Consider the following 55,972-nt stretch of genomic DNA (forward strand, 5'->3'; position numbering starts at 1 on the left):
CTGATCTGGTGGGGTGGTGCAATAAATCGGGTTTCAATACTTTCATAAGGGACAAACAACAAGGGGGCGAATCTTCATCCGCCCCCTGTGTGTCCGCTTATTCCTGCGGTTCTTCTTCGTCTGCGGCAGCATCGAGGGTTGGCTCGTCGACGTTGTCATCGCCCGCTGCGATCACCTCGCCTTCGAACTCCTCACCTTCCAGCTCTTCGCCTTCGACTTCCGACGGTTCCTGGACACGCTCCAGGCCGACCAGTTTTTCGTCCTTGGCCAGCTTGATCAAGGTCACGCCCTGGGTGTTACGGCCCAGGCTCGACACTTCGGCCACACGGGTACGCACCAGGGTGCCCTGGTCGGAAATCAGCATGATTTCCTCGCCATCGAGCACCTGGACCGCGCCGACCAGACGGCCGTTGCGGTCGTTGCTGACCATGGCGATAACGCCCTGGCCGCCACGCTTGTACTCCGGGAACTCGCTGATGGCGGTGCGCTTGCCATAACCACGCTCGGAAGCGGTGAGGATCTGGCTGCCTTCTTCCGGGATCAGCATCGAAATCAGCTTCTGCCCTTCCGGCAGGCGCATGCCGCGCACACCGCGGGCGGTACGGCCCATGGCACGAACGTCGGATTCCTTGAAGCGAGTGACCTTGCCGCCGTCGGAGAACAGCATGACTTCACGCTCGCCATCGGTAATGGCCGCGCTGATCAGTACGTCGCCTTCGTCCAGCTCCAGGGCGATCAGGCCCACGCTACGCTGGCGGCTGAAGGATTCCAGTGGGGTCTTCTTCACGGTGCCTTTGGCGGTGGCCATGAAGATGAAGTGACCTTCGGTGTATTCCTCGACCGGCAGCATGGTGGTGATGTACTCATCACTGTCCAGCGGCAGCAGGTTGACCAACGGACGACCACGGGCGGCACGGGAAGCTTCCGGGATTTCATAGGTCTTGAGCCAGTACACCTTGCCCTTGCTGGAGAACAGCAGCAGCGTGGTGTGGCTGTTGGCGACCAGCAGGTGGGCGATGTAGTCCTCATCCTTCACGCCGGTAGCCGATTTACCTTTACCGCCACGACGCTGGGCCTGGTACGCAGCCAATGGCTGGGTCTTGGCATAGCCACCGTGGGAGATGGTCACCACGCGCTCTTCTTCCGGGATCATGTCACCCAGGGTCAGGTCGAGGCGAGCATCGAGGATTTCGGTGCGACGTACGTCGCCGTATTCGGCGCGGATCACCTCCAGTTCTTCGCGGATCACTTCCATCAGGCGCACGGCGCTGTTGAGGATGCGGATCAGCTCGCCGATCTGGTTGAGGATCTCCTGGTACTCGGCCAGCAGCTTCTCGTGTTCCAGGCCGGTCAGGCGGTGCAGGCGCAGTTCCAGGATGGCCTGGGCCTGTTCCGGCGACAGGAAGTACTTGCCGTCACGCAGGCCGTATTGCGGGTCCAGTGTCTCCGGGCGGCACGAGTCGGCGCCGGCACGTTCAACCATCGCCACCACGGCGCTGGATTCCCATGGCATCTTGATCAGCGCTTCCTTGGCTTCCGACGGCGTCGGCGAAGCCTTGATCAGGGCGATGACCGGGTCGATGTTCGACAGCGCTACAGCCTGGCCTTCCAGGATGTGGCCGCGCTCGCGGGCCTTGCGCAGCTCGAATACGGTACGGCGGGTAACCACTTCGCGACGGTGACGTACGAAGGCTTCCAGCAGGTCCTTGAGGTTCAGGATGCGTGGGCGGCCGTCGATCAGTGCAACCACGTTGATACCAAACACGCTTTGCAGCTGGGTCTGGGCGTAGAGGTTGTTGAGGATCACCTCAGGCACTTCGCCACGACGCAGCTCGATCACCACGCGCATACCGTCTTTGTCGGATTCGTCGCGCAGTTCGGTGATGCCTTCGAGCTTCTTCTCTTTAACCAGCTCGGCGATCTTCTCGATCAGACGCGCTTTGTTCAGCTGGTACGGGAGCTCGGTGATGACGATCTGCTGGCGGCCACCGACCTTGTCGATGTCCTCGATGATCGAGCGGGCGCGCATGTAAATGCGCCCGCGACCGGTGCGGTAGGCTTCGATGATGCCGGCGCGACCGTTGATGATCGCGGCGGTCGGGAAGTCCGGGCCCGGGATGTATTGCATCAGCTCATCGACGGTCAGCTCAGGGTTGTCGATGAGGGCCAGGCAACCGTCGATGACTTCACCGAGGTTGTGCGGCGGGATGTTGGTGGCCATGCCCACGGCGATACCGCTGGAACCATTGACCAGCAGGTTGGGAATCTTGGTCGGCATGACCGCCGGGATCATTTCGGTGCCGTCGTAGTTCGGCACCCAGTCCACGGTTTCTTTATGCAGGTCGGCCAGCAGCTCGTGCGCCAGCTTGGTCATGCGCACTTCGGTGTATCGCATGGCCGCGGCGTTGTCGCCGTCGACCGAACCGAAGTTGCCCTGGCCGTCTACCAGCAGGTAGCGCAGGGAAAACGGCTGGGCCATCCGAACGATGGTGTCGTACACCGCAGTGTCGCCGTGAGGGTGATACTTACCGATCACGTCACCGACAACACGGGCAGATTTCTTGTACGGCTTGTTCCAGTCGTTACCCAGCTCGCTCATTGCGAACAGCACACGCCGGTGCACGGGCTTCAAGCCATCGCGCGCATCAGGCAGTGCCCGACCGACAATTACGCTCATCGCGTAGTCGAGGTAGGACTGTTTCAGCTCGTCTTCGATATTGACCGGGAGGATTTCTTTGGCCAGTTCGCCCATGAGAAGCCTGATTCCTTTTTCGGGTGAAACCTCGTCGCATCCATATGGGACGAACGAAGCTCGCCGTCGCCGGCACACTGCCTGACAACGACTTACGACAAATCAACGAGTTATGACACGGATCTGCACGTTATGGGCAACCCCTGGGGGCGGCCCTGGAAACAGCCGGATGTTATCACAATCGCCGCCACGCACCTATCCCCCTGATGCGCATGGAGACTAGTAATTTGACGGATGACAGGCTTGAGGAGGCCGAGAGGGGCTCAGAGATGGGGTGGTGCTTTTTTTTGAGGGCGGATCCGAGGGTTTTATTGACTTTCAGGGCCAATCGGGGGCAAGCCCCCTCCCACACTTTAATTGTGAACAGTCAAAATGCGGCAGGTGGCTTGCCCCCGATAGCCATTTCACAGACACCACAGCCCTCAATGCAGCCGCTTACGGCACATCAGCTTGGCCAATTTCGCCGTATCCGGCCGCTCAACCACGCCCTTCTCAGTCACGATCACATCGATCAGGTCGGCCGGAGTCACATCAAATACCGGATTAAACGCATTGACCTCCAAGCGCTGCCCCATGACCTCCAGCAGCTCACCGGGATCGCGCTCCTCCAAGGCCACATCGTCACCAGTGGCCATCATCAGGTCCAGGCTCGAACTCGGCGCCACCACCATGAAACGCACGCCGTGGTGCATGGCGCACACTGCCAATTGATAAGTGCCGATCTTGCTGATCACATCGCCATTGGCGGCAATGCAATCGGCGCCGACGATCACCCAGGTGATGCCTTTGGTCTTGAGGAGATGCGCACCGGCCGAGTCGGCATTCACGGTGACCGGGATCCCCTCGCCCGCCAGCTCCCAGGCGGTCAGCCGCGAGCCTTGCAGCCATGGGCGGGTTTCATTGGCGTAGACATGCTCGACCAAGCCTTCCAGGAAGGCCGCGCGAATCACCCCGAGGGCCGTGCCGACACCGCCGGTTGCCAAGGCGCCGGCGTTGCCATGGGTCAAGATCGCCTGGGCGTTGCCCTGATGCTTGCGAATCCGCTCAACGCCCAACTGGGCCATGACGAGGTTGGCTTCCCGGTCGCTTTCATGGATAGCGATCGCTTCGGCCTCCAGCACCGCCAGCGGATCGGCGTGCTTCTTGACGCGATCCAGGCGATCGCGCATGCGCTTGAGCGCCCAGAACAGGTTCGAGGCGGTCGGACGGGTATCGGCCAGTAGTGCGTAGTCCTCTTCCCAGGCGGCCTGCCAGTCACCGCCCTCGGCGATGCGCTCGCGAGCGGCGAGCACCAGGCCATAGGCCGCGCTGATGCCGATGGCCGATGCGCCACGCACCACCATGGCGCGAATGGCCGCCGCCACTCCATCGACCGTGGAGCAGGCCACCCAGCATTCCTGGGACGGCAGGGCGCGTTGATCAAGCAGGTGCAGCGTGCCATCACGCCAATCGATGGGCCTCACTTTCTCCGCTGCCAACAGTCGATCGCGCATCCATCACCCCATACTCATCAACAAAAGCCGCCGATTATAGCGATCCGCCAGCCAGGACGCTCGGGTATACTTCGCGCTTCTTTTATAGCTGCCCGGGAAGAAGCCTGCGATGACCTCCACTGCCGCCCCGCTCGACTTATTGCTACTGCCAACCTGGCTGGTACCTGTCGAACCCGCCGGTGTGGTGCTCAAGGACCATGGCGTGGGCATCCGCAATGGGCGTATTGCCTTTATCGGTCCACGGGCTGCGGCGTTGAAGCTGTCGGCCACTGAAGTGCGCGAGCTGCCGGGCATGTTGCTCAGTCCGGGCCTGATCAACGCCCACGGGCATGCGGCGATGAGCCTGTTTCGCGGCCTGGCCGATGATCTGCCCCTGATGACCTGGCTGGAAAAACACATCTGGCCCGCCGAAGCCAAGTGGGTCGACGAGGCCTTCGTGCGGGACGGCACCGACCTGGCCATTGCCGAGCAGCTCAAGGGCGGCATTACCTGCTTCTCGGACATGTACTTCTACCCCAAGGTCGCCAGCGATTGCGTGCACAACAGCGGCATGCGTGCGCAGATCGCGATTCCGATCCTCGACTTCCCGATTCCCGGTGCCGGCACCGCCGATGAGGCGATCCGCCAGGGCATCGAACTGTTCGGCGACCTCAAGCACCATCCGCGCATCAAGATCACCTTCGGCCCCCACGCGCCCTACACCGTGTGCGATGCCAACCTGGAAAAGATCCAGGTCATCGCCGAAGAGCTGGACGCCGCGATCCATATGCATGTGCATGAAACCGCTTTCGAGGTACAACAGGCCGTCGAACAGACCGGCGAGCGGCCGTTGGCGCGCCTGGGACGCCTGGGCTTGCTGGGCCCGCGCTTCCAGGCAGTTCATATGACCCAAATCAGCGAGGACGACCTGGCTTTGCTGGTAGAAAGCAACACCAGCGTGATCCATTGCCCGGAATCGAACCTGAAACTGGCCAGTGGCTTCTGCCCGGTGGAGCGTCTATGGCAGGCGGGCGTCAATGTGGCCATCGGCACCGACGGCGCCGCCAGCAACAACGACCTGGACCTGCTGGGTGAAACCCGTACCGCCGCGATGCTGGCCAAGGCCGTCGCCGGTTCGGCCACCGCCCTGGACGCCCACCGCGCCCTGCGCATGGCTACGCTCAACGGTGCACGTGCCATGGGCCTGGAAAGTGAAATCGGCTCCCTGGAAGTGGGCAAGGCGGCGGATATGGTCGCCTTCGATCTGACGGGGCTGGCGCAACAACCGATCTACGATCCGGTCTCACAGCTTATATATGCCACCGGACGCGATTGCGTGAAACACCTTTGGGTCGCCGGCAAGCAGTTGCTCGACGACCGGCAACTCACCCGCATGGATGAACAACAGTTGACCGCCACGGCCATTGCCTGGGGAAAACGCATCAGCGGGCACACCGAATAACGCTGGCTCTGAACCCGCGTGTTCAGGACCGACAAACCGATTTATCAGATTTAGAGGATTCACCATGAGCAACGTCGACCACGCCGAAATCGCCAAGTTTGAAGCCCTGGCCCACCGCTGGTGGGACCGCGAAAGCGAGTTCAAACCCCTGCACGACATCAACCCGTTGCGGGTCAACTGGATTGACGAACGCGTCAACCTGGCCGGCAAGAAGGTGCTGGACGTCGGGTGCGGCGGCGGCATCCTCAGCGAAGCCATGGCCCAGCGCGGCGCCACCGTGATGGGGATCGACATGGGCGAAGCGCCGCTGGCCGTGGCGCAGTTGCACCAGCTGGAATCCGGCGTGAGCGTGGAATATCGCCAGATCACCGCCGAAGCCCTGGCCGAGGAAATGCCTGAGCAGTTCGACGTGGTCACTTGCCTGGAAATGCTGGAGCACGTACCAGACCCCTCGTCGGTGATCCGCGCCTGCTTCCGCATGGTGAAGCCGGGCGGCCAGGTGTTCTTCTCCACCATCAACCGCAACCCCAAGGCCTACCTGTTCGCGATCATCGGCGCCGAATACATCATGAAGCTGCTGCCGCGCGGCACCCACGATTTCAAGAAATTCATCCGCCCGTCCGAACTGGGTGCGTGGAGCCGCCAGGCCGGGCTGACCGTCAAGGACATCATCGGCCTGACCTACAACCCGCTGACCAAGCACTACAAACTGGCCAGCGACGTTGACGTCAATTACATGATCCAGACCCTGCGCGAGGAGTAAGCCTGTGAAGTTGCGAGCGGTTCTCTTCGACATGGACGGTACCCTGCTGGACACCGCGCCGGACTTTATCGCCATCTGCCAGGCGATGCGCGCCGATCGCGACCTGCCACCGATCAACCCACAGCATATCCGCGATGAAATCTCCGGCGGTGCACGGGCGATGGTGGCCGTGACCTTCTCGATGGACCCGGAATCCCCCGGCTTTGAAGAGCTGCGCCTGGAATTCCTCGAGCGTTACCTGAAGGGTTGTGCGGTCCACAGCACATTGTTCGACGGCATGGCGGAACTGCTGGAAGACATCGAGAAATCCAAGCTGATCTGGGGCGTGGTCACCAACAAGCCACTGCGCTTTGCCGAGCCGATCATGCAGCAACTGGGCCTGGCCGAGCGCTCGGCGCTGCTGATCTGCCCGGACCATGTGAAAAACAGCAAGCCGGACCCGGAGCCCATGATCCTGGCGTGCAAGATGCTCGGCCTGGACCCGGCCAGCGTGCTGTTCGTGGGGGATGACCTGCGCGACATCGAGTCCGGCCGCGACGCCGGCACCCGCACGGCGGCGGTCACCTATGGCTATATCCACCCGGACGACAACCCGCGCCATTGGGGAGCGGATGTGGTGGTGGACCACCCGTTGGAACTGCGCAAGGTGCTGGATAACGCACTGTGCAGTTGCTGATGGCTCACCGATCCAGCTGACCTATGAAGATTGGTGTTTGTAACCCGCTGAATTCTGTCGAGGCTTTTTATGTTTGATTACTCTGCACGTCCAGAACTGCTCAAAGGCCGGGTGATCCTGGTGACCGGCGCCGGTCGCGGAATTGGTGCGGCGGCGGCGAAAACCTACGCCGCCCATGGCGCGACCGTGCTGTTGCTGGGCAAGACCGAAGCCAACCTGGCCCAGGTGTATGACGAGATCGAAGCGGCCGGCCACCCGCAGCCGGTGGTGATCCCCTTCAACCTGGAGACCGCCCTGCCCCATCAATACGATGAGCTGGCAGCGATGATCGAAAAAGAATTCGGCCACCTCGATGGCCTGCTGCACAACGCCTCGATCATCGGCCCACGTACGCCGATCGAGCAGTTGTCCGGCGAGAACTTCATGCGGGTGATGCACATCAACGTCAATGCGATGTTCATGCTCACCAGCACGTTGTTGCCGCTGCTCAAGCTGTCCCAGGATGCGTCGGTGGTGTTCACCTCCAGCAGCGTCGGGCGCAAGGGCCGGGCGTATTGGGGCGCTTATGGGGTGTCGAAATTCGCCACTGAGGGCTTGATGCAGACCCTGGCGGATGAGCTCGAAGACGTGGCTGCAGTAAGAGCCAACAGCATCAACCCGGGCGGCACGCGCACCAGCATGCGGGCCCAGGCATATCCAGGGGAGAACCCGATGGAAAGGCCGGCACCGGAAGAGATCATGCCGGTGTACCTGTACCTCATGGGGCCGGACAGTACCGGCATCAATGGGCAGGCGTTTGACGCCCAGTAACAACTGACACAACCGGAACTAAATGTGGGAGGGGGCTTGCCCCCTCCCACATTTGTATTGCGGTGTTCTCTGGGCCTTAGTTTTTCACGACATCTTCAAGCGTGAAACGACCCAACGGGTTTTGCAGGAAGTTGCTCACATTCTTGCGTGAGATGTTGATGTACGGGCTGTAGTACAGGTCGATCCAGTTCACATCCTGTTTCGCCAGTTTCTGCAGTTCGACATACATCTGCTCACGCTTGACCGGGTCGGCCTCGATGCGCGCCGCCGCCACCAGCTCCTTGACCTTGTCGTTCTTGTAGCGGGTCATGTAGTTCTGGTTGGTGTCGTGACCCAGTACGAAGGTGGTCTTCTGGTCCGGGTCGAGGATGTCGTTGGTCCAGTACATCACCGAAATATCGTACTCACCGTCCACCAACATCTGCCAGCTTTGGGTCGGGTCGACCTTCTGCAGGTTGGCGGTCACGCCGACCTTGGCCAACTGGTCCTTGATGATCACCGCGATCTGCTCGTCGGCTTCGTTGCCGGCGTTGACCACATAGTTGAGCTTCAAGTCCTTCGCGCCAGCCTTTTCCAACAGCTTCTTGGCGGCGGTCGGGTCATACGGGCGTTGCAGGTTGTTGGCGTAGTGGAACAACGAGCCTTTCGGGATGTAGGAATAGGCCACAGTGCCCTGACCGTAGGTCGCGGTTTTCACCAGCGACTGCTTGTCGATGGCCATGTCCAGCGCCTCGCGTACTTCCTGCTTGGCCAGCAGACCGTGGGCGTGGTTGATCAGCAGGTGATCTTCACGGGTGGACGGGTCGGAGTGGATCACCACGTTCTTGTCTTTCTTCAGCTCTTCAACCCGGGAAAACGGTACGAAGATCGCCGTGTCCAACTCGTTGTTCTGCACCATGCGCATCCGCGTGTTGTCGTCGGTCACGGAGACCCACTCCACGCCATCCAGGCTGACCTTCTTGGCCTGCCAGAAGTTCGGGTTCTTCTTCAGGATGACCCGGTCGCCCTTGCGCCATTCGTCCACGGTAAACGCGCCGGAGGTCACCGGATTTTCCGAGTAGGCGTCTTCACCCATTTTGGTCATGGCTTTTTCCGACAGGATCGACACCGTCGGCGAAGCCAGTTGCGACAGGAAGGCGACTGCCGGCGTCTTCAGTGTGACAACCAGGGTTTTCGAGTCCGTCGCCTTGGCGGTGTCGATCAGGTTGAAGGGATCAGCCCACAGCGACGCCTTGTTGTCGCGAATGCGCAGCAGGCTGAACGCCGCATCCTCGGCGGTGATCGCCGAGCCATCGGAGAACTTCGCATCGCGCAGCTTGAAGGTGTAGGTCAGGCCGTCCTTGGAAATATCCCAGCTTTCAGCCAGGCCGGGCTCCATCTTGGTCCCCAGGTTGTCCACCCGCACCAGGGTGTCGTAGACGTTGGCAAATACCCAGGTATCGCGGTTCTGCGCGCTTTTGATCGGGTCGAACGTGGTGCTGTCTTCACGGCAACCGATGGTGAGGACGCCGGCGGCTTGCGCCAATCCGGCAGTGAGGGACCACGCGGTCAACGTAGCAGCGGCGAGCAACTTCAAGTGGCGCGATTGCATGTCATAACTCCTTGTTCATGATGGGCAGGAAGGGTCAACGGTTCTTCAAGCACGCAACTGTATCGATGCTCGTGCTGGGAATGGGTAGGCGGCAACACCACGGAACACATCGTCCGGGCGTACCGGCAACGCGGGTGGAAGGCGCAGCCCGTAGGCAAATTCAGCGGGCTCGGCGGCTCGCCAGGCAACAGCTGCGTCGGCAAAGGCCGGTGCGGATCGATCTCCGGAATCGCCTCGATCAACGCCGCGGTATACGGATGGCGCGGCGCGGTGAAGACCGCTTCCACCGGCCCTTCCTCGACGATCTTGCCCAGGTACATCACCGCCACGCGGTCGCACAGGCGCCGCACGATGGCCAAATCGTGGGCGATAAACAGGATCGCCAGGTTCATGCGCTGTTGCAGTTCCAACAGCAGGTTGATGATCTGGCCCTGGATCGATACATCCAGGGCCGCCACGCATTCATCGGCGATGATCAAGCGAGGCTCCACCGCCAGCGCCCGGGCAATACCGACACGCTGGCATTGGCCGCCACTGAGGGCGCCGGGTTTGCGACTGGCCAGTTCGGGGCGCAGGCCGACCAGGTCAAGCAGTTCGTTGACGCGAGCCGGGATACGCTCTGCCGGGACTTTGCGCTGCACCCGCAGCACCTCGGCGATGGTTTCGCCGATGGTGTGGCGCGGGTTCAACGCGGCGTAGGGGTCCTGGAAGATCATCGCCGTTTCCTGGCGCAGGCGCGCGATGTCGATCGCGCTGCCATGGGCCATGTCGATGCCATCGAACAGCACCTGCCCGGCACTGATCGGGTTGAGGTGCAGGATCGCCCGGCCCAGGGTGCTTTTGCCGCTGCCGGACTCCCCCACCAGCCCCAGGGTTTCACCGGCGGCCAGGTTCAGCGACACGCCGTTCACCGCCTTCACCCACTGCTTGTTCAGGCCGAACACCCCCGTGCCGGAAGCGGCGAACCGCACCTCCAGGTTCTTGATCTGCAACAGGCTCATGGGCGTGCTCCGAGCGGGTAGTGACAGGCCACGCGCGCGCCTTCGGGCAACCGTTCGGTGCACAACGCGCCGACCTGCGGGCAACGCGGGTTGAAGCGGCAGCCGCCGGGTAATGCATCGAGCAAGGGCGGCTGGCCGGGGATGGTACGCAGCAACCCAGGGCCACTGCCGTGGGCCGGCTGGCAATCAATCAGGCCCGCGGTGTAGGGGTGTTGCGGATGGGCGAGCACGTCGTACTTGCTGCCGTGCTCGCACAGGCGCCCGGCATACATCACGGCGATGGAATCGCAGGTTTGCGCGACCACGCCGAGGTCGTGGGTGATCATGATGAGCGACAGGCCGCGCTGGTCCCGCAGGTCCAGCAACAGGCGCAGGATCTGCGCCTGCACGGTCACGTCCAACGCCGTGGTCGGCTCGTCGGCAATCAATACGTTCGGGTTGCAGCCCAGGGCCACGGCGATCATCGCGCGCTGGCGCATGCCACCGGAAAACTCATGGGGATAGTTGTCGACCCGTGCCTGGGGATCGGGAATGCCCACCTGGCGCAACACTTCGATGGCTTGTCGGCGCGCGTGTTTTTTCGACGCGCCCTGATGCAGGCGGATGCCTTCGGCGATCTGATCGCCGATGCGCATCAAGGGGTCAAGGTGGCTGCTGGGGTTCTGGAAGATCATGCCCAACTGCCCGCCACGCACCGCGCGCATGCCGGTGTCATCCAGTTGCAGCAAGTCCTGGCCCGCCAGGCGTACCGCACCGCCCTGCACGCGCAGGTTGGGTGACGGCAACAAGCGCATCAAGCCACGGCAGGCCATGGTCTTGCCCGAGCCGCTTTCACCCACCAGGCCGAGGATCTCGCCTTCGGCCAGGTCGAATGACACGCGGTCGACCAGGGTCACATCGCGCCCGCTGTTATTGGCGATCACACTCAGATCCCGCACTTGAAGCAGACTCATGAGCGATCCCCCAACACTTGCGCCACGCCATCGGCCAGCAGGCTGAAGCCCATGGCCAGGGTCACGATGGCCAGCCCCGGAAAGGTGCAGATCCACCAGGCCGTGGTGATAAACGCCTGCCCTTCGGCAATCATCGTCCCCCACTCCGCCGTCGGCGGTTGCACGCCCAGGCCCAGGTAGCTCACGGCGGCACCGTTGAGCAGTACCAGCACCGCGTCAGACATGGAAAACACAATCGAGCCAAACATCGCATTCGGCAGCAAATGCCGGAACAGGATGCGCCCATGGCCAAAGCCCAGGCTCTTGGCCGCGAGGGCGAAGTCGCTTTCCTTGAGCACCAGGATCTGCGAGCGGATCAGCCGTGCATACGACACCCAGCCCACCAGCGCCATGGCGATATAAAAACTCTTCAAGCCCGGACCGAGGATAGCCATAATCGCCAGCATCAACACCAGGAACGGGAACGCCAGGATCACATCGATCACGCGCATGCAGAAACTGTCGAAGCGCCCGCCGATATAGCCGGAAACCGCGCCGACAAACGTGCCGATCATGAACGGGAAAATCACCCCGATGATGGCAAGCTGCAGATCGACGCGCGCGCCCCAGATCACCCTCGAAAGGATGTCTCGACCGTAGTTATCCGTTCCGAATGGATGGGCCAGGCTCGGCCCCAGCAAGCTGATGTCGGTGTTCTGCGCGATCGGGTCATAGGGCGCGATCAACGGCGCGCACAGCGCCAGGACCAACCACACCAGCAGGACCAAAAGCCCCCACGCGGCCGTCAGGCGACCATTGCGAAAGCCAAACCGCAGACGCAGGCGCCATGGAGCAATCAGTGGACGGCTGCTCATTGCATTTTCACCCGAGGGTCGAGGGCCACCGTGACCACGTCGGCGATAAAGTTGACCACCACCGTCGCACACGCCAGCACCATGGCCACGCCCTGCACCACCATGTAGTCGCGGGTAAAAATGCCGCGCACCAGCAACTGGCCGATGCCGGGAATGGCGAACAAGCTTTCGATCACGACGGTGCCGCTGATCAGCCAGCCAATATTCACCGCCAGCAGGTTGACCGCCGGCACCAGGGAATTGGGCAGCACATGGCGACGGAACACCGCTGCTTCCGACAGCCCGCGGGCCCGCGCGGCAGTGACGTGGTCGGCCTGCAGCTCCATCAACATGCTCGCCCGCAGGTTGCGGACCAGCACCGCCGACAGCGCCAGGGCGATGGTCAGGCACGGCAAGACCATATGGTGCGCCTTGTCCAGCCAGGTACGGCCGTAGCCGGAGACCGGGAACAGGCCCCATTGCACACTGAGCAGCAGGATCAGCATCAGGCCCAGCCAGAACGCCGGCATGCCCAGGCCCACGGTGGTGAACACGCGGATCAGGTTGTCCGCCCACCCGCCTTTATTGCGCGCGGCCCACGTCGCCAGCGGCACCGCAATCAGCAGTGCCAGCACCACGCTGCCGAGCACCAGCACCAGGGTGGGTTCGATGCGGGTGACGATCAATTTCAAGGCGTCGACTTTGTACAGCAGTGATTGGCCGAGATCGCCCTTGAGCAGGTTCTTCAGGAAATAGAAATACTGCTGCCACAGAGGCTGGTCGAGGCCGTACTGGGCGCGGATTTTCAGCAAGGCGTCCGGCGTGCTGCGCGAGCCCAGCAGGGCCCGTGCCGGGTCGCCAGGAATCGAGCGCACCAGCACAAACGTGATCAGGCTGATGCCAAACAGTACCGGCAGCAATTGCAGCGGCCGGGACAGTACAAAACGGTAGCGCGCCAGGTTCATCGGTCAGCCTCGGTGGCGAGCGAGAAAGTCCAACAGTACCGGAAAATAAGCCTGTGGCTCTTCATAGAACGGCATATGGCTACTGTTGGGAAATACATGCAGTTCAGCGTGTCTGGCCGCCATCTTCATGCGCATGGCGCAGGCCGGGGTGAGTTCGTCGTGCTGGCCGGTGGTGATCAGGATCGGCATGTTGAAAGCGGCCATCTCGGGGATGCGGTTCCAGTCCTTGAGGTTGCCGACGTAGAGGAATTCGTTGGGGCCCTGCATGGTTTCGTAGGGCCCCATGTTCCAGTCGCCGAGGGAGCGCTTGACCGGCTCGGGCCATTCGTCCAGGCGGCAGACATGACGATAGTTGAGCAAGGTGATCGCGGCCTGGTATTGCGGGTGATCCAGGGTACCCATGGCTTCGTGGCGTTGCATCATCGCCACGGTCTCACTGCCCAGCGCGCCGCGCAGGCGTTCGAGTTCTTGAGAAAGATGCGGAATGTCGCCGACGGTGTTCTCGAGGATCAGGCTTTTCAGCCTGTCGGGGTAATGGATGGCGTATTCGATGCCCAGCCAGCCGCCCCAGGAATGCCCGAGCAGGTGCACGCGGCCCAGGCCAAGGGCTTGGCGTACGGTTTCGACTTCTTCGACATAACGGCGGATTTCCCACAGGGAAACATCGGTCGGTCTGGCTGATGCGCCTGTGCCAAGCTGGTCGAATGCAACCACTCGCAGGTTATGGTCCTTGAGCCAGCCATGGGCGTCGCGCAAGTAGTCACACGGCAGGCCCGGCCCGCCGTTGAGACACAAGAGCACCTCATCGCCTTCGCCGAAGCTGTAGACCACGAGGTTGTGGCCATCGACTTGCACGTTGTACTGCTGGTCGGGGGCAATTTCACGCCACATGCATACATTCCTTGTGTTGTATCGGCCTGGCGGGCAGCGGCCGTTTATCAGGCCAACACTACCGAGGATGCCGCGCGTCCATAACCTGGTATTTCTTATAGGTTTGGCCTGGCAGTCCTTCGCCGGGGCGTGGCATTCTACTTGCAGGAAGTGGAGATTCAAATGAATTCGGGAGCAGAACGGATGCTGGCCAAGCTAACTGCCTTCAATAATCGTCTGATGCCGGGCAGAAGCCTGGATGAGCAGATGGACAACACTTTTATCCTCGCCCAGCAGTTAGGCTTCGATGCACTGGTATACGACTACACCCCGGTGCCGATCGACCAGAATGGTGCGTTGATCACCCCCTCGGTGCTGGAGCTGCGTAACACGCCGACCGATTGGCATGCACTATGGTGCAGCAAGGGTTTCTACCAGATCGACCCGGTGCAACACCTGGCCCTGCGCACGGTATCGCCGTTCGTGTGGTCCTACGAAGCCAAGGCTGACACGGCCCTGCAAACCATCATCGACCCCTGCCACGCCCCCGTCTCGTCCTACCTGCACGACCAGCAACTGACCTGCGGCGTCAGCGTGCCGATGCATCTGCCCCGTGGCGGCTTCGCGTCACTGACCGGCTTGCGCACTGGCAAAACGCCTACCGTGCTGCAGGACGCGCAGCAGACCTTGTCGGACTTCAGCCTGATTTCCCACGCGTTGCAGGAAGCGGCCTACCCGCTGTTCGGCAAGGAGCTGCGCACCTACCCGCACATTCACCTGACCAAACGTGAACGCGAATGCCTCAAATGGGCCGCCGACGGCCTGACCGCGGCCGAAATCGCCACGCAACTGAGCCGCTCACTGGCCGTCGTCACCCTGCACCTGGCCTCGGCGATGCACAAACTGGGCGCCAAGAACCGCGTGCAGGCGGTGGTCCGCGCCACCCATTACCGCCTGCTGGAAGACTGATCCCCCGGCAAAACCTAGCTGTTTTGCTAGTTACCTAAATCTCGCCCGCAGACTATCGTGTCCCTGATCATTTTTTCAGGGCAGGGCAGGAAATGGACTTCATCGAAAAAATCCGCGAAGGGTATGCCGCGTTTGGCGACTACCAGACCTGGTACCGCGTCACTGGCGACCTGGCCAGCGGCCGCACGCCGCTGGTGGTCATCCACGGCGGCCCGGGCTGCACCCATGATTATGTCGACGCCTTCAAGGACGTCGCGGCCAGCGGTCATGCGGTCATCCACTACGACCAATTGGGCAACGGCCGTTCCACGCACTTGCCTGAGAAAGACCCGTCCTTCTGGACCGTCGATCTGTTCCTTAAAGAATTGGACAACCTGCTGGACCACCTGCAGATCAGCGATAACTACGCGATCCTTGGTCAGTCCTGGGGCGGCATGCTCGGCAGCGAGCACGCCATCCTGCAACCCAAGGGCCTGCGTGCGTTTATCCCGGCCAACTCGCCGACCTGCATGCGCACCTGGGTCAGCGAAGCCAACCGCCTGCGCAAGCTGCTGCCCCAAGGCGTGCATGAAACCCTGCTCAAGCATGAAGCCGCCGGCACCTACCTCGACCCGGAATACCTCGCCGCCTCGCGGGTGTTCTATGACCAGCATGTGTGCCGGGTGAACCCATGGCCGGAAGAAGTGACGCGCACCTTCGCCCAGGTCGACTCGGACCCCTCGGTGTATCACGCCATGAGCGGCCCGACCGAGTTCCACGTGATCGGCAGCCTGAAAGACTGGAAATCCATTGGCCGCCTGTCGGCCATCAAGGTGCCGACCCTGGTGATTTCCGGCCGGCATGACGAGGCCACGCCACTGGTGGTCAAGCCATTCCTGGATGAGATCGCGGATGTGCGCTGGGCGCTGTTCGAAGACTCCAGCCACATGCCCCACGTGGAAGAACGCCAGGCGTGCATGGGCACCGTGGTGAAGTTTCTGGATGAGGCGTGCTCTGTTCCGCACACAGTCCGCAAGGCTGGTTGAATTCCAAATGTGGAAGGGGGCAAGCCCCCTCCCACATTTTTAGACCTCTGTGATTTCAGCGTGTGCGGCTTTCCTTGGCTCCTGCGCCACCAATGGAATTTCCTTGCCCTCGGCATCAAATAACTTGCCCCCCCTGAAATAGTCCCCATCACGCAACGCCGCTACGTCGTGGAAACACAAACTGCGCTCAGTCCCCGCCACAAACACCGACTGCTGGTCCGAATTGCCTACGGTGAAATGGTTGAACGCCAGATTCAACAGGATCGCCATGATCGCCGATGAACTGATACCCGAATGGAAAATGGTCGCGAACCAGCTGGGGAACTGGTCATAGAAACTCGGTGCGGCAATCGGGATCATGCCAAACCCGATGGACGTGGCGACGATGATCAGGTTCATGTTGTTGCGGTAATCCACCTTGGACAAGGTGCGAATACCACTGGCCGCCACGGTGCCGAACAGCACAATCCCGGCACCGCCCAGTACCGAGGTCGGCACCGCCGCGATCACGCGCCCCATGAATGGCAGCAAGCCGAGGATTACCAGGAACAAGCCACCGGTTGCCACCACAAAACGACTCTTCACTCCGGTCACCGCCACCAGGCCAACGTTCTGGGCGAAGGCACTCTGGGTGAACGATCCGAAGATCGGCGCGAACATGCTCGACAGCATATCGGCGCGCAGGCCGTTACCCAGGCGCTTGGAGTCGACCTTGGTATCGATGATTTCCCCCACCGCCAGGATGTCGGCCGAGGTTTCCACCAGTGTCACCATCACCACGATGCACATGGAAATGATCGCCGCGATGTGAAAGGTCGGCATACCGAAATGGAACGGCGCAGGGAAACCGAACATGGGCCCCTGGGTGACGCCGGAAAAATCCGCCATGCCGAGCAACACCGCGATCACCGTGCCGATCACCATCGCCAGCAGGATCGACAGGCGCGAGATGGTCGCGCTGCCGATCTTGCTCAATAGCAGCACCAGCACCAGGGTCAACGCCGCCAGGCCGATATTGGGCATGCTGCCGAAATCCGCCGCGCGGCTGTTACCGCCCATGGCCCAGCGCGCCGCCACGGGCATCAGGGTCAGGCCGATGGTGGTGATCACAATACCGGTCACCAACGGCGGGAAGAACTGGGTGATCCGCGAGAACACCGGGGTGATCAACAGCCCGATAAACGACGCGGCCATCACCGCGCCGAGAATCGCCGGTACCCCGCCGGCGCCATCGCTGCCGACAATTGCCACCATGGTTGCCACACCGGCAAACGACACGCCCTGCACCAGCGGCAACTGACAGCCAAAGAACGGCAGGCCAAGGGTTTGCAACAGGGTGGCAAGGCCACCGGCAAACAGCGACGCGGCGATCAACAGGCCGATATCTGCCGGTGACAACCCGGCCGCCTGGCCCACGATCAACGGTACCGCGACGATGCCGCCGTACATGGTGAGCACATGCTGCAGGCCGTAAGCCATGTTGGCGGCGACGCCTAGATTCTCATCTTCCGGCCGCTGCGGTGACGCCTTCGGGATAGTCATGGTGAGGGGTTCTCTGTTTTTGTTGTGGGGACACTGTATGCAATGTTTAGACTGGATGTCCATAGAGTTGTATACAATCACTTGAACAAGATACGCTCCATCGGCGTTACAAAAACAACCCGGCCGTGATGAGCCAGAACGCCAAAGGACACTAGAACAATGAAAAAGGCATTACAGGGAGCCACCGTTGCACTCACCCTCCTCGGCGGCGGGGAGGCCGTCGCGGTGGAATGGATGAACAACAGCGTAGGTTTTCGCTACGGCCAGCAGTTCACCAATCCGAATAACCCCGACGAATTCAGCAAGCGCATCTACAGCGTTACCCACGCCAGCGGCTACCGGTATGGCAGCAACTTCCTGAACCTGGACGTGTTCCTGTCCGACAGCCGCGACCCGCGCAAGGGCACCGACCACGGCGGCAGCGAGGTGTACGCGGTGTACCGGCATCAGTTGTATGCGTCACGGGTGCTGGATGTGCCCCTGGGCACCGGGCTGGTCAAGGATTACGCGTTGACCCTGGGCTTTGATGCGAACCGCAACAACAACTTCGCGTCGGCGAAAAAACGCGCACTGGTGATCGGCCCGACCTTGAAGTTCAACACCGTGGGCGTGCTGGACCTGAGCCTTCTGTACTACAAGGAGCGCAACCACACCGGCATCCCCGGTGCACGTGAGTCGAACCACACGTTTGACGACACCTACATGCTCAACCTGACGTGGATGCGCCCTTTCGAGATCGCCAACCATGCGGCGAAATTCCAGGGCTTTGTGAACTACGTCGGGGAAAAAGGCGCGGACTACCATGGCCGTGACACGGCACCGGAAACCCTGATGCGCAGCGCGCTGATGGTCGCGGTGCGACCGGGCAGGAGCGTGAAGCCGAACCTGTACCTCGGGGTGGGTTACGAGTACTGGCATAACAAGTTCGGCGTGGACGGCGGCCGGGGCAGCCGTACGTCAACGCCGACGGTGAACATGGAAGTGACGTTCTAGGCGGCGGCCAGTTCCGACTTGTCTGCTTTCGGCCGCGCCAGCCAATAGCCCAAGACGGCCAAGGGCGCGGTCGCCAGCATCACCATCACAGTAATCAGCAACGGCTGTTCGATCATCGACGACACCAACAGGCTGCTGAGAAAGCACAGACCCAATTGCAGGGTGTTTTGCAGTGCCGCCGCCTTGCCGGAATGTTCTGCAAACGGCATCAGCGCATTCGCCACCACGATCGGGTAGCTGGCGCCGTTGACCAGCGCCATCAGGCAGAACGGAATCAGCAAGGTGGTGAGCGTCGGCACGGTCAAGGTGGCGACCAGGTACAGCGCCACCATGCTGATGCAATAGGCCAGCAGCAACCACGGCAACAGCGTCTTGCCCTGGAAACGCTGCAAAGCGCTACGGCAACTGTAGCCACCCACCAGAAACGCCAATGTCGGCAGCACGTAGCTCAGGCCGATGTCATTCGGGCTATAGCCCATGTCGCCGAGGATGAAGGGTGAAGCGGTCAGCCAGGCGAAGAAACTGGCCGAGCAGGCAGCGAAGATCATCACATTGCCGGTAAACACCCGGGAGGTGAGCAACTGCCAATAGCCAAGGCGCGAAGGTTCGTCTTCCCGCGTCTGAGGTTTCGGTACACGGCGCAGGCACAACGTCGGCAGCAGCAACAGCAACGACCCCCCCAGCAATACACCGAAGATGGCCTGCCAACCGAAGTGGTTCAGCACCATCGCGCCCAGCAGCGGCGCCAGGGCCGGTGACAACGACATCAACGGCATGATGCTGGCGAACACACGGTGGGCCTTGTCGGCCGGGTAACGGTCGATCACCAGCGCCTGCCAGCTCACGGCCGCAGAACACACGCCAATCGCCTGCATAAAGCGCAAGGCCAGCAACTGCGGCGCTGTCTCGACCCAAAACATTCCCGCGCAGCCCACCACAAACAGGCTCAAGCCTGCGAGTAGGATCGGCTTGCGCCCCAGGCGGTCGGACAACGGCCCCCACAGCAACTGCCCCACGGCAAAACCCGCGAGGAAGATACTCAGGCTGGCGCCCACAGCGCCCGCACCAATCTGCAACTGCTCGCCCATGGCGCCGAATGCCGGCAAATACATGTCCATGGCGAGGTAACCGAGCATGCTCAGCCCCGCCAAATACCAGGTGAAACCTAAAGAATTTTTCATTGAAGCCTTGTTAATTCTGCCATCAAACTATTTGCTGACTGCTGCCCATTATGAAGCTGACAGTTTTTGTGTGAAGCGATAATAATTGGCTGCTGTTATCAATAATTTTGAAGGTAACCCTCATGTGGTCCGAATACTCCCTGGATGTCGTCGATGCGGTAGCGCGCCATGGCAGCTTCAGCGCCGCCGCCCAGGAATTGCACCGCGTGCCGTCAGCCATCAGTTACACCGTACGTCAACTTGAAGAGTGGCTCGCGGTGCCGCTGTTTGTGCGCCGGCATCGTGATGTGGAACTGACACCCGCCGGCCGTCTGTTTATCGACGAGGCCCGCGGGGTAATGAAAAAAATGCTCGGCACACGGCGCCTGTGCCAGCAGGTGGCCAATGGCTGGAGTGGCCAGTTGAAGGTGGCCGTGGATTCCATCGTCAAACCCCAGCGCTGCCGACAGTTGGTGCTGGATTTCTATCGACAGTTTCCCGAGGTGGAATTGCTGCTGGAATACGAGGTGTACAACGGTGTGTGGGATGCGCTGGCGGATGAGCGCACCGATATTGTCATCGGTGCCACCAGCGCCGTGCCGGTGGCCAGTCACTTTACTTTTCGCGATATGGGCTTATTGAATTGGCTGTGCGTGGTCAGCGCCCGGCACCCGTTGGCGGCCGTGGACGGGTTGCTCAATGACGACCAACTGCGCCCCTTCGCCTCGCTGTGCATGACCGACACCTCGCGCAACCTACCCAAGCGCGACACCTGGACCCTGGATAACCAACGCCGGTTGGTAGTCCCGAACTGGGCCTCCGCCATCGATTGCCTGCGCGATGGCCTGTGCGTCGGCATGGCACCGGCGCATCAGGTATTGCCCTGGATCGAACGCGGTGAATTGGTGGCGCTGCAACTGACGCGCCCTTTCCCGGCCAGCCCCTCGTGCGTGGCCTGGGCACAGAGCAAACTGTCCCCGGCCATGGCGTGGTTGCTGGAATACCTGGGGGATACCGAGACGATGAACCAGGAGTGGCTTAACGGAAAGGACCTAGTTCAATAGCCGAGTGATGGCCCGCACGATCATCTCCACCTCCTTGGCATCCAGGGTCAACGGCGGCAGCAGGCGAATGACCTTGCCCCGCGTCACGTTGATCAGCAGCCCATGCTCCTGGGCAGCGCGCTGCGCCAGGTCGCGATAGGGGCTGGCCAACTCAACACCGATCATCAGGCCCTGCCCCCGAATCGCCAGCACCTGCGGATGCTCTTCCAATTCCATGCGTAACCGCGCCAGCAAGCGCTCACCCTGCTGTGCAGCGTTCTGCAACAAGCCTTGCTCCTCGATAATGTCCAACACCGTGCAGCCCACTCGGCACGCCAGCGGGTTGCCCCCGAAGGTGCTGCCATGACTGCCGGGCGTGAAAAGTGCGGCTACCGCAGCCCTGGCCAAGCACGCACCGATGGGCACGCCATTGCCGAGGCCTTTGGCCAGGGTCATCACATCCGGAACAATGCCTTCATGCTGGAAGGCAAACCAGGCGCCGGTGCGGCCGATGCCGGTCTGGATTTCATCGAGCATCATCAGCCAGCCGTGCCGTGTGCAATGGTCACGCAGGGCTTGCAGGTAACCCGTCGGCGCGGGCAGTACACCACTTTCGCCCTGGATGGGCTCCAGCAAGACCGCCGCGATCCGTGTGCCAAACGTCTGGGTGATTGCCTCGATCGCCGCCAGATCACCAAACCTGACCTTGAGAAAATCCCCCGGCAAACGTTGGAAACCCAAGCGCACCGAGGGGCCATCGCTCGCCGCCATGGTGCCCAGCGTACGGCCATGAAAGGCATTCTCCATCACCACCACCAAGGGCTCTTCGATGCCTTTTTTCCAGCCATGCAACCGCGCCAGTTTCAGCGCCGTCTCGTTGGCTTCGGCGCCGGAATTATTGAAAAAGGCACGGTCCAGGCCGGACAGCCGGGTCAGGCGCTGGGCCAAGCGTTGTTGCCAGTCGATGCTGTAGAGGTTGGAGGTGTGCAACAACAGGCCGGCCTGCTCGCTGATGGCCGTTACCAGTTTCGGGTGGGAATGCCCGACGTTGGTCACCGCCACCCCCGCCACTGCGTCCAGGTATTCGCGCCCCTGCTGGTCCCACAGGCGCGTGCCGAGGCCTCGGGTGAAGCTCAGGGCCAGGGGTTGATAGGTGGTCATCAGGCAGGCGGCGGTCATGGTGGCGGACTCCAGTGCATCGTTGAGATAGCAGCAGTATCGTTAGCCATCCCAGCTGGATAAACTGCGCCTTCCTGCAATGACTTTAAACCAGGACTTGATAATGGACCTGTTCCAAGCGATGTCGGTGTACGTGAAAGTGGTGGAGAGCGGCAGCATGACCGCCGCCGCCCACGCCTGCGGGATGTCGACTACCATGGTCGGCAACCACTTGCGCGCCCTCGAACAACGCCTGGGCGTCAGCCTGCTCAAGCGCACTACCCGCAAACAGAGCCTCACGGAGTTCGGCGGCCAGTATTACCAGCGTTGCCTGGAAGTACTCGGGCTGGTGGCCGACTCCGAGCAATGGGCCGAACAGGCCCACGGCGACGTCCCCAAAGGCACACTACGCATCACCGCGCCACCGGCGTTCGGCACTGAACGCCTGTCGCCGGCCCTGAGCGAGTTTTCCCAGCGCTACCCGCTGATCAAGCTGTACGTGGTGCTCAGCAACCAGCGCATGGACATGGTCGACAGCGGCTTTGACGTGGCTATCCGCCTGGGCGAGCTGGAACTCTCAAGCCTGATCGCCCGACCGATGCAGGACTACACCATCACCCTGTGCGCCTCACCGGACTACCTGGCGCGACGTGGTACACCCCGGACGCCCGAGGACCTGCAACAGCACGACTGCCTGGCGTTCGCCTACCCTTCCACCGATGACTGGCGCAACGCCGACAAGCTGTGGCGCATGACCGGCGCAGAAGGCGAAGTGGAAATCCCGGTGTCCGGCTCGCTGACCATCAATAGCTCCCAGGCCTTGCGCCAGGCCGCCGTGCAAGGCATGGGGATCGTCATGCTGCCGGATGCCCTGGTGCAGCCCGACCTGCAAACCGGCAAGCTGGTGGCCTTGCTGACCACCTATCAACTGCCCAGCCGGCCCATGCATTTACTGTACGGCCAGGACCGTTATCGCTTGCCGAAGCTGCGCGCCTTTGTGGATTTCGCCATGGAAAAGTGGGCGCGCTAGAAGCCCACGCCCAACTCGCGCAATCGCGCGGCCGTCTGCTCGGCAGATACATGGTGAATGCCTTGCCAGCCGAGGGCGACGGCCGCTTCGATATTGCCGGCGACATCATCGATAAACACCACTTCCCCCGGCTGGATATCCGGCAGGTACACCCGTACCTGGCTGAGGCTGGCGTGGTAGATCGCCGCGTCAGGCTTGATCAGCTTCAACTCGCCAGACACCACGATGTTGCGAAATTTGCGAAGGAAAGGGTAATTGGCGAGCGCATAGGGAAAGGTCTCGGCCGACCAGTTTGTGAGCCCAAACAGTGGCATGTTGGCCTGATGCAGCGCGTTGAGAATCGCCACGCCTTCAGGCAACGGGCCACGCAGCATTTCGTGCCACCGGCCGTAATAAGCCGTGATCAAGGGTTCATGGTCGGGGTATTGATCGATCAGGACCTGCGTGGCTTCGGCCAGCGGCCGCCCCGCATCCTGCTCGGTGTTCCAGGCCTGGGTACAGATGTTATCGAGGAACCATTGCCGCTCTTGATCGTCGGCAATCAGTTTGCGGTACAGATGCTGCGGGCTCCAGTCGAACAGTACACCGCCAAAGTCAAATACTACTGCGCGGATCTTCATGGGCTCCTCCCTTTTGTGCAACGCCAGAGTCAGGACAGTTTGGCATGTACCCGGCCCCTGGCAGCAAGTAAGCACGAGTAGGATTGTTCTGAGATTCAAACAAGACTTGCGCTGAGAACCAGCAGCGTCCCTTGTGAATACAAGCCTTTAGCTTTAATGCACGGATTCTATCTCACATAGATGGTCACACTTGTTCCTCCCGTTTGAAGATGCCCTCACTTTAATCTCGGGCGTACAACTCAAGGAGCTGGCGCCTGAAGGGAATCATCGAATTTCGCTGTAGATATGACTTGGAGAAACTTCAATGACAAGCGTGACCTCTTCAGTGACCTCCCCTTCCGCCTACAGCCTTGCTGCGCTGCAAAACTACCTGGCCCAAGGCGCAAATACTCCCACAGCAGTGCTGGTCGATCGGGTCAAGGACGAAACAGGCATCGTGCCAAGCCATCTTGCCCCCTTACAAGACATCGCACTGACCACCAACTCCATCATAGGCATACGCCCGGTCGAGCCCGTCGCAACAGGCCTGATAGAAGCCGGGCATCCCACCAAGGACTTCCATATCAAAGGCAAGAGCGCCAACTGGGGGCCTCAGGCAGGTCTGATCTGTACAGACCAGGCGTTCAGCAAACTTGAACAAGTTGCCGGAAAAACACCGGCCAAAGTGGCCAAGGCCAATGAGCAAATCGAGGCGTGCATCCAGGAAGGCCATGCCGTTGCAACGCCCCTGAAGCTGTCAAGCCAACGCCTTGATGTATTGGTCAAGCTGGGACACATAACCCAACTGGCCGTTCAAGGTGCTGACGGCACATTGCAATTAAGCGCCCGCGGGCCCAGTCAGCAAACCTATACATTCGAAGGCCATCGCACGTCACCTTCAAGCGACAGCTACTTCATTACCCATCAGGGCAAGCCCCTTGAAGTACTGGCCAAGCAGGCAGCAGGCAAACCGTTGACTGCCGATTACGACCTGCACCTGATCGCGCCCCATATCAGCGACGTCGGCCCCCAGGACAAACTCCCCGTACCGGATGTGGCCCACAGTGTCTTCAAGGGTCGAGTTGAACGCTATAAGCAAGTTCCTGAGGTGCTACGCGCAGACTTCGACAGCCCCGGCCATTTCTACCGGAAAGCAGATCCCCACCTTGGCAACGCAACACCACGGATAGAGCAGATCATAGGGCTGATCAATCAAAAATTGGTCGGCGAGGGCGAGAGAGTGGTTCATCACAGTGCGGACTCGGCCAACCCGGTCACGGAAGTGGCCGCCAATTACCCGGCGACGTTTTTCCTACCGGCAAAACTGGGTCGATTCGATGCAATCAGCATCATCCACAACAGCAGGGAAATGGCAGAACTGATCAAGACCGCCAAGGACAGCGGTTATCACGTGCCGCTGAATCCCCTGTGGGAGAAAGAAGTGACCAACGTGAGACGGTCTGCCTTCACCCAGGCAAAAAATCGCCTTGCCTGAATCATGACAGCGAAGACAGCGGCCTGATAATCCGATGATCAGGCCGCTATCAGTCACATCATTTACGCCTGGACCAAGCCGTTGATCTTCACGGTCGGATTGACGTCAGCCTCGTAGTCCACGCCATCGACTTCAAAGCCGAACAAGCGCAGGAACTCTGCCTTGTAACCGGCGAAATCACTGATCTCGTTGACGTTCTCGTCGGTGACCTGATCCCACAGTGCCGCTACGGCGTCCTGTACCTTGGGCTCCAGTTCGGCCAGGTCGGCACGCAAGCGACCATCGGCGTCAAGCTTCGGTTCGCTGCCGTACAGGCTGTCCTTGAACAGGCCGTAGACCTGCTCGATGCAGCCTTCGTGGGTGCCCTGCTCTTTCATCACTTTGAACAGCAACGACAAGTACAGCGGCATGATCGGGATCGCGGAGCTGGCCTGGGTGACCACCGCCTTGAGTACCGATACGCGGGCATCGCCCTTCAGTGCAGCGAGGTTGTCGCGCAGGGTCAGGACTTTCTTGTCCAAGTCTTTCTTGGCTTCGCCGATGGAGCCGTTCCAGTAGATGTCCTGGGTCAGCTTCTCACCGAGGTAGGTGAACGCGGTGGTCTTGGCACCTTCGGCCAGTACGTCGGCGTCACGCAGGGCGTCGATCCACAGTTGCCAGTCGGCGCCACCCATGACATTGACGGTGCCGTCGATTTCTTCCTGGGTCGCAGGCTCAAGGGTGGTATCGACCACCACGCCTTTGTCGGTATTGATACCGCGCAGGGTCACAGCCTTGCCGATTGGCTTGAGGGTGGAGTTGTAGACTTCACCGGTCTTGGGATCGGTGCGGCGTGGCGCGGCCAGGCTGTAGACGACCAGGTCGATCTTGCCCAGGTCTTTCTTGATGGTTTCGATGGTCAGGCGCTTGATCTCGTCGGAAAACGCGTCGCCATTGATGCTCTTGGCGTACAGGCCTTTTTCAACGGCAAACTTCTCGAACGCAGCGCTGTTGTACCAGCCGGCGGAGCTCAGCTTGCCTTCTTCGCCTTCTTTCTCAAAAAACACGCCCAGGGTGTCGGCGCCGCAGCCAAACGCAGCACTGATGCGCGCGGCCAGGCCGTAGCCGGTGGAAGCGCCCAGGACCAGCACCTTCTTCGGGCCGTCTTTGATGGCGCCGTGCTCAGTTACGTAGTCGATCTGTTCCTTGACGTTCGCTTCACAGCCAACAGGGTGAGCGGTCACACAGATAAAGCCACGAACCCGCGGTTTGATGATCATAAAATTTCTGCCTCTTCCAAGGTGCCGAAGGCCAATGGTGGCCATTCAACTTCAATCGTACCGGTCTATGACGTCCGAAAAACCGAAGCGTCACGATAGTCGCAAATCTTCTGTTTACAAAATCCAATCCACACAAGCCCATCAGGGTTAAAGGCTGTGTCGAGCGTTCACAATTTCGCACTATTTAAAACGCCAATCCGCTGCTGGACGCCTTATCATGACGAAGATGTTTCATTATGTTTCAAAACCCACCACTCGCGGCCACGGATCCGGATCTGTCGAATGGCGTCCTTCTGGAGCTGAGTTGCATGAACAAGTCTGCTTTGCGTAAGAAAGCGGTATCAGTCGCCTGGGTACTCGGCGTGTTGCTGATTATCGATGTGTTCCCCGAAACCACGCTGGTGTTCCTCTGCCTGGTACTGGTGTGCGGCGTTTACGACTTCCTGCGAAACGGCCTGTATGACAAGCCGACCTTCAAGAAATACTTTATCGGCAGCGGTCGCAACACTTGGCTGCTGGCGCCGTTCAACACCCTGTTCGACCTGCTGAGCACGCGTAACCGTCACGTCTACACGATGGGCGACCTGCCACCGGCCTGGCGCACAGACCTGCAACAGGTGCTTGATGACGCCATGGCCCACAAGGATGAAATCATCGGTTACCTCGATGAACGCATGGCCGAGAAGAAGCGCGGCATGTTGTTCTTCCAGTGGTACGGGCGACCGATCGAAACCAGGCTGGATATTCCTGAACTGCGCAAAAAACTGCCGTTCGTGAAAACCATCGGCGTGTCGGTGTTCAACGAGAACCGCTCGACGTCCTTTCACTTCGGCCCCCTGCGCATGATGTTCCGCGTGCTCTACAACATGGCACCGGCGCCCCATCACGATGGCGTGTACATCCAGGTCGGCAAGCACAAGCACTACTGGCATGACGACCCGTTGTTTATCTTTGATGACACGCTGATGCATGCGTCCTTCAACAAGAACGACGCCAAGCGCTACTGCCTGTTCATCGACATCGTACGGCCGACGCCGCTGCCGTCGGTACTTAACGCCGTCATCGCGGGATTTGCCGGGCTGGTCTTTACCCTGCGTCGGGTTTTCTACAAAAACTGGAAGCTGATTGAGTAAGTTCTGCGGCATGATGGTGTTGGACGGTATTTGCGCTCAGCCCTGCGCCTGAGGTAAATATCCGGCTCGTGCGCCTTAACCTGCGCCCACCATTCTCACGTCATCGCACCTCGACAGGTGCGGTGGCTGCGTTTTTCAAGGAATCAGAATGCCCCAACGCCAAGTCATCAATGCCTCCGTCAGCCCCAAGGGCAGCCTCGAAACCCTGTCCCAACGTGAAGTCCAGCAACTGAGCGAAGCCGGTACCGGCAGCATCTACACCCTGTTTCGCCAGTGCGCCCTCGCGATCCTCAACACCGGCGCCCATATCGATAACGCCAAGACCATCCTCGACGCCTACAAAAACTTTGAAGTGCGCATCCACCAGCAGGACCGTGGCGTGCGCCTGGAGCTGTTGAACGCCCCCGCCGATGCGTTCGTCGATGGCGAAATGATCGCCAGCACCCGCGAAATGCTGTTCAGCGCCCTGCGCGACATCGTCTACACCGAGAACGAGCTGGACAGCCAGCGTATCGACCTGAGCAACTCCCAGGGCATTACCGACTACGTGTTCCACCTGCTGCGCAATGCCCGCACGCTGCGTCCCGGCGTGGAACCGAAGATCGTGGTGTGCTGGGGCGGGCATTCGATCAATACCGAAGAGTACAAATACACCAAGAAAGTCGGCCACGAACTCGGCCTGCGCAGCCTCGACGTGTGCACCGGTTGCGGCCCAGGCGTGATGAAAGGCCCGATGAAGGGCGCGACCATTTCCCACGCCAAGCAACGCATTACCGGCGGGCGCTACCTGGGCCTGACCGAGCCGGGCATCATCGCCGCCGAAGCGCCGAACCCCATCGTCAACGAACTGGTGATCCTGCCGGACATCGAAAAACGCCTTGAAGCCTTCGTGCGCGTGGGCCACGGCATCATCATCTTCCCCGGCGGCGCCGGTACGGCCGAAGAGTTCCTGTACCTGCTGGGCATCCTGATGCACCCGGACAACCGCGACGTGCCCTTCCCGGTCATTCTCACCGGGCCGAAACAAGCCGCGCCGTACCTGCAACAGTTGCATGCCTTCGTCGGCGCCACCCTCGGCGAAGCCGCGCAGGCACACTACCAGATCATCATCGACGACCCGGCCGAAGTGGCCCGCCAGATGACAGCCGGCCTCAAGGCGGTGAAGCAGTTCCGCCGTGAGCGCAACGACGCGTTTCACTTCAACTGGCTGCTGAAGATCGACGAAGGCTTCCAGCGCCCGTTCGACCCGACCCACGAAAACATGGCCAGCCTGCAACTGAGCCACGCACTGCCGCCCCATGAACTGGCAGCCAACCTGCGCCGTGCGTTTTCGGGGATCGTGGCGGGTAACGTGAAGGACAAGGGCATTCGCCTGATCGAAGAACATGGCCCGTACGAGATCCACGGCGACCCGGCCATCATGAAGCCACTGGATGAGCTGTTGCAGGCGTTCGTTGCCCAGCATCGCATGAAGTTGCCGGGTGGCGCGGCGTATGTGCCGTGTTATCGCGTAGTGCAGTGAGCTCGTCAGGTAATTTGCTTACAGCCGCCAGGCTTTACTGGCGGTCGGTCATAGTTTGTATTTCTTTGCAGCATGGGTAAGCGTGCGGGAGGGCTGAGTTCGGACTAGGTTTTCATGACCCCGACTCATCCTCCACCTGAAGAGCGACCTATGGACCAACGGATATTGTCCTCCATCACTCCTTACCTTAAGGTAAGGAGCATCATGCTGGAGATCTTTACCATGGCGACCGCCACACTTACCTCAAAAGGGCAAATCACCATCCCCGTCCAAGTCAGGACCGCACTTGGCCTGGAAACAGGCGACCGCGTCGAGTTCGTCGAAACGGAAGATGGCAGGTTTTCCATCATTGCAGCGAGCAAGACTGTCCATGATCTCAAGGGGCTGATCCGGAAGCCTGCCAGGGCCGTGTCCATTGACGACATGAACCACGCTATCGCAGCACAGGGAGCGAAGGCTGGATGATCGGGCTGGATACCAATGTGCTGGTGCGCTACGTCACCCAGGATGATCCCGTTCAATCCCCCAAGGCGTGCGAATTGATCGAATCCCTCACCACGCTTTCGCCAGGGTTTGTCAGCCTGGTGTCCGTGGTGGAGCTGGTATGGGTATTACAGAGCTGCTACCAATGTGCCAAAAATGACATTGTCGTCGTTCTGGAAACACTGCTGCGCACCCGTGAATTGACCGTCGAACATGCCGAGGTCATCTGGCAGGCGCTTCGACGGTTCACGGCCAACAACGCCGATTTTGCCGATTGCCTGATAGAGCGCAGCGCCCACGCCGCCGGCTGCGAATACACCGCTACCTTTGACCTCGGTGCGGCCAAGGCAGCGGGTATGAAGCGTCTGGGCTGAGCGGCAACATTGCGGCAAGGGGCAGGCTTTGGTAAAAGTCGCTAATCCCTGAACGAGAGAACGCCCCACGTGCGCACGCTTCTTCTTGCTGCCCTGGCCCTGACGCCGCCCCTCGCACTGGCCGAGATCATCTGGCCCGACCTGCCAAAGAGCTGCTTCGTCAGCGGGCGTTCTGCCACTAGTGTGGATGTCGACACCGGCTGCGCAGCGTTCCTGATCAATGTGCAAGGCAAGGCCGCAGGTACGCCGATCAAGGTGGATATTCCCCAATACGCTTTTCACATCGACGAAACCAGCGGCAAAGAGACACCGGTGATCATCATCCAGGCCGAAGAGAACGGAGAGGTCAAGGCCGTGGGATACAAGGAACTGGGCACCGATCAACTCGGTGCCGCGCTGCTGCGGGAAGTACGGCTCCTGGGTACAAAGAAGCCCTCCTAGTCGGGGTTCAACGAACCCAGCCACCCACCTGCCAGTGGTAGCCGTCATTGCGCTGCACCCAATGCGGATGCACATAACGATAGCCTTCGCGCACCGGCTCCCAATGGCCGTGTACGGCAACGTAGCGCCCGCCCTCCCAGCGCCAGTAACCACGTGACCATATGTAACCTTCACGTACGGCAGGCTCGACTTCGATGACCTGGGCCGGCGGCGGTTGTGGCGCGACCACCTCGACATATTCACGTTGTACAGGCCGGCGCTCATGCACCACGCGCTCCTGCACACACCCGGACGCCGCGACCACAACCGCCGCTAATGCCGCGTAACGTAACAACATACAACCCCCTCAGGCGTTATCGCCCAACACCTGCACCGGTAAAAATGCCCCCGTGTTTCAGCCGTGCTCCTGCTCAGGCCTGGGTACTTTTTTAACAGGTTGTGTCTGTCGGATTGCTGAAGCAGCACGCATCAAGGGTGACCGAAGCGTCCCAACACCGCTTCGACGAAGCGTCTCAGCTTGGCCGTACGCTGGCGGTTCGCCGTGTAGACAAGGTGCATCGGCCGGCTCGGCGCTTCAAAGTCCGGCAGCACTCTCACCAATTCGCCCCTGGCCAATGCCCGGCGCAAGAAGTCTTCCGGACCGAGCACGATGCCAAAACCATCCAGCGCGGCGGACATCAAGGCCCTGCTTTCATTGATCTGCAAGCGACTGGCAACCTGCACCTTGTAAGGCGTCGAAGCCTGGTAGAACACCCACTCGCGATCCGCCGGCCGCGACCAGAAGGCGTAGCCGAGGCATTCATGACGCTCAAGGTCCGCCGGGGCCTGTGGGGTACCACGTGCCGCCAGGTACTCCGGCGACGCGCAGACCACTAGGCGGTAAGGTGCCAGTGGCCTGGCTGTCAGACCGGTGGTCGCCAGGGGGCCGATACGAAAAGCGGCTTCATAGCCCTCCTCCACCAGGTCCACGAAACGGTCGGTCAGGTGCAGGTCGATTTCCACATCCGGGTTGTCGCGCAGGAACCCGGTAATCAACGGCATCAGGCTGTAGGAGCCGAAGGTGACGGGCGCGGTGATTTTCAGCTTGCCGCGCGGCGTGTCGTTCATGATCTGCGCCAATGAATCGGCAGCCTCGGCTTCTACCAGGATATGTTTGCAACGCTCGTAGTACGCGCCCCCCAACTCCGTCAGGCTTTGCCTTCGTGTGGTGCGGTTAAGCAAGCGAGCGCCCAGACGCTGCTCCAGCGCGGTGACATGTTTGGCCACCATCTGCGGCGACATCCCCAAGCGCTCGGCAGCCCTCGCGTACGAGCCCAACTCTGCAGCCATCACAAAAGCATTCATGCTCGACAGGCGATCCATCATTCCCTACTCCCAGTAACAACATCCACGCCAAAACGACAATTTATCGCCAATGGGTTGCCAATCATCATAACCGCTCCCCCCATGCATCGGAGCAAGACCATGAAAATTGGTGTTATTGGAGCAGGCTTTATCGGGCGCGCCGTGGCCCAACTGGCGCTGGCGGCCGGGCACGAAGTGATGTTGAGCAACTCCCGTGGCCCCCACACCATGAGCAGCGTCGTGAGCGGCATACTCGGCGTACAGGTGGGCAGTGCCGACGACGCCGCCAAATTCGGCGATTTGGTGCTCGTGGCGATCCCCCTGGAGCATTACCGCAGCGTCCCGGCGCAATGGCTGGAGGGCAAGACCGTGATGGACGCGAATAATTACTACCCGAACCGCGACGGCCATATACCGGTACTGGATCGCTTCGAAACCACCACCAGCCGGTTGCTCGCCGAGCATTTGCCCCATTCACATGTAGTCAAAGTGTTCAACGCGATCTTCGCTCCCGACCTGACGCAGGACGCCCGCCCCCACGGTGCCCCCGACCGCCGGGCGTTGCCGGTGGCAGCGGATGACGCCGCAGCGAAGGCACGCGTCATCACGTTACTCGACGAACTGGGGTTCGACGCCGTGGATGCCGGCAGCCTGGATGACAGCTGGCGGCTGGAACGCGGCAAGCCGGCCTATTGTGTCCCGCTGGACCAGGATGGCTTGAAGGCAGCGCTGGCCGCCGCCGAGCGTACGGTTGAATTACCGCCTGTCGAACGGACCCGCCGTTAGACACGCACAAAAAAGCCCGCTGGCCGTTACCGGTTCAGCGGGCTTTTTGTTACCGGCAAGGTCCTGACCCAGGACCTCCCCAGCGGCTTACAGCGCCAGGTCAGACGCCGGCTTGCTCGGCTCAGCCGCAGGCTTGGCAGCCTCGGTGGCGGTAGGAGCAGCCTGTTGTGGAATCGCAGGCGGTGTAGGCAGTTGCAGGATATTGGCGGTGTAGGCCCATTCCTTGGCAACAGCCTCAGGACTGTCGTTCAGCTTGGTGCCGTAGCTCGGTACGATCTGGTGCAGTTTTGCCTGCCACTCAGGGGTCGCAACCTTGTCCTTGAACACTTTCTGCAGCACGGTCAGCATGATCGGAGCAGCGGTGGACGCGCCTGGCGATGCACCCAACAGGCCTGCAATGGTGTTGTCGGCGGAGCTGACCACTTCGGTACCGAGTTTCAGGACACCGCCCTGCTCTTCGTCACGCTTGATGATCTGCACGCGCTGACCGGCCTGCCACAGGCGCCAGTCGGATTGCTTGGCGTTCGGGAAGTACTCCTGCAGCGCCTTGAAGCGGTCGTCATCCGACAGCATCAGTTGGCCGGCGAGGTACTCGACCAGTGGGTATTCACGAATACCGACTTTGGTCATTGGCCAGATGTTGTGGGTGGTGGTGCTGGTCAGCAGGTCCAGGTACGAGCCTTCTTTCAGGAACTTGGTCGAGAAGGTCGCGAATGGGCCAAACAGAATCACGCGCTTACCATCCAGCACGCGGGTGTCCAGATGCGGAACCGACATCGGTGGCGCGCCAACCGAAGCCTTGCCGTAGGCCTTGGCCAGGTGCTGCTCGGCGACGGTTGGGTTATCGGTCACCAGGAACGAGCCGCCGACCGGGAAGCCGGCGTATTCCTTGGCTTCAGGAATGCCCGACTTTTGCAGCAGGTGCAGTGCACCGCCACCGGCGCCGATGAACACGAACTTGGCGTCGGTTTCAGTCTTGGTGCCGTCTTTCAGGTTTTTGTAGCTGACACGCCACGAACCGTCGGCGTTCTTGGTGATGTCCTGCACTTCGCTCGACAGTTTCAGGTCGAACTTAGGCGTGGTTTGCAGGTGAGCGACGAACTGGCGGGTGATCTCGCCGAAGTTCATGTCGGTACCCAGCGGGCTCCAGGTGGCCGCGATTTTCTGGTTCGGGTCACGCCCTTCCATCATCAGCGGAACCCATTTGGCGATCTGCGCCGGGTCTTCGGAGTACTGCATGCCGGCGAACAGCGGGCTCGCTTGCAGGGCTTCGTAGCGCTTCTTGAGGAACTTGATGTTGTCATCGCCCCACACAAAGCTCATGTGCGGCGTGGAGTTGATGAACGAACGCGGGTTCTTCAGCACGCCCTGCTGGACCTGCCAGGACCAGAACTGACGGGAGATCTGGAACGCTTCGTTGATCTCGATCGCTTTCGGGATCTCAACGTTGCCGTTCTTGTCTTCCGGGGTGTAGTTCAACTCAGCCAGGGCCGAGTGACCGGTACCTGCGTTGTTCCAGCCGTTGGAGCTTTCTTCGGCGACGCCATCGAGGCGCTCGACCATTTCCATCGACCAGCCCGGTTCCAGCTCGTTGAGCCAGACACCCAGGGTTGCACTCATGATGCCGCCGCCGATCAGCAGCACATCGACTTTCTTTGCCTCTTCCGCGTGAACGGACGTGATCCCCATCGACAAAGCCAGCCCCAGCAGGGCAGTGTTTACTTTTTTAAACATCAGTAGCACCTATGATAAAACGCCATCCGCCCCACCGCCCCTGATCATGGGCAACCCTCAATCACGCTGCGCCAGGCAACGCACCGCGGGGTTTACACATTCACTCGGGGACCGCAGGGTGGGCACACAAGGCCGACGTATCGACCTCACTTTTATGTCCCTTCTGCGCTGACTTCTTATCATTATTGGCTTCAGCTACCTGGGCGACAGCCAAACGCCGGGACGTATACGGGTGTACGTACCGGGAAAGACCAGACCAAGACGGCGCGCAGAATATCACGCCACACGGCGTTTATGCGTCGTTTGGCCAATTGACAACTCTAAATCGCCGGTTTTAACGCGCGAGTGTCAAGTGTGGCAAACGCGACCTGAGGTCACAGGGCAGGAACTCTCAGGCAAAAGGCTGTTCTAGACTCCTTCGTCGCTGCTTGCGTAGCATCGACGGTTTTCCCTCGTACCCCTTCAATACAGAGCGATCCATGTCTATCCACCAAACTCCCGGGCACGTACTGCCCGCGCGCAGCGCCGCCAAAATGGAAGCTGCCATGGCCGTGGGCGCCTTCGCGATCGGTACCGGCGAATTCGCCATCATGGGCCTGATGCCCGACATCGCGCAAAACCTGGGTTTAAGCGAACCCCAGGTCGGCCACGCCATCAGCGCCTACGCCCTCGGTGTGATGGTCGGCGCCCCACTGCTGGCCATCCTCGGCGCCAAGCTGCTGCGCAAACATATGTTGCTGTTGCTGATGGGCCTGTATGCCCTGGGCAACCTCGCCACTGCGTTCACCCCGACCTTCGGCTCGTTAGTGGCGTTCCGCTTTATCAGCGGCCTGCCCCACGGCGCCTACTTCGGCATTGCTGCCGTTGTCGCCTCGAGCATGGTGCCCAACGACAAACGCGCCGGCGCCGTGGCGCGGGTAATGATGGGCCTGACCCTGGCCATGCTGCTGGGCAACCCCATCGCCACCTTCCTCGGCCAGCACCTGGGCTGGCGCTCAGCGTTCGCGCTGGTGAGCGTGATCGCCCTGTGCACCATCGCCCTGGTCTGGCAATTCGTGCCCCATCGCCATGACGAACAACGCAGCGACCCACGCAAGGAACTGCGCGCCTTCACCAAACCCCAGGTGTGGATGGCGCTGTCCATTGGCGCCATTGGCTTTGCCGGAATGTTCTGCGTGTTCAGCTACCTGGCGCCGACCATGCTGGAAGTGACCAAGGTATCGCCGCAGTGGATTCCATTTGGTCTGGCAGCGTTTGGCGTGGGCGGGATTATCGGCAACATCGCCGGCGGCAAGCTGTTTGATCGCCTGCAGTTTCGTGCAGTGGGTTGGATTCTGGTGTGGTCGATCGCCGTGTTGCTGTTCTTCCCCCTCGCGGCGTCCTCGCTATGGGGCGTGTTGCTGAGCATGGGCCTGGTCGGCACCATGGTGTCGTTGGCCGCGCCGCTGCAGATCCGCCTGATGGACATCGCCCACGAAGCACCGAGCCTTGCAGCAGCGTCCAACCATGCGGCGTTCAACCTGGCCAATGCGCTGGGGCCATGGTTTGGCGGCATGGCGATTACGGCCGGGTTTGGCTGGACCAGCACCGGCTACATCGGCGCGGCGACGGCACTGGTCGGCCTGGGTATCTACCTGATCGCCCGCCGCATGAAGGGCGGCCACTGACACCCACAATGTTGCCCCCTTACAGATCGAATATGGGAGGGGCTTGCCCCCGATCGCTGTGGGTCAGTCAACACACCAATGGCTGACCCACCACCCCATCAATCATCATGCAACAAACCCGACCCGTACTCCCCATAACTACTCCCCAGCCCACTGCCGCCAAAATTCATCTTCGCGGCCTTGCTGGGGCTGTGGTCCCCAAACGCCTGGCATCCGCCTGAAAAGCAAGGGTCCCTGCTCACACCGGACGCCCCCGAAGAACAAGCGCCCAACAGCAACGAGCCAGCAATCATCACGACTTTGACGAGGTTCGAGATCATTTTCAGTTCCCTGTGGACTGGAGGCGCAAGGGTCCTCTCTTGAGCAAGATCGTAGACCTCAACGGCGAAGGGAATGATGAAACTTTGCTGGGTGACAGGGAGGGTTCAGGTTGCCTGATTTGAGGGTAATGCCAGGTTTTCGCAGACGTTGGCAATGATATAGTTCACCCGTGCCCACCCCATCGAAGCCCTGAACATGTACACCATCGAAGTATTTGAATCCAACTCAAAGGGCCGCGACTTCGTGGTGGGTGATATTCACGGGCACTTCAAGCTACTCACGTCACTCATGGAAAAAGTAGACTTCAACACCCAACAGGATCGCTTGTTTTGTGTGGGCGACCTTATTGATAGAGGCCCTGACTCTATTGATGTATTGAAGTGGCTCAGCGAACCCTGGTTTTACGGCGTCCGCGGTAACCACGAACAGATGCTTCTTGATTGCCTTTCTGGTCATGGCGACATCAACAGGCACACACGAAACGGCGGAGCGTGGCTTTACAAACTGTCGCCCAGCGTCCAGAAAGAGATCTACAACGTACTACAAACACTCCCAGTAATGATTGAAATTGACTTATCGGATGGCCGGAGAATCGGCATTGTCCATGCTGAGGCGTTTCTTTCATGTGCCACCCATAGTTGGCAAGACGCCAAAGACGCTATCAGCGGGATGCGTGGAGAAACCACCCAACAACAAGCGTTGAAAACCGCACTTTATGCCAGGGAAAAAATAGAGCAGCAAAACCAGGCATTGATCACAGGCCTGGATAAGTTATATGTGGGCCACTCAACAGTCCCCCGTGTACATGCATTGGGCAATGTCGTTTATATCGATACCGGTTGTTCTTTTCCGGACGGTGCATTGAGTCTGATAGAGGTAGAGAGTGGAGAGATTAGCCATGTAAGCATGCAGTCATTGCATGATTCCCTCGGCGTCGGAGCGCAGTAACTACTTGAACCTGAACAAGCATTATTATGCGGGGGGTCAGGTTGCCGCCTTCTTGGGGTAAGACGAAGCCAATTACATTGCCCTTGAAAATCCAAAGGCTGCTGATGACTTCTCCGATGCCATTTTCGCCAGCATCGACAAACTGGCTCTGTTCCCTACCATGGGTCGTGAAGGCCGGGTCAAACACACCCGTGAATGGGCAGTACCCAACTGGTCCTACCTGATCCCGTATCGGGTTCACGGAGATCGTCTGCAAATCCTCGGCATATTTCACACACGGCAACGTCCACGCTCGAAGTGGTGAATGCCACAAAACAAGCCTCTCCCACACCCTGAATCCATCCCTGATAAACTGTGCGCCATTCGCCACGTTGATTCAGATCCCCAATGCCCCTACAAACCGCTCCTCTATCCCGCCGCTTTTCCGTCGCCCCGATGATGGATTGGACCGACCGCCACTGCCGGTTCTTCCTGCGCCTGCTCTCCAAGCACGCCCTGCTCTACACCGAGATGGTCACTACTGGCGCAATCCTCCACGGCGACCACGACCGTTTCCTGCGCCATAACGAAGCCGAGCACCCTCTGGCGCTCCAGCTCGGTGGCAGTGTCCCCGCTGACCTGGCCGCCTGCGCCCGTATGGCCGAGGCTGCCGGTTATGACGAAGTGAATCTGAACGTCGGCTGCCCCAGCGACCGCGTCCAGAACAACATGATCGGCGCGATCCTTATGGCTCACCCGGCCCTGGTGGCCGATTGTGTGAAGGCGATGCGTGATGCGGTGTCGATTCCGGTGACGGTGAAGCACCGTATCGGCATCAACGGCAGGGACAGTTATGCCCAGTTGTGTGATTTCGTCGGGACGGTGAAGGACGCCGGCTGCACCAGTTTCACCGTGCATGCGCGGATTGCGATTCTTGAGGGCTTGTCGCCGAAGGAAAACCGCGACATTCCGCCGTTGCGGTATGACGTGGCGGCGCAGTTGAAACAGGATTTCCCGGAGCTGGAGATTATTCTCAACGGCGGGATCAAGACGTTGGAGCAATGCCATGAGCATCTGCAGACGTTTGACGGGGTGATGCTGGGCCGCGAGGCTTATCACAATCCGTATCTGCTGGCGGAGGTGGATCAGCAGTTGTTTGGCAGTGAAGCGCCGGTGATCAGTCGGGCTGAGGCGTTGGCGCAGTTGCGACCCTATATTGCGGAGCATTTGGCGAACGGCGGGACGATGCACCATATAACCCGCCACGTGCTGGGATTGGGGACGGGGTTTCCGGGGGCGAGGAAGTTCCGGCAGTTATTGTCGGTGGATATTCACAAGGCCAGTGATCCGCTGGCGTTGCTGGATCAAGCCGGCGCTTTGTTAGAAGGACGCTGAGTGTCCAGTCATGGGCAATTGGGTTGAACCTGCTGGCGGTTTTGGCCTCCTATTCAGCAGTACCGCCGGGCATTCAAACGGCTGTTTTCAGGTTGTTGCCCTCGCAAACGATCGAACGCATTTGCGCCCTTGAGCGCCTGCCAGCGCTCGGGTAATGTCATCAGACCCATAGGACAGAGCACGCCCATGACTTCCAAGTTGGAACAACTCAAGCAATTCACTACTGTCGTAGCCGATACCGGCGATTTTTCCACCCTCGCCAAGCTCAAGCCCCAAGACGCCACTACCAACCCTTCCCTGCTGCTCAAGGCCGCGTCGATCCCGGGCTATGCCAAGCTGCTGGATGAGTGCGTGCAGGACTGCAACGGTGATGTCGGCTTGGCCAGCGACCGTTTCGCAGTGGCCGTGGGCCAGGAGATCCTTAAGGTTGTGCCAGGGCGCATCTCCACCGAGGTGGATGCCCGCCTGTCGTTCGACACTGACGCCGTACTCAAGCGTGCGCACCGTCTGATCGACCTGTACGACAAAGCCGGGGTTAGCCGTGACCGCGTACTGATCAAGATCGCATCCACCTGGGAAGGCATCCGCGCGGCGGAGAAGCTGGAAAAAGAAGGCATCCAGACCAACCTGACCCTGCTGTTCTCGTTTGCCCAGGCGGTAGCGTGTGCAGAGGCCGGCGTGTTCCTGATTTCACCGTTCGTAGGCCGTATCTACGACTGGTACAAGAAAGCCAATGGCAACGACTACACCGGCGCTGATGATCCGGGCGTGCAGTCGGTGACGCGCATCTACAACTACTACAAGGCTAATGGCTACAAGACCGTGGTGATGGGTGCGAGTTTCCGCAACCTGAGCCAGATTGAAGAACTGGCCGGCTGTGATCGCCTGACCATCAGCCCGGACCTGCTGGAGAAACTCGCGGCGGATGACGGCAAGCTGGAGCGCAAGTTGTCGCCAGGGCACGCCGGGGAAGCGCGAGTGCATCTGACTGAAGCGCAGTTCCGTTGGGAGTCCAACGAGGATGCGATGGCGACTGAGAAGCTGGCGGAGGGGATTCGTCAGTTTGCCCGGGACCAGGAGAAGCTTGAGGCACTGTTGTCTGCCAAGCTGTAAACGGCGGAGGCGGCAAAAAGGGCGGTACCTCTGAGGTTACCGCCCTTTTTTTGTCTCAAGCCGATCTCAGTTCAACTGTGGGAAGGGGTTTGCTCCCACAATTGGCATGTGTTCGACAGACGGATCAGTGACGCTCGAGGGCGTTGACGAGGTCGTGGAAAGCTTCGCGGTTGGACTCGTTGAGGCCCATCAGGATCTTGTGCGCTTCCAGCACCTTGACCCGCACCACTTCCTCGGACTGATCCTGGGACGGCAGGTCGGTGAGGCATTCCGGGCAAGGGATCGGGCGGTCAACGATGTTGAACACCTGGTCGAAGCCCATGGACTGCAACAGACGGGTGATGTCTTCATGGGTGGTGACGACAGTCGGCAACAGGCCAACCTTCTGCCGGGACAGAATGGACAACTTGGCCAACAGCCCAAGGGTGGTGCTATCGATGCTGCGGGTTTCGGTCAGATCGATCACGATCGCCGAGAAATTCAACGCCGTGAAAATCCGCTCAATCGTCGCATCCAGCGCCGAACACAAGGTCAGGCGCACTTCACCGACAAACTTCAGGACGAAGGTCCCGTCTTGCTCGGCGAATTGGATTCTTCCGGTACTCATCAAAGATTCCTGCTCAACACCAATAGGGCGATATCATCCGGCATCTCCCCTAGCGTGGCCAATCCAAAAACCTGCCGCAGGCCATCCAGGCTGCCGCCCGCCGACTTGACCTTCTGGGGCAAGGCGGCTTCTTTCTCTTTGAGTGTAGGCTCTGGAAGAAGATCCAGGATGCCATCGGACATCAGCGTCAGGCTGAACGTCGGCGGCAGCTCCAGGATGTGGTCTTCGTACGTGGCTTCATTGAACAAGCCTACGGGCAGGCCACGCCCTTCCAGGTAACGCACACTGTCGGGAGTGTATAAAACAGGCATCGGCAGGTGACCGCCGATGCTGTAGGTCAAAAGACCGGTTTCTTCATCAATCACGCCGCCTACCATCGTCACGTGCTTGCCCAGCTTGCAGCTGATCAGGCCCCGGTTGATGTGGCCCAGCACCTCGGAGGGGGTAAACTCCGGCAAGGTGCCATTACGCTTGGATTCGAACAACAGCCGTGTCGTCATGAACTTCAACAGCACGGTGACAAAAGCAGAGGAAGCACCATGGCCGGAGACATCGGCAAGGTAGAACGCAACACGCCGCTCGTCTACGCGGAAATAATCGACAAAATCGCCCGACAGGTACAACGACGGGATGATTTGGTGGGCAAACTGGAATTCGTCGATGGTCCAGGGGCTGACCGGCAGCATGTTCATCTGCACCTGGCGACCGGCGTTCTGGTCTTCCTGAAGCAGGTTAAGGCTGGCTTCGAGTTCGCGGTTGGCGGTTTCGAGCTTTTCGCGGTAGCGCTGGTTCTCGACCAGCAGGCGCGCACGATCCAAGGCGCGACGCACAGAGTGCTCCAGTACCGCCAGGTCTTCGAGGGGCTTGATCAGGTAGTCGGCAGCGCCCAGACGCAACGCTTCCACGGCATCGTTCATGACGCCGGCACCGGACACGACAATCACCGGCGTCTGCGGGGCAAGCTCGGTCACCTGGCGAATCAGCTCCAGGCCGCCCATCTGGGGCATGCGCAGGTCGCAGATCACGAGGTCGGGCTGGTCGCGCTCGAATACCTGGAGACCCTGTTGGCCATTACTGGCCTGCAGGACGCTGAAGCCACTGTCTTCCAAATAGGCCGCAAGGCTCGCGCGCACTACTTCGTCGTCATCGATTATCAGCAGCGTGGCACTGGTTTTTTGCATGTGGGCAAACGGCGCCAGAATTAGGTTGGCGTAGGTGGCTCGGCAATGGCCGGGCTCACGTACTGGATTCGCTTTCTAGCCTCTCTGTACTACAACGCAATGGGATTTTCCCCATGCACAACTGTAAAGCAGAGGTGCCCTTCTAAGGCGCAGACGGTACTCCCATCCGCCAGGGGTTTCAAGCTCATGCCGATGGTCGCCGGGCGTCTTTACATCGCAAATCACCGAGAGTTATAAGAACAGCCAAGACCACAACACAAAGTAAGGATGGAACCGATGGGCGAACACGAGCGCGACTACGCCGAAAAACGCGATTTCATCCGCATGCGGGTGGATGCCGAAGTATCTTTGCTCCACGAAGGCCAGGAGTTTGCCGGGGTTTGCGTGGACCTTTCCAGCTCCGGGATGCAGGTGCAGGCACCGCGCCAGTTCGCCGTGGGAGACCTGCTCACCGTGCGCATTGATTCAGAGCACGCGGCGCTCAAGGGCCTGGAGGCTGACACGAAAGTGGTCTGGACCAAAAGCACGGGCGACGAGCAACAACTCGGGCTTAGGATCCTGAAAATGCGCTGAAACCTGCGCATAAAAAAGGCGACCGCCAGGGTCGCCTTTTTTTCATTTCAAAACATCACAGCTTAAAAGTCGTCGACGACCTTGCCATCCTTGACCTTGAACTCGCGGTTCTGCAGGTAGGCATTGCGGATAAAGGTGTACTTGTCGCCGGTGATCAGTTTCTCACTGTCGAGCAGGCTGGCACGGGTGTCAACGATGTTCAGGCCCATGGTGCTGTTGCGCCAGCCGATATCGTTCATATAGCGGTACGGTTGGGTGTAGCTGTCCACGTATTTGGACGGTGCATCACGCAAGGTACTCGGACCCAGCAGCGGGATCATCACATAGGGACCGCTGCCCACGCCCCAATAACCGAGGGTCTGGCCGAAGTCTTCATCACTGCGTTGCAGCCCCATTTTGGTGCCGACGTCGATAAAGCCCAGCACGCCGAACGTGGTGTTAACCAGCAAGCGCGCAGTGTCGACCCCAGCATTGTGGGGCTTGAGCTGCAGCACATTGTTGGCCAGGTTGCCGACGTCACCGATATTGCGGAAGAAGTTATGGATACCGTCTTCGACAAATTGCGGGGTGATCCACTGATAGCCTTGGGCCAATGGCTTGAGGGCGTAGGTATCAACGGTGTCGTTGAAGGTGAAGATCGGGCGGTTGACGCTTTCCCATGGATCATCTTCCGATGCAGCCTGTGCAGCGAAAGGCGCCAGCAGGACAGTGGCACACACCGATAGCTGAGCGAAGTAGTGGCTCCAGCGCATAGCTTTTGCTCCTTGAATGGTCTGTCATGGGCGCTATGCCCTGAATAAGGCCGTCAGTATATGACGGAAGTGTCCAATTAGGCAGCTGCCAGGAATCGTCCTAACACAAATGGACAATTTTCCTACAATTAGCCGCCTGTCATCTGCTTGTCATCCTGCCCCGATAGCGTCACAGCTATTTCAGGGATGTCGACATGCCTCACGCCGAGATAGCCATCGCCAACGCGCCCGCCTTGACTGCTGTTCTGTTTGGCCTGAGTGGTTGCCTGGTGGACTTTGGTTCCCGGGCACGCACCGATTCCCCCTCCCCGGACTCCCAAGCCACACCCGGCGCCCTGAAAATCCTGCGCAGCCTCAAGGAACAAGGCGTCCCCTGTGCCTGGCTGGATGAGCTGCCGCCTTCGGTAACCACACCACTGGCCGCCGTACTGCCCGGCTGGCTCAAGGCCGCATCCCCCTCCTCCATCCGCTGGCCCGCCCCTCATGCCTGCTGGCAAGCCTTGATGGAACTCAACATTGAACGCCTGGAAGGCTGCGTACTGGTCAGCGGCGAACCGCGCCTGTTGCAATCGGGCCTGAATGCAGGCTTGTGGACCATTGGCCTGGCCTCCTGTGGTTCGCTGTGCGGCCTGGCGCCTGAGCAGTGGCAGGCGCTGAGCGACAAGGAACGCGAGCACAAGCGCGGCAAAGCCACCGTCGAGCTCTATGGGCTGGGGGTGCACTCGGTGATCGATCACCTCGGTGAACTCGGCACCTGCCTGGCTGACATCAGCCTGCGCCAGCTCAAAGGCGAGAAGCCCTGATCGAGATCATGCACAGTCGGCGCCCGTGGATTAATCTACAGGTCAGTCCGTAGACCTTTCACGGCGTGCCGTGGTCTATGCCAGTGCCTATCGATAAAAGGAAGAACGTCATGCCTGATCGCAAAAAACTGGAAGAACAGGTCGAGATCCTGCGCGGGCAGCTGGAACAGGAACCGCCGCTGTCGGAAGAAAAACGTGATGCTCTGCAAGCCTTGATTGCCAAGTTTGAATTGCAACTTGAACTTGAACCGGCCACTCAAACGCCGAGTATTTCCGACGATGTGAGCCAAGCTGCCATAGAGTTCGACGCTGAGCACCCGGTGATTTCCGGGACACTGCGCAATATCATGATCACCTTGGGCAACATGGGGATCTGACCCGAGCCCAAGCCAGGCGCAGAACCAAAAGGTAGGAGAGGGCTTGCCCCCTCCCACCTTTGCTTACTGACGGGCCAGGCGCACGTTCTGGAACGCCACATCCTCAGTACTGCGGTAAGGGTTGATATCCAACCCGCCGCGCCGCACATAGCGCGCATACACCGTCAATTTCTCCGGCTTCAGCAAACGCTGCAGGTCGAGAAAAATGCGCTCCACGCACTGTTCATGGAAATCCGAGTGCTGGCGAAAGCTCACCAGGTATTCCAACAAACTCCCGTGATCCAACGCCGCACCACGATACTCAACCACTACGCTGCCCCAATCGGGCTGGCTGGTCACCGGGCAGTTGGACTTGAGCAGGTGGCTGTGCACGCTCTCCTCGACAATGCGCGAGTCATCGCAACGCAGCAGCTCCGGGCGCGGGTGTTCGTAATTGCTGACACTGATATCCAGACCGTCAATGCACGTGCCCGGCAACGCCATCACGCCTTCGGCCTCAATGTCGGCCAAGCTGCGGATACGCACGGTAACAGGCTTGCCGGCGGCGGCGCTGAGGTCGGTGCGCAGGGTCGCTTCCAGGCTTTGCACATCGGCAAACGCGGTCTGGTTGAGCGAGTTGAGATACAGCTTGAACGACTTGGACTCGATGATGTTCGGCGAGTCGGCGGGGATGCTGAATTCACCGATGGCCACCACCGGCTTGCCCGACGGCAGCAGCCAGGACAACTCGAAGCAGTTCCAGAAGTCCACGCCCTTGTACGGCAGGGTCTCGGCGCTCAGGCCCAGCTCGGCCCACTTGGCGGCGCGTGGAATCGGGAATAGCAACGAAGGGGTGTAGGTGGAAATGTATTCACTGGACTTGCCCAGCGGCGAATGTTCGGCTGCGGGATGCATGGCGGAAACCTGGCTAAATAAACCGCGCCAGTCTACCAGCCTTTGCCCCCGCCCTTAAGAAACGCCTTACTCAACGGTCAGCTTGCCGACCATGCCCGCCTGGTAATGCCCGGGGAGGTTGCAGGCAAACTCCAGGCCGGTGGCCTTGGTAAACGTCCAGGTCAGCTCAGCGGTCTTGCCGGGCTCCACCAGCACGCTGTTGGGATCGTCGTGTTTCATGCCGCCCATTTCACCGTGGCCCATGGCACTGTGATCCATCTTGCCCATTCCCGTGGAGGTGAGCATGCCGCTGGCCTGCATCTGCAGCATTTCCTTCTGGTGTTCGGCGTGCATCGCCGCGTCACCGAGGTTGAATTCATGCAGCAACTGGCCTTTGTTGACCAGTACAAAGCGCACCGTCTCACCGGCCTTGACGTCCAGGGACGTGGGCGAAAAAGAAATATCCTGCAGCGTCACTTCCACGGTGCGTGTGGCCTTATCCGCCGATGCCGGCTGGCCGAACGCATAGGTATGGGCCGCATCCGCCATTGCATTGAAACTCAACGCCAACAGGCAGCCCGCCAACAACAGGGGTGTACGCAATGCCATCTCGATTCTCCAAAAAGTGTGCAACCTGCTTGGACAGCACTCTAAGAGTGCGCCGCTGCCAGCCAGCTGACTGCTAGATTACAACTTTGTCAGGTTGCGCCCTTCCCCTGGCACCCAGGGTATAAAGCCCCTCGTGAACTGTTGCCAAGAGCCGCCCATGAAATTGCTGATCGTCGAAGACCAACCGAAAACCGGCCACTATCTGCGCCAAGGCCTGGCCGAGGCGGGCTTCACCACCGAACTGGTGGCCGACGGTACCAGCGGCCAGCACCTGGCGCTGACCGGCGATTATGACCTGTTGATCCTGGATGTGATGCTGCCCGGTCGCGACGGCTGGCAAATCCTGCAAGCGGTGCGCAGTGCCGGCCTGGAGATCCCGGTGCTGTTTCTGACCGCCCGGGATGCCGTGGAAGACCGGGTGCACGGCCTGGAACTGGGTGCCGACGATTACCTGGTCAAGCCCTTTGCCTTCTCCGAACTGCTGGCGCGGGTACGCAGCCTGTTGCGCCGTGGCAGCAGCACGCCGCAGGAAACCGCCCTGCAACTGGCCGACCTGCGCCTGGACCTGATCCGCCGCCGCGTCGAACGGGACGGCCAGCGCATCGACCTCACCGCCAAGGAGTTCTCCCTGCTGGAACTGCTGCTGCGCCGCCAGGGCGAAGTCCTGCCCAAGTCGCTGATTGCCTCCCAGGTGTGGGACATGAATTTCGACAGTGACACCAACATCATCGAAGTCGCGATCCGGCGCCTGCGCCTGAAAGTCGACGATCCCTTCCCCACCAAGCTGATCCATACCGTGCGCGGCATGGGTTATGTGCTGGAGGAGCGCAGCCATTGATCCAGCGTCTGTCCCTGGCCAGCCGCCTGGCCCTGCTGTTTGCGGCGTGCACCGCGGTGGTCTCGTTGTTCGCCGGCGTGCTGTTCAACCGTGCCAGCGAGGCGCACTTCATTGAGCTGGACCAACAGCAACTCGACAGCAAGCTGGTGGCGCTGCGCAGTACCTTGCAGGGCGTCGAATCACTGGACTCATTCGCCCAACGCGAAGCGCAGCTGCGAGCCGAACTCAATCGCCAGCCTGACCTGACATTGCGCATCACCGCCGCCGGCCAGCGCTGGCTGGACGATGCGCCAAGCGTCAGCCTGCCCGAGGCGCCTGGCCTGCACACCCTGCAGAACGCCGGCACCGACTACCGCGTGTACAACGCCCCCTTGAGGCCCGGCCAGCCCGCCTCACCGCAACTGACCCTGATGCTCGACATCACCCATCACCAGCACTTCCTGCAACGCATGCAACATTTGATCTGGCTCACCGTCGGCCTGTCGGCCCTGGCCACCGCGCTGCTGGGCGCCTGGGCTGCACGCAGTGGCTTGCGTCCGTTGCGGCGCATGGGCGAAGTGGCTGCCAGCGTGTCGGCCCACTCCTTGACCCAACGCCTGCCTCACCAGCAAATGCCGGCGGAACTGGCCGACCTGGCCCAGGCCTTCAATGCCATGCTGGGGCGATTGGACGACGCCTTCCAACGCCTGTCGGCCTTCTCCGCCGACATTGCCCATGAACTGCGCACGCCCCTGTCGAACCTGCTGACCCAGACCCAGGTCATCCTGACCCAACCGCGCCCCTTGGAGGATTACCGCGAAGCGCTGCACAGCAACCTGGAAGAGCTGCAATGGATGGCGCAGTTGGTGAATGACATGCTGTACCTGGCCAAGGCGGACCACGGCTTGCTGGTGCCCAAGCGTGAGCCGTTGGTGCTGGCGGATGAAGTGGAGACATTGCTGGAGTTTTTCGCGTTGCTGGCAGAAGACGCACAGGTCTCGCTGGTACGCGAAGGCGGCGCGCAAACCGTCGGCGATCGTGGCATGCTGCGCCGGGCCCTGTCGAACCTGCTGGATAACGCCCTCAGGTTTACCCCGGCCGGCGGCCAAGTGCGCGTGCGGATGGTTGAAGGCACACGGGGCGTGACACTGACGGTAGAGAACAGCGGGGAAGGTATTCCAGCGCACGTGTTGCCGAGGTTGTTCGACCGGTTCTACCGAGCCGACCCGGCGCGCCATGAAGGCAGCAGCGAGCATGCGGGGCTGGGATTGGCGATTACCCAGTCGATTGTGCGGGCACACGGAGGGAGGATTTTTTGTGAATCCGGGGCGGGGTGGACAAGGTTTGTGATTGAGCTGCCCGAGGTAAATTGATGCAAGATGGGCCGGCCCTATCGGGGGCGGTGCGACTTGCCCCCGATAGCGGTCTAAAAGACTACGAATACCTAAGCGCATGCGCCGGCTCAATCTTCGCCGCCCGATACGCCGGGTAAATCGTCGCCATGAAGCTCAACACAAACCCGGCCGTACAAATCAGCACCACATCGCCACTTTGCAGCTCCGAAGGCAGGTTGCTGACGAAGTACACATCCGAACTGAAGATATGCTGCCCGCTCACCCGCTCCAGCCAGCCCACCAGCTCACTCACGTTCAGCGCCGCAATCACCCCCAGCACGCCGCCGATCAAGGTGCCGACAATGCCGATCACCGTGCCCTGCACCATGAAAATCGCCATGATCTGCCGTGGCGTGGCGCCGATGGTGCGCAGGATCGCGATGTCCGCGCCCTTGTCGTTCACCACCATAATCAGCGTGGCGATGATGTTGAACGCCGCGACGGCGACGATCATCAGCAACAACAGGCCGATCATGGTCTTTTCCATCTTCATCGCACTGAACAGGCTGCCCTGGGTGTGGGTCCAGTCATCGGGCTTGTAGCCGCTGCCGAGGCTGGCGGCGATGTCCGCCGAGACCTTGGGCGCTGCGTACAGGTCTTTCAACGCCAGGCGCACGCTCTGCACCTGGTTTGGCTGCCAATGCTGTATCTCGGCGGCGTCGGCCATGTGGATCAAGGCCATGGAGCCATCCAGCTCGGCGCCGACCTTGAAGATACCCACTACGTTCAGACGCTGCATGCGCGGGGTGATACCACCGGGCGCGCTGCTGATTTCCGGGACGATCAGGGTCAGTTTGTCACCCACGCTCAGGCGAAAACGCCGGGCGGTGATCTCGCCGACCACCACGCCGAACTCGCCGGGCTTCAGGTCTTCCAGTTTGCCCTGCACGATATGCTGGGCCACGATCGACACCTTGCCTTCCTGGGCCGGGTCGACGCCGCTGATCTCAATCGGCTGCATCGCGCCCTTGTAGGAGAACATCCCGTCCATCTGCGTGAACGGTACGGCGGCAGTCACTTGCGGATTTTTCATCGCCGCAGCGGCCACCGGCTGCCAATCGTCGATCGGATTCACCCCGACGACAGTGGCGTGAGGCACCATGCCAAGGATGCGCGAGCTCATTTCGCGCTGGAAGCCGTTCATCACCGACAGCACCACGATCATCGCCAGCACGCCCAGGGCGAGGCCGATCATCGAGGTCATCGAGATAAACGAAACAAAGCGGTTGCGGCGCTTGGCGCGGGTATAGCGCGTGCCGATGAAAATCGATAACGGTCTGAACATTCGCGGGCACCGTTGGAAAAATAGAAAACCCGGCGTCAGGCACCGGGCTTGAAACAGGTCAGATGGCGACCAGATGACCTTCCTGCAGGTGCAGCACACGGTCCATCTGGCGGGCCATGCTCATGTCATGGGTCACCACCAGGAACGCGGTGCGCATCTGGGTGCTCAGTTCCAGCATCAAGTCCTTGATGCCCTGGGCGGTGTGGGAGTCGAGGTTGCCGGTGGGCTCGTCGAGCATCACCAGCCCAGGGTTGTTCACCAGGGCACGGGCAATCGCCACACGCTGACGCTCACCGCCGGACAGTTCGGCCGGTTTGTGCTCCAGGCGATGGCCGAGGCCGACGCGCTCGAGCAACGCCTTGGCGCGCTGGCGGGCTTCCGGGATCGCGGTCTTGCCGATCAGCAACGGCATGCACACGTTTTCCAGGGCGGTGAATTCCGGCAACAGGTGGTGGAACTGGTACACAAAGCCCAACGAGCGGTTGCGCAACTGGCCTCGGGCCTTTTCATTCAGGGCCGACAGTTCTTCACCGGCCAGCCATACGCTGCCCTGGGACGGCGTATCGAGGCCGCCCAACAGGTTGAGCAAGGTACTTTTGCCGGAACCGGAACTGCCGACGATCGCCACGCGCTCGCCGGGATGCAGTTCCAGTTGCAGGTTGGACAGCACCACGACCGATTCCGGGCCTTCCTCGTAGGATTTGCCCAGGTTGCGGCAGCTCAGGATTGCTTTTTCACTCATGCCCGATTCACTCATAACGTAAGGCCTGTGCTGGCTGGGTACGTGCCGCGCGCCAGGCTGGATACAGGGTGGCAAGGAAACTCAGGACCAACGCGGCGCCGCCCACCATCAGCACGTCCTGGGCTTGCACCTGGGACGGCAGGTAATCGATGAAGTAGACGTCGGCGTTGAGGAACTTGTGGCCGATCACCTTTTCAAGCAAGGCGATGGCGGCACTGACGTTCAGCGCGGCCAAAATGCCTACCCCGGTGCCGATCAAGGTGCCGACCACGCCGATCACGGTGCCCTGCACCATGAAGATCGCCATGATCTGTCCCGGCGTAGCACCCAGGGTACGCAGGATGGCGATGTCGCCCTTCTTGTCATTCACCACCATCACCAGCGTGGAGATGATGTTGAAGGCCGCGACCGCGACGATCAGCAGCAACAGCAGGCCGATCATGGCTTTTTCCATGCGGATGGCCTGGTACAGGTTGCCGTGGGTGCGGGTCCAGTCGCGGGCGTAGTACTGGCTTTCACCCAGGTGCTGGGCGATTTCCCAGGCGCCGCGCGGGGCATCGAACAAGTCGTTGAACTTCAGGCGCAGGCCTTGCACCTGGTCCGGCTGCCAGCGATGCAGGCGGGCCAGGTCGGTGAGGTTGGTCAGGCCGAGGTAGCCGTCGATCTCGCCGGCGCCGACGTGGAAGGTGCCGACCACGGTAAAGCGCTTCATGCGCGGGAACATGCCGGCCGGCGTCACGGTGACTTCCGGCGCGACGAAGGTCAGCTTGTCGCCGATGCCGACGCCGAGCTTGGCCGCCGCCTTGTCACCGATGACAATGCCAAAGCTGCCGGGGGCCAGATCGTCGAGTTTGCCCTGCAACATGAACTTGTCGATGATCGAGACGTTGCGTTCCTGGGCCGGGTCGATGGCATTGAGCAGGATTTTCTGCACCTTGCCGTCGTTGGTCAGCAGCCCCTGCATCTGGGTAAACGGCGCCACGGCCACTACCTTGGGGTTCTGCTTGACCTTGGCGGCCAGGCTTTGCCAGTCGCTGATGGGCGCATCGCCCTCGATGGTCGCGTGGGGCACCATGCCCAGCACGCGGGTGCGCATCTCATGATCGAAGCCGTTCATCACCGACAGCACCACGATCATCACGACCACGCCAAGGGCGAGACCGATCATCGAGGTCAAGGAAATGAACGACACAAAATGATTGCGACGCTTTGCACGGGTATAACGCGTGCCAATAAATACGAAGAGAGGTCTGAACATGTCGGGGCTTGTTCGGAGGAAAAGAAGACGTCCCGGTGGCGGGGTCTGGTAAGCAGCTTTACACTCAGACCATTACCGTTACCTGGGGTTCGCCATGTCGACATTAGATGAAGAAGAGCGCCGCGAATACTACCGTATCGACGACATGATCGCACTCCAAATCAAAAGCCTGTCTGCCCCCGAAGCGGCGAGCAAGGAAGTGTTGCTGGATGATTCACCGCTGTTCAATCTGCTCAGTGAACTGCACCTGAGCGAATTTGAAGCCCAGCACCTGCTGCGCCAGCTCAGCGAGAAGGATCGCACCCTCGTCGCCTTCCTCCGCGTGCAGAACAAACGCCTGGATTTGCTCAGCCAAATCATGGCCCGCGGCCTGCTGGATGAGGTCGGCGCTCCGCAGCCGGTGATCATTTCCGAAGGCGGCATCGATTTCCAACACCCCTCCCCCCTGACGGTGGGTGCGCACCTGGCGGTCAAGCTGGTGCTGATGCCCCAGGCGCTCGGCCTGCTGCTGCGCGCGCGGGTTACCCATTGCGATCCCAAGGGCACAGGCTTCGACGTCGGCACGGAATTCGAAGCCATGACCGATGCCCAACGCCAGCTACTGGCGCGCTACATCCTGCAGAAACAGGCGCAGGAACGGCGCCTGGCACGGGAACAGAGCGACGCCCAAGACACCTGAACTCTCGAATTCACCCTGCCAGACAACCTGGCGTAAAGGAGCAACTGTGACCCTGATCTACGGCCACCGCGGTGCCAAAGGCGAAGCACCGGAAAACACCCTGACCAGCTTCCAGGCGTGTCTCAAGCACGGTGTACGCCGCTGCGAACTGGATTTGCACCTGTCCATGGACGGCGAGCTGATGGTCATCCACGACCCGACCCTCAAGCGCACCACCGACCGGCGCGGCAAAGTCGTCGAGTATTCGGCGGCAGACCTGGTGAAGATGGACGCGCGCAAAGGCGGCCCGGGCTGGGTCAAGCCTTGCCCGATTCCGCGCCTGGAAGAGCTGTTCGAACAGTGCGACTTCGATCACTGGCAACTGGAAGTCAAAAGCGCCTCGCGCACCCGTGCCGCGACCACCGTGCTGGCCATCCGTGAGATGGCCGTGCGTTTCGGCCTGATGGACAAGGTCACCGTAACCTCAAGCTCGCGGGAAGTGTTGAAAGCAGCGGTTGAACTCACCCCCGACCTGTCACGCGGGCTGGTCGCCGAATATGCCTGGCTCGACCCGCTGAAGGTCGCGCAGAACTACGGCTGTGAGATGCTGGCGTTGAACTGGACGTTGTGCACCCCCGAGCGTCTGGAAAAAGCCCAGCGCCAGGGCCTGCACGTGTCCGTATGGACAGTCAACGAACCTGCGCTGATGCGCAGGCTCGCCGACTTCGGCGTAGATAGCCTGATTACAGACTTTCCCGGTTTGGCCACCGCCACCCTCGAGAATTACTGAAATCGGTCTCCCCGGCCGGCTCAGGCCACCGGCCGGAGCCGCTCAAAAAAGCCGGTTGAGGCCGTCGTAGGCCGCTACCCGATAGGCTTCGGCCATGGTCGGGTAGTTGAACGTGGTGTTGACGAAATACTTGAGGGTATTTTGCTCACCCGGCTGGTTCATGATCGCCTGGCCGATGTGCACGATCTCCGAAGCCTGGTAGCCGAAGCAATGCACGCCGAGGACTTCCAGGGTTTCGCGGTGGAACAGGATCTTGAGCATGCCTTGCGGCTCACCGGCGATCTGCGCACGCGCCATGCTCTTGAAGAACGCCTTGCCCACTTCGTAAGGCACCTTGGCCTTGGTCAGTTCGTGCTCGTTCTTGCCGATCGAGCTGATCTCGGGAATCGTGTAGATCCCAGTCGGCACGTCGTTCACGTAACGCCAGCTGCCGTTGTCGACAATGCTGCCGGCCGCCGAACGGCCCTGGTCATGCGCCGCACTGGCCAGGCTTGGCCAGCCGATCACGTCACCGGCACCGTAGATGTTCGGCACGCAGGTGCGATAGTTCTCGTCGACTTCGATCTGGCCACGGCTGTTGACCTTGACCCCGATGTTTTCCATGCCGAGCTTGTCGGTGTTGCCGGTACGGCCGTTGCACCACAGCAAGGCATCGGCCTTGATCTTCTTGCCGGACTTGAGGTGCAGGATCACGCCGTTGTCCAGGCCTTCGACCCGCTCGTATTCTTCGTTGTGACGCACGGTGATGTTGTTGTTGCTGAAGTGGTAGCTCAACGCCTGGGAAATTTCCGAGTCGAGGAAGCTCAGCAACTGGTCGCGGTTGTCCACCAGCTCCACCAGCACGCCCAGGCCGCTGAAGATCGAGGCGTATTCACAGCCGATCACGCCGGCGCCGTAGATGATCAGCTTGCGCGGGGTGTGGCCCAGGCTGAGGATGGTGTCGCTATCGTAGATACGCGGGTGGTGGAAATCGATATCCGCCGGGCGATACGGGCGCGAACCGGTGGCGATGATGATGTGCTTGGCCACCAGCTTCTCGACCACGCCGTTGGCGCACACCACTTCGACGGTTTGCTCGTCGGCGAAGCTGCCGGTGCCGAAGAACAGGTCGACACGGTTACGGGCGTAGTAGCCGGTGCGCGAAGCGACTTGCTTGGAGATGACCTTCTCGGCGCTTTTCAGCACGTCCGGGAACGAGAACCAGCGCGGCTCACCAATGGCCCGAAACATCGGGTTGGTGTTGAACTGCATGATCTGGCGCACCGAGTGACGCAAAGCCTTGGACGGGATGGTGCCCAGGTGGGTGCAGTTACCGCCGACCTGGCGACGGCTATCGACCATCGCCACCTTGCGCCCTGCCTTCGCGGCGTTCATCGCCGCACCTTCTCCAGCCGGGCCGGAACCCAGTACCACCACGTCGTAGTTGTAGACAGCCATGCGTACTCCTCAGAACAGGCCAGGCGCACGGTTGGACGCCTGGCTAAATCATGCCGCGGCCAGCGGTCATGAAGGACAATTTGGCTCAAGTGTGTGAACCGGGGCACAGTCTATATAAGGCTCAACGCCGCGCACATTAACCCTTGGTCGCGTCGTAGGCCAGTTTTGCCTTTACTACAGGAACAGGAAACCGGCATTACACTGCTGACACGCACCTTTGCAGGACGGGCCATTATGCGGCATGTCGTTTTCTGTTTAATGATGATTTTTTCGGTTGTGGTGTATGCGAATGAAGCAGACCGCCTCCGGCAAGCCGATTTTCCTGCGCAAGCCCCCGGACTGGCGCTGAAAAACCAGACGGTGTTCACCTACCTCTGGGCGGATGTGTACGCGGCTGCGCTGTATACCCCGCAGACCGTGAGCGCCAGGCAGGCATGGGACTCGCAACAGCCGCTGCGCCTTGTGCTGTATTACTTTCGCGACATCGACCGCAACGATGTGATCAAGGCGGCGACGGCCACCTTGGAGCGCCAGCAAGCCAGCCCTCGCCTGAGGCTTGAAGTCGACCAGTTGCACGCCAGCTTTCGTAACATCCGCAGCGGTGATCGCTACGCCCTGGACTTTCGCCCCGGCCGTGGCCTGAATCTGGAGATCAATGGGCAGGTGGTGTTCAGCAGCGCCAATGACGCGCTGGCAAGGGCCTACCTGGGCATTTGGCTGGCGCCCAAGGGTTTGTCCGATGACTTGCGCGGCAAACTGCTGAAATGAAAATGGCCTGCCCGTTAGGCATGCATACGCTGAACTACCGCTATCGGGGGCGAGCCCCCTCCCACATTTGAAATGTATTCACACGTCGAAAGCTTGCTCCCGATGAGGCCCTGCCCGGTAACACATAACCCGCTTGCCATAAAAAAGCCCCGAACCAGTCGGGGCTTTTTCATTCAGTGCTAAGGCTCAGCGCGGGAACGCAGGCGGGTTGACCCCGGCCATGTCTTCCATCACGCGAACCACCTGGCAGCTGTAGCCGAACTCGTTGTCGTACCAGACGTACAGTACAACGCGGTTGTCCTGGGTAATGGTCGCTTCCGCGTCCACCACACCGGCGTGGCGCGAGCCAACGAAGTCGGTGGACACCACTTCCTGGGAATTGACGAAGTCGATTTGCTTGTGCAGGTCGGAGTGCAGCGCCATGTAGCGCAGGTACTCGTTCATCTCTTCACGGGTAGCGGCTTTCTCAAGGTTCAGGTTGAGAATGGCCATCGACACGTTCGGCGTCGGCACACGGATCGCGTTACCGGTCAGCTTACCGGCCAGCTCAGGCAGGGCCTTGGCAGCGGCGGTGGCGGCACCGGTCTCGGTGATGACCATGTTCAGCGCGGCGCTGCGGCCACGGCGATCGCCCTTGTGGAAGTTGTCGATCAGGTTCTGGTCGTTGGTGTACGAGTGAACGGTTTCAACGTGGCCGTTGACGATGCCGAACTTGTCATTCACAGCCTTGAGCACCGGCACGATGGCGTTGGTGGTGCAGGAGGCAGCGGACACGATCTTGTCGTCAGCGGTGATTTCACCGTGGTTGATGCCGTGCACGATGTTCTTGAGCTTGCCTTTGCCAGGCGCGGTCAGCACGACGCGGTCGATGCCCGGGCAGGCCAGGTGCTGGCCCAGGCCTTCGGCATCACGCCATACGCCGGTGTTGTCCACCAGCAGGGCGTCCTTGATGCCGTACTGGGTGTAGTCCACCTCGGTCGGGTTCTTCGCGTAGATCACCTGGATCAGGTTGCCGTTGGCGGTGATGGTGTTGTTTTCTTCGTCGATGGTGATGGTGCCGTTGAACGAACCGTGTACCGAATCGCGACGCAGCAGGCTGGCGCGCTTGGTCAGGTCGTTCTCGGCGCCTTTGCGCACCACGATGGCACGCAGGCGCAGGCCGTCGCCGCCACCGGTTTTTTCGATCAGGATGCGCGCCAGCAGACGGCCGATACGACCGAAGCCGTAGAGGACAACGTCGGTACCTTTGCGGGCAGCGGCGTTTTGCTGGCCCACCACATCGGCCATTTCTTCACGCACGAACTGCTCGGCGCTGCGGCCGGCACCTTCCTTGCGGAATTTGTAGGCCAGCTTGCCCAGGTCTACCGAAGCCGCGCCGAGCTTGAGC

The 55,972-nt window shown here is 60.5% G+C and carries 56 protein-coding genes (1 of these 56 only partly in view); 29 read left to right on the plus strand and 27 right to left on the minus strand.

The window, feature by feature from the left end; all coding sequences use genetic code 11:
• Positions 1-97 precede the first annotated feature (97 nt).
• Entirely contained in the window at positions 98-2,752 is a 2,655-nt protein-coding gene (gyrA, locus tag AC07OT_RS12555; RefSeq protein ID WP_495101249.1) for a DNA gyrase subunit A, read from the minus strand.
• A gap of 422 nt (positions 2,753-3,174) precedes the next feature.
• Positions 3,175-4,245: an S-methyl-5-thioribose-1-phosphate isomerase gene (gene mtnA / locus AC07OT_RS12560; protein WP_495108199.1), complete on the minus strand. Its 1,071-nt coding sequence runs from the start codon at positions 4,243-4,245 to the stop codon at positions 3,175-3,177.
• A gap of 109 nt (positions 4,246-4,354) precedes the next feature.
• On the opposite strand from mtnA, the gene AC07OT_RS12565 reads away from it, so the two are divergent.
• From AC07OT_RS12565 to AC07OT_RS12580, 4 genes are all read left to right on the plus strand, one after another.
• Positions 4,355-5,686, plus strand: coding sequence for a TRZ/ATZ family hydrolase (locus tag AC07OT_RS12565; RefSeq protein ID WP_495108200.1), 1,332 nt, complete (start codon positions 4,355-4,357; stop codon positions 5,684-5,686).
• Between the two features lie 64 nt (positions 5,687-5,750).
• Positions 5,751-6,449 (plus strand): bifunctional 2-polyprenyl-6-hydroxyphenol methylase/3-demethylubiquinol 3-O-methyltransferase UbiG, encoded by a 699-nt coding sequence (gene ubiG, locus AC07OT_RS12570; RefSeq protein ID WP_003172645.1) that lies wholly within the window; start codon positions 5,751-5,753, stop codon positions 6,447-6,449.
• Positions 6,450-6,453: 4 nt separating this feature from the next.
• Entirely contained in the window at positions 6,454-7,125 is a 672-nt protein-coding gene (gene mupP / locus AC07OT_RS12575; protein WP_065928119.1) for an N-acetylmuramic acid 6-phosphate phosphatase MupP, read from the plus strand.
• A 69-nt stretch (positions 7,126-7,194) separates the two neighbouring features.
• On the plus strand, positions 7,195-7,935 hold the full coding sequence (locus AC07OT_RS12580; RefSeq protein WP_074844546.1) for a YciK family oxidoreductase: 741 nt from the start codon (positions 7,195-7,197) through the stop codon (positions 7,933-7,935).
• A gap of 76 nt (positions 7,936-8,011) precedes the next feature.
• Here AC07OT_RS12580 and AC07OT_RS12585 read toward each other — a convergent pair whose 3' ends face one another.
• Genes AC07OT_RS12585 through AC07OT_RS12610 form a run of 6 tightly spaced genes read right to left on the minus strand, consistent with a single transcriptional unit; the run spans position 8,012 to position 14,169 of the window.
• On the minus strand, positions 8,012-9,526 hold the full coding sequence (locus tag AC07OT_RS12585) for an ABC transporter substrate-binding protein (RefSeq protein WP_065939299.1): 1,515 nt from the start codon (positions 9,524-9,526) through the stop codon (positions 8,012-8,014).
• Entirely contained in the window at positions 9,508-10,527 is a 1,020-nt protein-coding gene (locus tag AC07OT_RS12590; RefSeq protein WP_098480119.1) for an ABC transporter ATP-binding protein, read from the minus strand. Before AC07OT_RS12590 ends, AC07OT_RS12585 begins: the two co-directional genes overlap by 19 nt.
• Positions 10,524-11,480 (minus strand): ABC transporter ATP-binding protein, encoded by a 957-nt coding sequence (locus AC07OT_RS12595; protein ID WP_092489958.1) that lies wholly within the window; start codon positions 11,478-11,480, stop codon positions 10,524-10,526. The genes AC07OT_RS12590 and AC07OT_RS12595 overlap by 4 nt, the downstream gene beginning before the upstream one ends.
• Positions 11,477-12,334, minus strand: coding sequence for an ABC transporter permease (locus tag AC07OT_RS12600; protein WP_495108201.1), 858 nt, complete (start codon positions 12,332-12,334; stop codon positions 11,477-11,479). The genes AC07OT_RS12595 and AC07OT_RS12600 overlap by 4 nt, the downstream gene beginning before the upstream one ends.
• On the minus strand, positions 12,331-13,278 hold the full coding sequence (locus AC07OT_RS12605; RefSeq protein WP_027604190.1) for an ABC transporter permease: 948 nt from the start codon (positions 13,276-13,278) through the stop codon (positions 12,331-12,333). Before AC07OT_RS12605 ends, AC07OT_RS12600 begins: the two co-directional genes overlap by 4 nt.
• A gap of 3 nt (positions 13,279-13,281) precedes the next feature.
• A complete protein-coding gene (locus AC07OT_RS12610) occupies positions 13,282-14,169 on the minus strand; it encodes a proline iminopeptidase-family hydrolase (protein ID WP_495108202.1) in 888 nt (295 codons plus the stop codon).
• A 183-nt stretch (positions 14,170-14,352) separates the two neighbouring features.
• On the opposite strand from AC07OT_RS12610, the gene AC07OT_RS12615 reads away from it, so the two are divergent.
• Both AC07OT_RS12615 and AC07OT_RS12620 read left to right on the plus strand, forming a co-directional pair.
• Entirely contained in the window at positions 14,353-15,117 is a 765-nt protein-coding gene (locus tag AC07OT_RS12615; RefSeq protein WP_027604192.1) for a LuxR family transcriptional regulator, read from the plus strand.
• 92 nt (positions 15,118-15,209) lie between these two features.
• On the plus strand, positions 15,210-16,142 hold the full coding sequence (locus AC07OT_RS12620; RefSeq protein WP_495108203.1) for a proline iminopeptidase-family hydrolase: 933 nt from the start codon (positions 15,210-15,212) through the stop codon (positions 16,140-16,142).
• A gap of 39 nt (positions 16,143-16,181) precedes the next feature.
• On the opposite strand, the gene AC07OT_RS12625 is transcribed toward AC07OT_RS12620, so the two are convergent.
• Positions 16,182-17,684: a nucleobase:cation symporter-2 family protein gene (locus AC07OT_RS12625; protein WP_495108204.1), complete on the minus strand. Its 1,503-nt coding sequence runs from the start codon at positions 17,682-17,684 to the stop codon at positions 16,182-16,184.
• A 159-nt stretch (positions 17,685-17,843) separates the two neighbouring features.
• On the opposite strand from AC07OT_RS12625, the gene AC07OT_RS12630 reads away from it, so the two are divergent.
• Positions 17,844-18,677: a nucleoside-binding protein gene (locus AC07OT_RS12630; protein ID WP_495108205.1), complete on the plus strand. Its 834-nt coding sequence runs from the start codon at positions 17,844-17,846 to the stop codon at positions 18,675-18,677.
• Here the strand turns inward: AC07OT_RS12630 and punC are convergent.
• Positions 18,674-19,858, minus strand: a complete 1,185-nt coding sequence (gene punC / locus AC07OT_RS12635; RefSeq protein ID WP_495108206.1) for a purine nucleoside transporter PunC — start codon at positions 19,856-19,858, stop codon at positions 18,674-18,676. The genes AC07OT_RS12630 and punC overlap by 4 nt on opposite strands.
• A gap of 122 nt (positions 19,859-19,980) precedes the next feature.
• Here punC and punR point away from each other — a divergent pair, with 122 nt between their 5' ends.
• Positions 19,981-20,901 (plus strand): DNA-binding transcriptional activator PunR, encoded by a 921-nt coding sequence (gene punR, locus AC07OT_RS12640; RefSeq protein WP_027604197.1) that lies wholly within the window; start codon positions 19,981-19,983, stop codon positions 20,899-20,901.
• Here the strand turns inward: punR and AC07OT_RS12645 are convergent.
• Positions 20,890-22,059, minus strand: a complete 1,170-nt coding sequence (locus AC07OT_RS12645; protein WP_495108207.1) for an aspartate aminotransferase family protein — start codon at positions 22,057-22,059, stop codon at positions 20,890-20,892. The two genes, punR and AC07OT_RS12645, sit on opposite strands and share 12 nt — an antisense overlap.
• 103 nt (positions 22,060-22,162) lie before the next feature.
• On the opposite strand from AC07OT_RS12645, the gene AC07OT_RS12650 reads away from it, so the two are divergent.
• Positions 22,163-23,068 carry a LysR family transcriptional regulator gene (locus tag AC07OT_RS12650; protein WP_495108208.1) on the plus strand — a complete coding sequence of 302 codons (906 nt, stop codon included), beginning with the start codon at positions 22,163-22,165 and terminating at the stop codon, positions 23,066-23,068.
• Here AC07OT_RS12650 and AC07OT_RS12655 read toward each other — a convergent pair.
• Entirely contained in the window at positions 23,065-23,688 is a 624-nt protein-coding gene (locus AC07OT_RS12655) for an HAD family hydrolase (protein WP_495108209.1), read from the minus strand. The genes AC07OT_RS12650 and AC07OT_RS12655 overlap by 4 nt on opposite strands.
• A gap of 304 nt (positions 23,689-23,992) precedes the next feature.
• On the opposite strand from AC07OT_RS12655, the gene AC07OT_RS12660 reads away from it, so the two are divergent.
• On the plus strand, positions 23,993-25,162 hold the full coding sequence (locus AC07OT_RS12660; protein ID WP_495108210.1) for an anthrax toxin-like adenylyl cyclase domain-containing protein: 1,170 nt from the start codon (positions 23,993-23,995) through the stop codon (positions 25,160-25,162).
• 62 nt (positions 25,163-25,224) lie between these two features.
• Here the strand turns inward: AC07OT_RS12660 and fabV are convergent, their stop codons facing one another.
• Positions 25,225-26,421, minus strand: coding sequence for an enoyl-ACP reductase FabV (gene fabV / locus AC07OT_RS12665; RefSeq protein WP_495108211.1), 1,197 nt, complete (start codon positions 26,419-26,421; stop codon positions 25,225-25,227).
• 308 nt (positions 26,422-26,729) lie between these two features.
• Here fabV and AC07OT_RS12670 point away from each other — a divergent pair, with 308 nt between their 5' ends.
• The 5 genes from AC07OT_RS12670 (at position 26,730) to AC07OT_RS12690 (ending at position 30,374) form a co-directional block, all read left to right on the plus strand.
• Complete coding sequence (locus tag AC07OT_RS12670) at positions 26,730-27,554, plus strand: aspartyl/asparaginyl beta-hydroxylase domain-containing protein (RefSeq protein WP_495108212.1); 825 nt, start codon at positions 26,730-26,732, stop codon at positions 27,552-27,554.
• A gap of 148 nt (positions 27,555-27,702) precedes the next feature.
• Positions 27,703-29,076, plus strand: a complete 1,374-nt coding sequence (ppnN, locus tag AC07OT_RS12675; protein ID WP_027604203.1) for a nucleotide 5'-monophosphate nucleosidase PpnN — start codon at positions 27,703-27,705, stop codon at positions 29,074-29,076.
• Positions 29,077-29,283: 207 nt separating this feature from the next.
• The gene (locus AC07OT_RS12680; protein ID WP_495108276.1) at positions 29,284-29,541 is read left to right on the plus strand and encodes an AbrB/MazE/SpoVT family DNA-binding domain-containing protein; all 258 of its coding nucleotides are present in this window, start codon (positions 29,284-29,286) and stop codon (positions 29,539-29,541) included.
• The gene (locus tag AC07OT_RS12685) at positions 29,538-29,933 is read left to right on the plus strand and encodes a type II toxin-antitoxin system VapC family toxin (RefSeq protein WP_253493731.1); all 396 of its coding nucleotides are present in this window, start codon (positions 29,538-29,540) and stop codon (positions 29,931-29,933) included. The genes AC07OT_RS12680 and AC07OT_RS12685 overlap by 4 nt, the downstream gene beginning before the upstream one ends.
• A 69-nt stretch (positions 29,934-30,002) precedes the next feature.
• Complete coding sequence (locus AC07OT_RS12690) at positions 30,003-30,374, plus strand: hypothetical protein (RefSeq protein WP_495108213.1); 372 nt, start codon at positions 30,003-30,005, stop codon at positions 30,372-30,374.
• Positions 30,375-30,381: 7 nt separating this feature from the next.
• On the opposite strand, the gene AC07OT_RS12695 is transcribed toward AC07OT_RS12690, so the two are convergent.
• Entirely contained in the window at positions 30,382-30,711 is a 330-nt protein-coding gene (locus tag AC07OT_RS12695) for a YXWGXW repeat-containing protein (protein ID WP_053132380.1), read from the minus strand.
• A gap of 131 nt (positions 30,712-30,842) precedes the next feature.
• Complete coding sequence (locus tag AC07OT_RS12700) at positions 30,843-31,739, minus strand: LysR family transcriptional regulator (RefSeq protein WP_495108214.1); 897 nt, start codon at positions 31,737-31,739, stop codon at positions 30,843-30,845.
• A gap of 99 nt (positions 31,740-31,838) precedes the next feature.
• On the opposite strand from AC07OT_RS12700, the gene AC07OT_RS12705 reads away from it, so the two are divergent.
• Positions 31,839-32,504 (plus strand): NADPH-dependent F420 reductase, encoded by a 666-nt coding sequence (locus AC07OT_RS12705; RefSeq protein WP_495108215.1) that lies wholly within the window; start codon positions 31,839-31,841, stop codon positions 32,502-32,504.
• 87 nt (positions 32,505-32,591) lie between these two features.
• Here AC07OT_RS12705 and mqo read toward each other — a convergent pair whose 3' ends face one another.
• Positions 32,592-34,238 carry a malate dehydrogenase (quinone) gene (gene mqo, locus AC07OT_RS12710; protein WP_495108216.1) on the minus strand — a complete coding sequence of 549 codons (1,647 nt, stop codon included), beginning with the start codon at positions 34,236-34,238 and terminating at the stop codon, positions 32,592-32,594.
• Between the two features lie 479 nt (positions 34,239-34,717).
• On the opposite strand from mqo, the gene AC07OT_RS12715 reads away from it, so the two are divergent.
• Entirely contained in the window at positions 34,718-35,905 is a 1,188-nt protein-coding gene (locus AC07OT_RS12715; protein ID WP_065939319.1) for an MFS transporter, read from the plus strand.
• 98 nt (positions 35,906-36,003) lie between these two features.
• Here AC07OT_RS12715 and AC07OT_RS12720 read toward each other — a convergent pair whose 3' ends face one another.
• Positions 36,004-36,225, minus strand: coding sequence for a hypothetical protein (locus tag AC07OT_RS12720; protein WP_495108217.1), 222 nt, complete (start codon positions 36,223-36,225; stop codon positions 36,004-36,006).
• A 196-nt stretch (positions 36,226-36,421) separates the two neighbouring features.
• On the opposite strand from AC07OT_RS12720, the gene AC07OT_RS12725 reads away from it, so the two are divergent.
• From AC07OT_RS12725 to tal, 4 genes are all read left to right on the plus strand, one after another.
• The gene (locus AC07OT_RS12725) at positions 36,422-37,174 is read left to right on the plus strand and encodes a metallophosphoesterase (protein WP_495108218.1); all 753 of its coding nucleotides are present in this window, start codon (positions 36,422-36,424) and stop codon (positions 37,172-37,174) included.
• Between the two features lie 76 nt (positions 37,175-37,250).
• A complete protein-coding gene (locus AC07OT_RS12730) occupies positions 37,251-37,478 on the plus strand; it encodes a type II toxin-antitoxin system RelE/ParE family toxin (RefSeq protein WP_495108277.1) in 228 nt (75 codons plus the stop codon).
• Positions 37,479-37,561: 83 nt separating this feature from the next.
• Positions 37,562-38,548 (plus strand): tRNA dihydrouridine(20/20a) synthase DusA, encoded by a 987-nt coding sequence (gene dusA, locus AC07OT_RS12735; RefSeq protein WP_495108219.1) that lies wholly within the window; start codon positions 37,562-37,564, stop codon positions 38,546-38,548.
• A 186-nt stretch (positions 38,549-38,734) separates the two neighbouring features.
• Positions 38,735-39,661 carry a transaldolase gene (tal, locus tag AC07OT_RS12740; protein ID WP_027604215.1) on the plus strand — a complete coding sequence of 309 codons (927 nt, stop codon included), beginning with the start codon at positions 38,735-38,737 and terminating at the stop codon, positions 39,659-39,661.
• A 124-nt stretch (positions 39,662-39,785) separates the two neighbouring features.
• Here tal and rssC read toward each other — a convergent pair whose 3' ends face one another.
• Complete coding sequence (gene rssC, locus AC07OT_RS12745) at positions 39,786-40,268, minus strand: anti-sigma factor antagonist RssC (RefSeq protein WP_003172602.1); 483 nt, start codon at positions 40,266-40,268, stop codon at positions 39,786-39,788.
• Complete coding sequence (gene rssB / locus AC07OT_RS12750; protein ID WP_027604216.1) at positions 40,268-41,449, minus strand: two-component system response regulator RssB; 1,182 nt, start codon at positions 41,447-41,449, stop codon at positions 40,268-40,270. The genes rssC and rssB overlap by 1 nt, the downstream gene beginning before the upstream one ends.
• A gap of 276 nt (positions 41,450-41,725) precedes the next feature.
• Between rssB and AC07OT_RS12755 the strand changes: the two genes are divergently transcribed.
• Entirely contained in the window at positions 41,726-42,022 is a 297-nt protein-coding gene (locus AC07OT_RS12755; protein WP_495108220.1) for a PilZ domain-containing protein, read from the plus strand.
• A gap of 62 nt (positions 42,023-42,084) precedes the next feature.
• Here the strand turns inward: AC07OT_RS12755 and AC07OT_RS12760 are convergent, their stop codons facing one another.
• The gene (locus tag AC07OT_RS12760) at positions 42,085-42,774 is read right to left on the minus strand and encodes an MlaA family lipoprotein (protein WP_027604219.1); all 690 of its coding nucleotides are present in this window, start codon (positions 42,772-42,774) and stop codon (positions 42,085-42,087) included.
• 194 nt (positions 42,775-42,968) lie between these two features.
• Here AC07OT_RS12760 and pcrP point away from each other — a divergent pair, with 194 nt between their 5' ends.
• Positions 42,969-43,577 (plus strand): HAD superfamily inactivated hydrolase PcrP, encoded by a 609-nt coding sequence (gene pcrP, locus AC07OT_RS12765; RefSeq protein ID WP_092490353.1) that lies wholly within the window; start codon positions 42,969-42,971, stop codon positions 43,575-43,577.
• A gap of 110 nt (positions 43,578-43,687) precedes the next feature.
• Positions 43,688-43,954 carry a DUF4404 family protein gene (locus tag AC07OT_RS12770; protein ID WP_027604221.1) on the plus strand — a complete coding sequence of 89 codons (267 nt, stop codon included), beginning with the start codon at positions 43,688-43,690 and terminating at the stop codon, positions 43,952-43,954.
• Between the two features lie 63 nt (positions 43,955-44,017).
• Here AC07OT_RS12770 and queF read toward each other — a convergent pair whose 3' ends face one another.
• Positions 44,018-44,848, minus strand: a complete 831-nt coding sequence (gene queF / locus AC07OT_RS12775) for an NADPH-dependent 7-cyano-7-deazaguanine reductase QueF (protein WP_495108221.1) — start codon at positions 44,846-44,848, stop codon at positions 44,018-44,020.
• A gap of 66 nt (positions 44,849-44,914) precedes the next feature.
• On the minus strand, positions 44,915-45,436 hold the full coding sequence (copI, locus tag AC07OT_RS12780) for a copper-resistant cuproprotein CopI (RefSeq protein WP_495101235.1): 522 nt from the start codon (positions 45,434-45,436) through the stop codon (positions 44,915-44,917).
• A 157-nt stretch (positions 45,437-45,593) separates the two neighbouring features.
• Between copI and AC07OT_RS12785 the strand changes: the two genes are divergently transcribed.
• Both AC07OT_RS12785 and AC07OT_RS12790 read left to right on the plus strand, forming a co-directional pair.
• Entirely contained in the window at positions 45,594-46,274 is a 681-nt protein-coding gene (locus tag AC07OT_RS12785) for a heavy metal response regulator transcription factor (RefSeq protein ID WP_092490356.1), read from the plus strand.
• Positions 46,271-47,626, plus strand: a complete 1,356-nt coding sequence (locus tag AC07OT_RS12790; protein ID WP_495108222.1) for a heavy metal sensor histidine kinase — start codon at positions 46,271-46,273, stop codon at positions 47,624-47,626. The genes AC07OT_RS12785 and AC07OT_RS12790 overlap by 4 nt, the downstream gene beginning before the upstream one ends.
• Positions 47,627-47,687: 61 nt before the next feature.
• On the opposite strand, the gene AC07OT_RS12795 is transcribed toward AC07OT_RS12790, so the two are convergent.
• The 3 genes from AC07OT_RS12795 to AC07OT_RS12805 are packed head-to-tail and all read right to left on the minus strand — an operon-like array spanning position 47,688 to position 50,932.
• Positions 47,688-48,932, minus strand: coding sequence for a lipoprotein-releasing ABC transporter permease subunit (locus AC07OT_RS12795; RefSeq protein ID WP_495108223.1), 1,245 nt, complete (start codon positions 48,930-48,932; stop codon positions 47,688-47,690).
• A 58-nt stretch (positions 48,933-48,990) separates the two neighbouring features.
• Positions 48,991-49,674 (minus strand): lipoprotein-releasing ABC transporter ATP-binding protein LolD, encoded by a 684-nt coding sequence (lolD, locus tag AC07OT_RS12800; RefSeq protein ID WP_024074097.1) that lies wholly within the window; start codon positions 49,672-49,674, stop codon positions 48,991-48,993.
• Positions 49,675-49,681: 7 nt separating this feature from the next.
• On the minus strand, positions 49,682-50,932 hold the full coding sequence (locus AC07OT_RS12805; protein WP_408012055.1) for a lipoprotein-releasing ABC transporter permease subunit: 1,251 nt from the start codon (positions 50,930-50,932) through the stop codon (positions 49,682-49,684).
• A gap of 94 nt (positions 50,933-51,026) precedes the next feature.
• Here AC07OT_RS12805 and AC07OT_RS12810 point away from each other — a divergent pair, with 94 nt between their 5' ends.
• Complete coding sequence (locus AC07OT_RS12810; protein ID WP_027604229.1) at positions 51,027-51,611, plus strand: PilZ domain-containing protein; 585 nt, start codon at positions 51,027-51,029, stop codon at positions 51,609-51,611.
• Between the two features lie 46 nt (positions 51,612-51,657).
• Positions 51,658-52,380, plus strand: a complete 723-nt coding sequence (locus tag AC07OT_RS12815; protein WP_027604230.1) for a glycerophosphodiester phosphodiesterase — start codon at positions 51,658-51,660, stop codon at positions 52,378-52,380.
• A gap of 42 nt (positions 52,381-52,422) precedes the next feature.
• Here AC07OT_RS12815 and sthA read toward each other — a convergent pair whose 3' ends face one another.
• Positions 52,423-53,817 carry a Si-specific NAD(P)(+) transhydrogenase gene (gene sthA / locus AC07OT_RS12820; protein WP_003189670.1) on the minus strand — a complete coding sequence of 465 codons (1,395 nt, stop codon included), beginning with the start codon at positions 53,815-53,817 and terminating at the stop codon, positions 52,423-52,425.
• 234 nt (positions 53,818-54,051) lie between these two features.
• On the opposite strand from sthA, the gene AC07OT_RS12825 reads away from it, so the two are divergent.
• Positions 54,052-54,585 (plus strand): chalcone isomerase family protein, encoded by a 534-nt coding sequence (locus AC07OT_RS12825; RefSeq protein WP_092358981.1) that lies wholly within the window; start codon positions 54,052-54,054, stop codon positions 54,583-54,585.
• A 186-nt stretch (positions 54,586-54,771) separates the two neighbouring features.
• On the opposite strand, the gene AC07OT_RS12830 is transcribed toward AC07OT_RS12825, so the two are convergent.
• Positions 54,772-55,972, minus strand: partial view of a glyceraldehyde-3-phosphate dehydrogenase gene (locus AC07OT_RS12830; protein WP_027604232.1) — the 3' portion only. The gene runs 263 nt beyond the window's last position; only the last 1,201 of its 1,464 coding nucleotides appear in the window; its start codon lies beyond the right edge, outside the window; its stop codon occupies positions 54,772-54,774.

The organism is Pseudomonas sp. GW821-FHT09C10, assembly GCF_059418085.1.

Bases quoted from the DNA above. Each gene is read 5' to 3' on its own strand.
- gyrA (WP_495101249.1), bottom strand. From the start codon at position 2,752: ATGGGCGAACTGGCCAAAGAAATCCTCCCGGTCAATATCGAAGACGAG.
- mtnA (WP_495108199.1), bottom strand. From the start codon at position 4,245: ATGCGCGATCGACTGTTGGCAGCGGAGAAAGTGAGGCCCATCGATTGG.
- AC07OT_RS12565 (WP_495108200.1), top strand. From the start codon at position 4,355: ATGACCTCCACTGCCGCCCCGCTCGACTTATTGCTACTGCCAACCTGG.
- ubiG (WP_003172645.1), top strand. From the start codon at position 5,751: ATGAGCAACGTCGACCACGCCGAAATCGCCAAGTTTGAAGCCCTGGCC.
- AC07OT_RS12580 (WP_074844546.1), top strand. From the start codon at position 7,195: ATGTTTGATTACTCTGCACGTCCAGAACTGCTCAAAGGCCGGGTGATC.
- AC07OT_RS12585 (WP_065939299.1), bottom strand. From the start codon at position 9,526: ATGCAATCGCGCCACTTGAAGTTGCTCGCCGCTGCTACGTTGACCGCG.
- AC07OT_RS12590 (WP_098480119.1), bottom strand. From the start codon at position 10,527: ATGAGCCTGTTGCAGATCAAGAACCTGGAGGTGCGGTTCGCCGCTTCC.
- AC07OT_RS12595 (WP_092489958.1), bottom strand. From the start codon at position 11,480: ATGAGTCTGCTTCAAGTGCGGGATCTGAGTGTGATCGCCAATAACAGC.
- AC07OT_RS12600 (WP_495108201.1), bottom strand. From the start codon at position 12,334: ATGAGCAGCCGTCCACTGATTGCTCCATGGCGCCTGCGTCTGCGGTTT.
- AC07OT_RS12605 (WP_027604190.1), bottom strand. From the start codon at position 13,278: ATGAACCTGGCGCGCTACCGTTTTGTACTGTCCCGGCCGCTGCAATTG.
- AC07OT_RS12610 (WP_495108202.1), bottom strand. From the start codon at position 14,169: ATGTGGCGTGAAATTGCCCCCGACCAGCAGTACAACGTGCAAGTCGAT.
- AC07OT_RS12615 (WP_027604192.1), top strand. From the start codon at position 14,353: ATGCTGGCCAAGCTAACTGCCTTCAATAATCGTCTGATGCCGGGCAGA.
- AC07OT_RS12620 (WP_495108203.1), top strand. From the start codon at position 15,210: ATGGACTTCATCGAAAAAATCCGCGAAGGGTATGCCGCGTTTGGCGAC.
- AC07OT_RS12625 (WP_495108204.1), bottom strand. From the start codon at position 17,684: ATGACTATCCCGAAGGCGTCACCGCAGCGGCCGGAAGATGAGAATCTA.
- AC07OT_RS12630 (WP_495108205.1), top strand. From the start codon at position 17,844: ATGAAAAAGGCATTACAGGGAGCCACCGTTGCACTCACCCTCCTCGGC.
- punC (WP_495108206.1), bottom strand. From the start codon at position 19,858: ATGAAAAATTCTTTAGGTTTCACCTGGTATTTGGCGGGGCTGAGCATG.
- punR (WP_027604197.1), top strand. From the start codon at position 19,981: ATGTGGTCCGAATACTCCCTGGATGTCGTCGATGCGGTAGCGCGCCAT.
- AC07OT_RS12645 (WP_495108207.1), bottom strand. From the start codon at position 22,059: ATGACCGCCGCCTGCCTGATGACCACCTATCAACCCCTGGCCCTGAGC.
- AC07OT_RS12650 (WP_495108208.1), top strand. From the start codon at position 22,163: ATGGACCTGTTCCAAGCGATGTCGGTGTACGTGAAAGTGGTGGAGAGC.
- AC07OT_RS12655 (WP_495108209.1), bottom strand. From the start codon at position 23,688: ATGAAGATCCGCGCAGTAGTATTTGACTTTGGCGGTGTACTGTTCGAC.
- AC07OT_RS12660 (WP_495108210.1), top strand. From the start codon at position 23,993: ATGACAAGCGTGACCTCTTCAGTGACCTCCCCTTCCGCCTACAGCCTT.
- fabV (WP_495108211.1), bottom strand. From the start codon at position 26,421: ATGATCATCAAACCGCGGGTTCGTGGCTTTATCTGTGTGACCGCTCAC.
- AC07OT_RS12670 (WP_495108212.1), top strand. From the start codon at position 26,730: ATGAACAAGTCTGCTTTGCGTAAGAAAGCGGTATCAGTCGCCTGGGTA.
- ppnN (WP_027604203.1), top strand. From the start codon at position 27,703: ATGCCCCAACGCCAAGTCATCAATGCCTCCGTCAGCCCCAAGGGCAGC.
- AC07OT_RS12685 (WP_253493731.1), top strand. From the start codon at position 29,538: ATGATCGGGCTGGATACCAATGTGCTGGTGCGCTACGTCACCCAGGAT.
- AC07OT_RS12695 (WP_053132380.1), bottom strand. From the start codon at position 30,711: ATGTTGTTACGTTACGCGGCATTAGCGGCGGTTGTGGTCGCGGCGTCC.
- AC07OT_RS12700 (WP_495108214.1), bottom strand. From the start codon at position 31,739: ATGATGGATCGCCTGTCGAGCATGAATGCTTTTGTGATGGCTGCAGAG.
- AC07OT_RS12705 (WP_495108215.1), top strand. From the start codon at position 31,839: ATGAAAATTGGTGTTATTGGAGCAGGCTTTATCGGGCGCGCCGTGGCC.
- mqo (WP_495108216.1), bottom strand. From the start codon at position 34,238: ATGTTTAAAAAAGTAAACACTGCCCTGCTGGGGCTGGCTTTGTCGATG.
- AC07OT_RS12715 (WP_065939319.1), top strand. From the start codon at position 34,718: ATGTCTATCCACCAAACTCCCGGGCACGTACTGCCCGCGCGCAGCGCC.
- AC07OT_RS12720 (WP_495108217.1), bottom strand. From the start codon at position 36,225: ATGATCTCGAACCTCGTCAAAGTCGTGATGATTGCTGGCTCGTTGCTG.
- AC07OT_RS12725 (WP_495108218.1), top strand. From the start codon at position 36,422: ATGTACACCATCGAAGTATTTGAATCCAACTCAAAGGGCCGCGACTTC.
- dusA (WP_495108219.1), top strand. From the start codon at position 37,562: ATGCCCCTACAAACCGCTCCTCTATCCCGCCGCTTTTCCGTCGCCCCG.
- tal (WP_027604215.1), top strand. From the start codon at position 38,735: ATGACTTCCAAGTTGGAACAACTCAAGCAATTCACTACTGTCGTAGCC.
- rssC (WP_003172602.1), bottom strand. From the start codon at position 40,268: ATGAGTACCGGAAGAATCCAATTCGCCGAGCAAGACGGGACCTTCGTC.
- rssB (WP_027604216.1), bottom strand. From the start codon at position 41,449: ATGCAAAAAACCAGTGCCACGCTGCTGATAATCGATGACGACGAAGTA.
- AC07OT_RS12755 (WP_495108220.1), top strand. From the start codon at position 41,726: ATGGGCGAACACGAGCGCGACTACGCCGAAAAACGCGATTTCATCCGC.
- AC07OT_RS12760 (WP_027604219.1), bottom strand. From the start codon at position 42,774: ATGCGCTGGAGCCACTACTTCGCTCAGCTATCGGTGTGTGCCACTGTC.
- pcrP (WP_092490353.1), top strand. From the start codon at position 42,969: ATGCCTCACGCCGAGATAGCCATCGCCAACGCGCCCGCCTTGACTGCT.
- AC07OT_RS12770 (WP_027604221.1), top strand. From the start codon at position 43,688: ATGCCTGATCGCAAAAAACTGGAAGAACAGGTCGAGATCCTGCGCGGG.
- queF (WP_495108221.1), bottom strand. From the start codon at position 44,848: ATGCATCCCGCAGCCGAACATTCGCCGCTGGGCAAGTCCAGTGAATAC.
- copI (WP_495101235.1), bottom strand. From the start codon at position 45,436: ATGGCATTGCGTACACCCCTGTTGTTGGCGGGCTGCCTGTTGGCGTTG.
- AC07OT_RS12785 (WP_092490356.1), top strand. From the start codon at position 45,594: ATGAAATTGCTGATCGTCGAAGACCAACCGAAAACCGGCCACTATCTG.
- AC07OT_RS12795 (WP_495108223.1), bottom strand. From the start codon at position 48,932: ATGTTCAGACCGTTATCGATTTTCATCGGCACGCGCTATACCCGCGCC.
- lolD (WP_024074097.1), bottom strand. From the start codon at position 49,674: ATGAGTGAAAAAGCAATCCTGAGCTGCCGCAACCTGGGCAAATCCTAC.
- AC07OT_RS12805 (WP_408012055.1), bottom strand. From the start codon at position 50,932: ATGTTCAGACCTCTCTTCGTATTTATTGGCACGCGTTATACCCGTGCA.
- AC07OT_RS12810 (WP_027604229.1), top strand. From the start codon at position 51,027: ATGTCGACATTAGATGAAGAAGAGCGCCGCGAATACTACCGTATCGAC.
- sthA (WP_003189670.1), bottom strand. From the start codon at position 53,817: ATGGCTGTCTACAACTACGACGTGGTGGTACTGGGTTCCGGCCCGGCT.
- AC07OT_RS12825 (WP_092358981.1), top strand. From the start codon at position 54,052: ATGCGGCATGTCGTTTTCTGTTTAATGATGATTTTTTCGGTTGTGGTG.